Here is a 55,538-nt window from a genome sequence, read left to right as displayed (position 1 = left end):
CTCGCCGGCGGGGAGCTCGTTGCCCTCGTCGTCACAGATGTGAGCGACGCCGATCATCGCCTTGCCGACCGTCCCGCGCTTGTTGAGCCACTCGGGCGAGGAGACGAAGGTGATGCCGTTCTGCTCCGTCGAGCCGTAGTACTCGAAGACCACGGGGCCCCACCAGTCGATCATCGCCTGCTTGACGTCGGGCGGACAGGGAGCCGCGGCGTGCACCGCGAGCCGCAGGGTGTCGTGGGCGTACTTCGCGCGGGCCTCCTCGGGGAGCTGGAGCATCCGCACGAACATCGTGGGGACGAACTGCGCGCAGGTGACCCCGAACTTCTCGATCGCGGCCAGGGCTCCCTCGGCGTCGAACTTCTCCATCATCACCACCGTGCCGCCCAGTGAGTGCACGGCGCCGCTCCACTTGAGCGGGGCTGCGTGGTAGATCGGGGCCGGCTGGAGGTAGACGTCGCCGGGGCCGACCTTGAAGGGGCCACCGAGCAGGCCGGCGATCGGGTCGCCGGGCTGGTCGACCTGGATCGGCAGCATGGCCTGCTTGACGCCCTTCGGGCGTCCGGTGGTGCCGGAGGAGTACATCATGTCCGAGCCGCGGGGCTGGTCGGTGAGCCGCTCCCCCGCGCCCGCGATCAGGTCGTCGTACGACGCGAAGCCGGTGACCTCTCCGCCGAAGGCGAACGCGTGGGCGACGTCGGGGACGAGCTCCCGGACGCGGCCGGCTACCGGCACGGCCGCGGAGACGATCAGTGCGGAGGCGCCGCTGTCCTGGACGATGTAGGCGACCTCGTCGGCAGAGAGGCTCCGGTTGACCGGCGTGATGTAGAGCCCGGAGCGCATGCAGGCCCAGTAGATCTCGAAGCACTCGACCGCGTTGTCGGTGAGCATCGCGACGACGTCACCCTTGCGCAGGCCGAGGCCATGGAGGGCGCTGGCGAGAGCCGCCGAGCGGTCGTCGAGCTGGCCGTAGGTCAGCGTCCGACCCGAGCCGGCCATCACGACAGCCGGGTGGTCGGGGTTGGTCGCGGCGTGGACTCCTGGGTACATCGGGCACCTTCCGAATTCGCATAGAGATCAGGTTCCAACCTCCACTCCGGCGACCGACCCGGGAATCAGCGGCCTGTGTGAGGTGTCACAAAGTACCGTAACCTGAGTTATGCTGGGCGTCCAGAGTTCGCCTTGTCACATCGCGACTTTTCTGATTCTCTTTTAAAAACCACTGGAGGCGACATGAGCTCATCGACCGGAATCCGCACCCTGGGCGGGAAGCGGATCGCGATCACCGGCGCGGGCCGCGGCATCGGGCGCGCCACTGCCGCGGAGCTGCACCGCCGCGGCGCGCTCGTGGCGATCGGCGACATCGACACCGACGCCGCCAAGGACGCGGCCACCTCCATCGGCAGCGACGTGACGGCGCACCACATCGACGTCACCGACAGCGAGTCGTTCGCGAGCTTCCTCGCCGACGCCAAGCAGGCGATGGGCGGCCTCGACGTGCTCATCAACAACGCCGGTGTGATGCCGATCGGCCACTTCCTCGACATCCCCGAGGCGACCGTGCGCCGCGCGACCGAGATCAACCTGCTCGGCCCGACCCTCGGCATGCGCGCTGCACTGCCCGACATGATCGCGAACGGCTCCGGTCACATCGTCAACGTCGCTTCGGTCGCCGGCAAGGCCGCCGTCCCGGGCGGTCTCTACTACTGCTCCCACAAGGCCGGGATCATCGCCCTCACCGAGGGTGCCCGTCTCGAGTTCGGCGCCCGGGGCATCGACTTCACCTGCGTCATGCCCTCCTTCACGAACACCGACCTGGTGGCCGGCACCAAGGGCACCAAGTTCCTCAAGAACGTCGAGCCCGAGGACGTCGCGAAGGGCATCGCCGACGCCATCGAGAAGAAGCACAAGGACATCTACCTTCCGAAGTCGCTGCGCCAGATCACCTTCACCCAGACCCTGACCGGCCGGCGCGTCCGGGACTTCCTCAACCGCCGCCTCGGTGCCTACGACACGTTCCTGGACATCGACCAGTCCCGCCGGGCGGCCTACAACGAGCGGGTCAACAAGAGCTGAGCATGCTCCCGCACGAAGCCGCGACGGCGGCGCTGTACGACGCTGCCCGCCCGGACGCCGTACGCCGACAGCACGCACGCGGCAAGCGGACCGCACGGGAACGGATCGCCCTGCTCGTCGACGACGGCACCTTTCGGGAGATCGGCGCCCTCGCCCGGCCGGAGGCACCGGGCCCCGACGGGCAGCCGATCCTCGCCGACGGCGTCATCATCGGCACGGCACGGATCGACGAACGACCGGTCGTCGTGGTGGCGACCGACTTCATGTCGGCCGGTGGAAGCAACGGCCTGATCGGCAACGAGAAGCAGCGCCGGGCGATGGAGATCGCGGCAACCCGGGGGCATCCGCTCGTGATGCTGTTCGACGGCGGCGGCCACCGGATCCACGAAGGCCTGGACGCCCGCGACTTCGCCGGCGGCTTCGACATCCAGCAGGCGCAGACCCGGCTGAGTGGCTGGGTGCCGATGGTGGCGGCGATCCTCGGGCCGGGCTACGGCCAGCCCACCATCGCCGCGTCGCTGTGCGACTACGTCGTCGCGGTCCGCGGCATCGCGTCCCTCGGGATGGCACCGCCCGCACTGGTGCGAGCGGCGACGGGCGAGGCGACCGACGCGGAGGCCCTCAACGGCCCGGATGCCCAGGCGTCGTACGGCACCATCGACGCGGCCGTGGACACCGAGGAGGAAGCGCTCGAGGCCCTGCGCTGGTACCTCGACCTGCTCCCGTCCAACGCCGAGGCCGAGCTTCCCCGGGAGGTGCCGGCACTCCCGCGGAACGACGCTGCAGCAGCACTCGACGACGCCGTGCCGGCAAACCTGCGGGTCGGCTACGACATGGCCGAGGTGATCGCGGGGATCGTCGACGACGACAGCGTCGTGGAGCTGAAGTCAGCCTTTGCGCCGAACCTGCTCACCGCCCTGGCTCGCATCGAAGGGCGCCCGTTCGGCATCGTCGCCAACCAGCCGCTGTCGAAGGCCGGCATGCTCGACGCTGCGGCCGCGGACAAGGCGGCCCACCTGGTGTCGCTGTGCGACGCATTCGGCCTGCCGATCCTGGTCCTGATGGACCTGCCCGGCATGGCCGTGGGTGCCGAGGCGGAGCATTCCGGCCTGGCCCGCTCCAGCGCCCGGCTCTCCCTCGAGCTCGGGTCCGCCACCGTGCCCACCTTCACCGTCGTCGTCCGCAAGGGGTACGGCGGCGGCTACGTGATGATGTCCGGCGGGCGAACCTTCCACCCCGAGCTGGTCGTCGCCTGGCCACAGGCCGAGACCGCGGTGATGGCCGTCGAGACCGCCGTCGAGCTCGTCTTCCAGCGCGAGCTCGCCGCCGCCGACGATCCCGCTGGTCGTCGTACCGAGCTGATCGAGCAGTACCGAGGACAGCTCGGTGCCGTACGTGGCGCCGAGGGATTCGGGTACGACGCCGTGATCCGCCCGAGCGAGACCCGGGCATGGCTGGCTGACCTGCTGCCCGTCCTCCCGCGCCATCGGCTGATGGACACCTTCACGCCACGCCGCCACGGCGTGGCCCCTCTGTGACCGGGGCACAGCTCGGGAGCAAGTGCAGAAGGCCCACGTCATGCGACGTGGGCCTTCGTGTCTGAAACGATCTGCGCGCCTGTAGGGATTCGAACCCCAAACCTTCTGATCCGTAGTGCGAATCAGAATGTTTTCGAGGTGTCTGGCGCCGACCCGGCACGCTTTCAGCCGACGACCTGATGAGAACAAAATAGCAGGTCAGGGGCGGTTTTCGATCGGCTGGCGAGATGAGTCGACACCAGTCGCCGTGAGTCGCGAGCGACAGCGTCTCGAGAGTTTTTGAGCCGGCGTTGAGCCAGCCGATCTGCTATCTGATCGAGCTCTCGACGTGGGCACCCCCGCGGACCCATCCCGCAATCTCCAGCACGACGACCACACCGAACGCCACGACCGAGCGAAGATCCACTAGGGCACGGCAGTGCTCCTCAGCCGGCTCAGACATCGGTCACCCGAAGGCTCGCGTGAGCCTTGTACCGCTTGTTGATGGCGATCAGGTTGGCCGTCATCGCTTCCACCTGATGGGCATTGCGCAGTTGGCCGCCGAAGATGCCGCGCACGCCGGGCAGGACTCCGGCCAGCGCGATGACCGTCTCCACCGCGTCGTTGTCATCTCCCAGCACGAGGACGTCGGCATCCAGGCTCTGGACGGTCGGATCCTCCAGCAGGGCGGCGCTGAGGTGGTGAAAAGCGGCAACCACAGAACTCTCCGGGAGGAGGGCTCGGGCCTGCTCAGCGGCCGAGCCCTCGAGCACCGGCAGGGCATAGGGACCGCGCTTGTCGAAGCCCAGCGGGTTCACGCAGTCGATGACGATCTTGCCTGCCAGGACACGACGCAACTCCGTCAGCAGCTGGGCATGGCCGTCCCACGGCACGGCGACGATCACGATGTCGGCGGCGACCGCTGCAGCTCGGTTGTCGATTCCCACGACGCCGACGCCGTCGGCCCGCATCTCCTTGGCCACCATCTCTGCCCGAGCCGCGTCGCGACTGCCGAGCACGACCTTCACCCCGCCCATCGCCAGGCGCCGCGCCAGGCCGCGACCTTGCGGCCCGGTCCCGCCGAGTATCGCGATGACGGTCTTGTCGGTGAACTGAGACATGGGGTTCTCCTTTTGCGATGGTGCCCGATCAGACAGCTCGTCTGTTCAGGTAGGTGGAGGCCAGTTCGAGGTAGGGCTCGACGGCCTGTCCTGCGGTGTCGAAGCCGGCGCCTGACCCACTGCCGGCTTGGCGTCGGTGCTCGATCCCGGCGGAGATCACTGCGACCTTGAAGCAGGCCAGCGCTTGGTGGAAGTCCCAGTTCTCGAGCGGGACCCCGCCTGCCTTCTCATAGCCGGCAGCAAGGACTTCTGCGTCGGGCAGTCGGTTGCTGGTCCAGGCGCTCGGGGCGCCGATGACGAGGTCGAACGTCTCGTGGCGGTAGGCGCACATCATCGCCACGTCGGCGATCGGGTCGCCGATGGTCGACAGTTCCCAGTCGATGATGGCCGCAACAGAGCCCGCGGCGGCGGAGTCCGACGCCAACAGGGTGTTGTCGATGCGGTAGTCGCCGTGCACCACGGACGTGAACCGTTGCTCCGGAACCGTGGCCGTCAGTTGCTCGACGACACTGCTGGCCAACGGGCGCAACCGCTCGTCACCCACCGTGTCCCACTGTCCCGACCATCGCCGCAGCTGACGTGCTGCGTAACCGTCGGGTCGGCCGAAGGAACCGAGACCGGCCGCGACGTGGTCGACGCGATGCAGCATCGCGAGCGACTCCAGGAGGCTGTGCACCACCGATGCCAGGGCCTCGTCGTCGTACGTCTCCAGGTCCTCCTGGGTTCGTACGGCGGCGCCGTCGACGAATCCGGACACCGTGAACGGCACACCCAGCACAGACTCGTCCTCGCAGAGGAGTACGGCAGGCGCAACGGGCACCTCGGTGGCCATGAGAGCGGCCGTGACGCGGTGCTCGCGGGCCACGTCATGGGCCGACGCGGTGCGACCGGTGCGCGGCGGTGTCCGCAGGACCCATCGCGACACGTCGTCGGTGATGGCGTAGGTGAGGTTCGAGCGTCCACCCGCGATGAGCACCGACTCGAGGGCTCCGGCGAGGTCGACACCGACCTCGCTCAGCTGCCGGCCAACCGACTCCAATTCGGGAGCAGTCAGGTCACTCATCAGACGTCGCCAGCCAGCCGCCGCACAGCCCGTTTGGCGATCGACCAGCGGTGGACCTCGGACGGACCGTCATAGATGCGGAACGGCCTGATCTCACGGGCGATGCGCGCGACCGGCAGGTCCCGCGAGACGCCGAGTCCGCCACACATCTGGGTGGAGCGGTCCACGACGCGGTGCAGGGCTTCGGCTGCGAAGGTCTTGGCGATCGACGTGGATTCGGATGCACGGCCGCCCTCGTCCAGCTCGCGGCAAGCCACCAGGAGCAGGGCGTTGGTCGCGGCGAGGTCGATCTCGTTGTCCGCGATCATCTGCTGCATCATCCCCAGATCGGCGAGCCGTCCACCGAACGCCTCACGGCCGGCGACATGTCGTACCGCGACCTCGTGAGCACGACGAGCGGCACCCGACCAGCGCATGACGTGGGTCATCCGGGCAGGGCCGAGCCGGACCTGCGCGTAGCGGAACCCCTCGTCGACACCACCCAGGACGTCCTCGTCAGGGACGAAGACGTCAGTGAACCGCATCTCGCAGTGCCCACCGAGCATCGACCGGTCGACCGTCCCGATGTGGCGCCCCACCTCAAGGCCGGGCGCTTCGACAGGCGCGAGGAACATCGTCGCACCACCAAGACCGCCCACCTCACCACTGGTCCGGGCCATCACGATGAAGAACCCGGCACCGTCGGCACCGGTGATGAAGTGCTTGTGACCATTGATGACCCAGCCCCCGTCGACCTTCGTCGCCCGCGTGGCCAGCATCGAGGGGTCAGAGCCAGCACCCGGCGCCGGCTCGGTCATCGCGAACGCCGAACGCACCTGCCCACCGACCAACGGCGCCAGGAAACGCTCACGCTGCGCCGCAGTCGCGACATGGTCGAGCAAATGGATGTTGCCCTCATCCGGGGCGTTGATGTTCAGGGCCATCGGGCCGAAGAGTCCGTAGCCGGCCGCCTCGAAGACGGGGGCACGGTGCACCATGCCGAGACCGAGTCCACCGCAGTCGACCGGGCCGTGCGGCGACAACAGGCCCTCGGCACGCGCCTTGGTCTGGAGTTCAGCGCGAAGACGCTCGCCCCCGGCGAGCTCGACGTCGCCGTCGTGCAGGTCCTCGACAGGCAGAACCTCCCGACGCACGAACTCCTCGGTCGCCGTGACCAGGTCGGTGATCTCGGTGCGCATCCAGCGGCCCCCTCATGTCCAACCGAGCGCTCGCTCGATCCGGGCAAGCGTGACATGGGACCGGTGTAATTACTAGTCACCTGCCGTACTCTAATGTTTCGGTCCCGTCCACAACCGCTGCGACGGGCACAGAGAGGAACGTGACGTCAGTGACGAACCTGATTCCATCCGCACTCGTGACCGGTGCTTCACGAGGTATCGGCCGGTCGATTGCCCTCAGCCTTGCGAAGGCTGGATTCGCACTCACCATCACGTCGCGCCGGGACGAGGCACTCGCCGAGCTCGAGCAAGAACTCCTCGCGGCCGGCGCGCCCTCGGTCTCCAGGAGCCCCGGAGATGTTGCCGATCGCGAACACCTGGCCCACCTCGTCGACTTGCACAGAGCAGAGTTCGGAAGCATGCATGCGCTGGTGATCAATGCTGGCGTCGGAACTGCAGGAAGCATCGCGGACTTCCCACTCGAACGGACGCAGAAGCTCCTCGACGTCAACTTCATCGCCGGTCTGGTCCTGATCCAGCACTCGTTGCCGCTGCTTCGGGCGGGCGCGGCCGAAAGACCTGAGACAGGCGCCAAGATCATCGCTCTGTCGTCCATCACGGGCGCCTACGCCGAGCGCGACCTGGCGACGTACGGAGCCTCCAAGGCGGCACTGCTCTCTCTCGTCGAAACGTTCAACCTCGAGGAGTGCGAAAACGGCGTCACCGCCACAGCATTGGCGCCGGGATACGTCGACACCGAGATGGCAGCCTGGGTGACCGATCGCATCCCCGCATCGACGATGATCCCCGTCGCTGACGTGGTGCGCGTCGTCGACATGTTGCTCTCGTTGAGTCCCGCGAGCGTCATCTCGCGGATGGTGATAGCACGAAGCGGCTCCGGCGGTTACACAGCCTGAGCTCGTGCCGCCTCGAAGATTTCCTTGAGCGGCAGCGACGGATTGCCCAGCAGCTGCGGATCCACCATCACTCGCTCGGTCACCATCTTCTTCGCGACCGCGAAGTCGCGGGGGTTCGACACCACCTCAGCCGCGCGGACCCGGCCGTCCCTCAGGTAGAAGACGGAGATGCTTCTGTCCCGAGTCGGATCACCTCGAGTGATCACTTCATCCTCGGGCCGCGAAAGCCCCACCACCTGCAGTTTGAGATCGAACTGATCGGACCAGAACCACGGAACGGCGGTGTAGGGCGTGGGATTTCCTACGAGCGTCTGTGCCAGGGCGCGCGCCTGCTCACTGCAATTCGGTATGGACTCGAGCCTGCGCGTGCCGCCGACCTCAGCGCACGGATGGCGCGCGACGTCACCGATCGCGAAGATCGAGGGGTCATCTGTCCGCAGGAGATGATCGACGACGACTCCGTCGTCAGTAGTGAGACCGCAAGCCTCCGCAAGGCCGACATCGGGCTCGAGACCGATACCGACGAGACAGAGATCCGTCTCGATCGTCGTGCCGTCGTCGAGCGTGAGCGAAGCCACCCGATCGTCCGACACGTCGAATTCCGCGACGGACCGTCCCGTGAGCACGCGAGTCCCCGCCTCACCGTGCACCCGGGCGAAGAACGACGAGGTCACTCCGGACGTGACGCGAGCAAGGAGACGCTGCTCCCGCTCGACGATCGTCGTCTGCACCCCTAGTGAGCTGGCGACCGCCGCAACCTCGAGTCCGATGTACCCGCCGCCAATGACGGTCATCCGGGCTCCCTGAACGAGATGGGGCCGCAGCTTGTCGGCGTCCTCGAGCGTTCTCAGGTAGTGGACATTCGAGGCCTTTACCAGCTCGCCGCCCGGGTACGACCGTGCTCTTCCCCCGGTTGCCAGCACGAGAGTGTCGTAATCGAGGTGCTGGCCGCCGCTGATTGAGATGCGCTTCCGTGCCCGGTCGATGGACTCGACCTCCGCGTCGTGCACGGCGATGCCGAACCGCTCGTAGGTGTCCGCCGACCGAAGCAGCAGGTCGGACCTCGACTTCTTCCCGAGGAGGTAGGCCTTCGAGAGGGGCGGCCTCGAGTACGGGACGGAGTGCTCACTGCCGATGAGGGTGATCGCCCCTTCGAACTCCGCTTCGCGCAGGTGGGCTACCAGGTCGCCGCCGGCCTGTCCTGCACCGACGACGACGACGTTCCCGTACGGCCGTCCGGGCCGATCGACGTCCATTCGTCACTGACTTTCAGGGATGTGCAGGACGATCCCGTCCGTGTCGGCCGTGCACGTGAGCTGGCAGCTCAGCCGGCTGTGCTCCGTGGGCTCCTCCGCAGTGGCGTCGAGCATCGCCCGCTCGTCCTCGCAGGCCGGCTCCAGACGCGAGGACCAGGACTCTTCGACGAAAACGTGGCACGTCGCGCAGGACAGGTCGCCACCGCACTCACCGACCACTCCGCTGATCAGGTTGTCGATCGCCGCCCGCATCATCGTTGTACCGACCGGCACCTGCACCGGCGTCTGGTGACCGTTCTGGCTGAACACCACGGTGGTTTGGTCGCTCATCAGCTCATGTCCTTGATTTCCAGCCCTGTCCCGATCGTGGTCCACGCGGATCTCGCCGGCGGCCTCCAGCTGCGTCATGGGAGCGACACCGCGACCGGCACCCGCATCAGCTGGTTGACCACGCCACTGGCGCCGCGCTCCGCTTGACCGTCCATCGTGATGGTCACCTGGCGGGCTTGGAGCTCCTCGAGCAGTACACGGAGCTCCAGCTTCGCGAGCATGTGCCCGATGCAGCGATGCGGACCCGCACCGAAGGTGAGCCCGGCAGCGCCGGTCCCGGGGAGTGGCTTGCCGCCCTCCCGGAACGGGTCGAACTCATCGGGGCGCGAGTAGGCAGCGGAGTCGCGATTCGCTGCAGCGAGTACGACGAGGACGGTGTCGCCCTCCTTCACGGCCTGACCGGCGATCTCGGTGTCACAGGTCGCCACGCGCGCGAACCTCATGGCCGGCGTGACGTAGCGAAGGAACTCGTCGACCAGCGCCGCTGACTGTCCCTCCTCCAGGGCCCGCGCAGCGGTGGCTGCGATGGAGGGATCGGTGGCGAGGAGGTGTCCGATGTGGGCGATCGTGGTGTGCGTGGTCTCGAAGCCTGCGCTGAACATCGACGCGCAGTACTGCTGGTACTCGGCGAGGTCGATGTCCCCAGCCTGCCGGGCCTGCGCCAGGACCGTGGTCATGTCGTCAGCCGGGTCCTTGAGCTTGTCCTCCCCCAGGTGAGTCATGAACTCGCCCACCTTCATGAACTCCGCCGTCAGACTCGCGCCGGCGTCCTCGGCGGTCTGGGCGCGGAAGATCGCATACGTGGCCTCGACGATGTAGTCGCGCTGGGCGACGGGGACGCCGAGCACCCGGGCGATGACCTGGGAGGGGATGACCCGAGCCACCTGCTCCACCCACTCAAAGGTTCGCAAGGGGAGAGCGTGGTCGAGCGCCTCGTTGACAACCTCGCGGATCCAGGGCTCGAAATTGGCGACGACCCGCGGGCCGAAAGACTTCGCCGCGGCCCGTCGAACCCGGCTGTGCTCGGGGGGGTCCATGAAGACGATGTTCTTGCCCATCGGCCCCTCCCCGGACGGATTCGGGAGCGGGAACACCGAACCGAACCGCGAGCTGAACCGCCCGGCATCCTGAAGGACCTCGACGACATCGTCGTAGCGAGTGACCAGCCAGAAGCCGTCCTTCAAGGTGCCGGACTCTGCCGGGTGCCAGGGGATGCCGGGAGTTGCTCGCATCTGCTCGTAGAGCTCGTAGGGAACTCCTGCCCGGAACGTCTCGGGATCGGCGAGGTCCGGCATTCCGCTCAGCGGGGTGGTTGTCATGGCGAGGTCCCATCGGTGAAGTAGGCGTTGACTGTCGAAGCTCTGGTGCGCTCCCCGCGGCCGCCGAAGCGACCGCCCGTGTGGCGTAGGTCATACCTTATGCTGACGACTGGCGTCTAGCAATAGGTCGGCCCGGCGGAATCGAACGGCTCGCGGCCCACGAAGCGCCCGCTGGCTCAGACGATCGTGTAGCCGCCGTCGACGACGATGTTCTGGCCGGTGATGAACGACGCATCGTCTGATGCGAGGAAGAGTGCTGCGGCGACCACGTCCTCCTCACGCCCGGTGCGCTTGATGATCTGGTGGTCGAGGTGCCCCTCGATGCCGCCCGGAATCTCCTTGAGGAACTCGGTGACCCCAGTGAGGATGAACCCGGGGCTGATCGAGTTGACGCGGATGCCATTCGGGCCGCCGTCGTTGGCCAGCTCCCGCGTCATCCCGATGACGGCGTGCTTGGTGGCTGCATGGGCGAAGCCACCGGGCGAAGCACGGAGTGCGTTGATCCCGTGCGTCGACGCGATGTTGATGATCACCGAGTTGTCCGCAGCTGCCAGGTGGGGCCACGCCGCCCGGCAGACGTAGAAGACGAGATCCAACTCGTTCCTCACGTTCGACCGCCACTGCTCATCGGTCATTCCCGTGATGGATCCGAACTGAGGAGCCGACGCATTGTTGTAGACGATGTCGATCTTCCCGTGCATCGCAGCCGCCTCTTCGACCCAGGCCCGGACGGCGACGGGGTCCCCCAGGTCCAGCGGCGCGGTCGAGGTCATGTTGCCGCCCGCCGCCCGCACCAGATCCACCGTCTCGGCTGCACCCTCGACCTTCAGGTCGCAGCCAACGATCGTCGCCCCCTCCGCTGCAAAGCGGCGCGCGGCAGTCCTGCCCTGACCACCACCGGTCCCCGTGATCAGTGCAACTCGGCCATCCAGTCGTCCAGCCATGACGGCGTCCTTCCTGGGAACAAGGCTTGATGCGCCGCACCGCTGACCGTCGGAGAATCCGACGGTCAGGTGAGACGCGCGCGGGAGCCTGCGCCTGCCCGCTCGTCAGGCGGTGATGAAGTCCTTGAGCTCTTCAAGCAGGCCAGCCTTCGGCCGGGCGCCGACGATCGATCGCACGACCTGGCCGCCCTGGTAGATCTGGATCGTCGGGATGCCGGTGACGCGGTACGAGGCCGGGGTAACCGGGTTCTCGTCGACGTTCAGCTTGAAGAATCGCATCTGCTCGCCGACCTCAGCAGCGATCTCGTCAAGGATCGGCCCGACCTGACGGCACGGCCCACACCACTCCGCCCAGAAGTCGACGAGCACCGGGAGCTCCGACTGCAGGACCGCGGTCTCGAACTCCGCGTCGGTCACGGCTTGCATGTTGCTCATCAGGATCCTCATCTTCGTTCTCGGGACAGACGTCCCCTTGGCTGGTTCTTTGCCTGGCCGCAGCGGTGCGGTCAGGCGCCCAGGTCCGCGACCACGGCGCCGCGGGCCTGGGCCTCAAGCGCGGAGTGGGCGGCGTGGTCGAGGAAGCCGATGTAGCGCTCCGCGTCGAGGGCGGCGGCACAGCCGGTGCCGGCGGCGGTGATGGCCTGGCGGTAGACGTGGTCGACCAGGTCGCCGGCGGCGAACACGCCGTCGATGTTGGTCGCGGTCGAGCCGGGCTTGACCAGCACGTAGCCGTTGTCGTCGAGGTCGACCTGGCCGACCAGCAGCTCGGAGCGAGGCTCGTGGCCGATCGCGATGAACAGGCCGGTCGCGGGGATCTCGCTGAGCTCGCCGGTGACGGTGTCCTTGAGGGTCAGCGACTCCAGGGATTCGGTGCCGTTGATGGTCTCGACGGCGGAGTTCCAGATGATCTCGAGCTTCGGGTCCGCGAAGGCCCGCTCCTGCATGATCTTGGAGGCGCGCAGCTCGTCGCGGCGCACGATCAGCGAGACCTTGGAGCCGAAGCGGGTCAGGAAGGTGGCCTCCTCGACGGCGGAGTCGCCGCCGCCGACCACGGCGATGTGCTGCTCGCGGAAGAAGAACCCGTCGCAGGTGGCGCAGTAGGAGACGCCGCGGCCCGAGAGCTTCTCCTCGTTGGGCAGGTCGAGGTGGCGGTAGCCCGAACCGGTGGACAGGATCACCGAGCGTGCGGTGTAGGTGTCGGTGGCCGTCTTGACGACCTTGATGTCACCGGTGAGGTCGACCTCGACGACGTCGTCGGCGATCAGCTTGGCGCCGAACCGCTCGGCCTGGGCGCGCATCTCGTCCATCAGGGCCGGGCCCTGGATGCCGTCGCGGAAACCGGGGAAGTTCTCGACCTCGGTGGTGTTCATCAGCGCGCCGCCAGCGGTCACGGAGCCCTCGAACACCAGGGGCGCGAGCTGGGCGCGGGCGGCGTAGATCGCCGCGGTGTAGCCCGAGGGGCCGGACCCGATGACGATGACATTGCGGGTCTCTGCATCTTGCTGCATGGCGCTAGCGACCCGTGTACCCGCCGTCGACATGCAGTGTCGTGCCGGTGACATAGCTTGCGTTGTCGGACAGCAGCCACACCGCGCCCTCCGCCATCTCCGAGGGCTGGCCGAAGCGATCAAACACGGACAGAAGGCTCGCAGTCGCCGCAGGATCGAGCCCGTTCATCTCGAGTGCCTCGAGCAGCATGGGAGTCTCAACGGCGCCGGGCGCCAAGGCGTTGATCCGGGTGCCGTGCTGGCCGTTCTCGATCGCTGCTGTCTGAGTGAGTCCGATGATGCCGTGCTTGGTGGAGGTGTAGATCGCTTGGTTGAACTGGGGGCGGAAGCCGTTCGCGGAGGAGATGTTGACGAGCGAACCTCCGCCCCCCTGCTTGATCAACTGGCGCAGCTCGTACTTGAGGCAGAGGGCGACGCCCTTCAGCTCGACCCCGATCAGTCGGTCGAAGTAGTCCTCGTCGAACTCCGACAGCAGTGCCGAGTCCGCCTGGATCGCTGCATTGTTGACCGCACCATCGAGCCGGCCAAACAGCTGGACCGTGCTCTCGACCATCGCCTCCACCGACGCGCCGTCAGAAACATCCGCCTTGACGAAGGCAGCGGTGCCACCCTCGCTGACGATCGAGTCAGCGACGGCCTGACCACCTGCCTCGTTGACGTCCGCGATGACCACCTTCGCACCAGCTGCCGCTGCGAGACGGGCCGTTGCCTCTCCGATGCCGCGGGCGGCGCCGGTCACGATGATCACTTTGTCCTGGAGAACCGGAAACGTCATTGCATTGTCCTTGTGGATTGTCAGTTGCGGAAGGTGCTGAACTGGGCGACGACGTCGGCTAGCTCAGACGAGGGATCAAGAGGCGCGGATGCCCGGGGCGTGGATCGTCTTGCCTGACATGTCCGCGCTGTTGATGAGCACGTCGCCCTCACCCCAGGGAGTGACGAAGCCTGAGTCGCGGTCCTTCTGGAAGCGCTCCGGGAGGTTCTCCACGATGTCCCAACTGGCTGTCAGCCGACCCATGCCGAGGGTGCCGCCGATCAGGACGCCCAGTTCGACGATCTGCTCCGGCGTGTAGAACTCGTGAAGCCGCTCGAAGTGCTCGTCCTTCAGCGAGAAGTGGTCGATCGACATGAGATCTGCGAGCTTCAGCGCGGCCTTCTCGGCATCAGTGAGGTCAGGTGCCTCTTCGGGACGCTCCAGGGAGCACACGAGTTCTTCGGTGACGCCCGACTCCTGGTTGCGGGTCGCCATGCACGTGCGGCACTGGTTGTGGAAGGCGATCCGCAGGCGGATGAGCTCCACGAGCCGGGGCTCGAGGTGGTTGTTGGTGTAGATGGACGCCATGAAGGTCATGACGGCCTCGGATGCCTTCGTGGACCAGGCAAGGATCTGCTGGTGGACCGGCGCCTCCGGACCGAAGACCGGGCCGTAGACGTCGGGCGGGCTCAGCGGCATACGGCGGGTGGCGACGTCTTCGACAACGCTCATCAGTGGACTCCTAAGGGGTGAGTAATACGGAAGGAATGTGATGTGGGTAATACTGACGGATACCGTACTTAATGTCAACGGATCGTCAGAAATTTAGGAACCAGCAGATTCGAGACCCGTTGGCTCGTTGGGCATGCGGGCGCGCATACGCCATTCGGCATCGCGCGATCTGCGCGAGCCGAGGGGGTTGACGTCGGCGCGTGCTCAGATGCCTCGGTTGAGCCCGCCGTCCACAGCGATGATCTGTCCGGTGATGTAGGACGCCTGGGCAGAGGCGAGGAACAAGATAAGTGACGCTGCCTCCTCCTGCTTGCCGAACCTGCCGAAGGGGAGGCCGCTCATCTTGATGTAGCCGTCCCGTGACGCGTCGTCCGGGAACATCTTGGAGAGCTGCTCGCTCTCGACCCGGCCCGGACCCACCGCGTTGACAGTGACTCCCGATGACGCCATGTACCGGGCATAGCCCTTCGACCACACCAGACAGGCCCCCAAGGCCGACATCGCCGCTGAAGGACCCGACGGCTCGAGGATGCACGCGAGGGTGATGACCCGACCTTGGTCACTGGCCTTGAGGAAGTCCTCGAACGCCTCGGTCATCCGCCTTTTCTGGTGGAAGTTCAGCTCGAACTGCGACTGCCAGACGTCCTCGGTGAGCACGGTGCCAGGCTGCTCGGCGCCACCGGCATTGTTCACCAAGATGTCGAGACCACCGTACGCGTCCCCCACTTGCTCCCGAACCCGCTGCGAGACCCCTGGTTCGAGGAGGTCCGCTGCGATAACGAGCGGACGATCGGCACCGCTCCCTGCGATCTCGTCAGCCAGGGCGTCGAGCTCGTCTCCGCGGCGCCCCAGCACAGCGAGCCGAACGCCCTCCGCGGCGAGCATCGTCGCCGTCTTTCGACCGATACCGGCCGTCGCGCCCGTGACGAGTGCGACCTTGCCCTCGATGTTGAGGTCCATCAGTCCGTTCTCCTGCTTCTTCGGTGAGGCGCGTGGCTAGAGGTCTACGACGATCTTCTGCAGCGTGGCGCCGAGGTCGGCGAGCACATCGACCTTGGCCGCATCGCCGGCCCGGGCGACGTCGGGACGCCAGGGGCAGCTGACGATGATGTGGTCGACGCCGTAGCCGCGAAGCTCGCGGATGAGCGCGGGGTCGGGCTGCTTGATCATCGCGACGTACTCGAACGGCCGGTCATCCCTGCCGGCTTCCTGGCGCATCTGGTTGATCGTCTCGATCTGTCCCTTGACTGCGTCGGGGCGCGGAGCGCAGATCCAGCCGTCGCCGCGGAGCGCCGCTCGCTTCATGGCGGGGGCGGCGTGCCCGCCGAAGTACATCGGGATGGGGGTGGACGGTGTGGGGTTGGTCCCCATCGCCGAGATGCTGTAGTTCTTGCCCTCGTGCCGCTCGGACACGCCTTGCCAGGCGCGGTCCATGATGTTCAGCGCCTCGTCGAAGCGGGCACCACGCCCCTCCCACGGAATGCCCAGCTCGTCGTACTCCTCCTTCATCCAGCCGATGCCCACGCCGAACGAGAAGCGGTTGCCCGAGAGGTTCGACAGCGTTGCAGCGCCGTTGGCCGACTCCAGCGGATGACGCAGGAGCAGGAGGTAGACCGACGTCATGAACCGCAACGTCGTGGTCGATCCGAGGATGGCGCCGGCAGTCGCCCACAGGTGAAGGAGCGGGGCGTTGTGGTCGATCGAGCGCGGACCGTCCGGCGTCGCCTTGTAGGGGTAGTCGGACTCGATGTTGACCGGGTGCATCAGGTGCTCGCCCATGGCGATGCCGGTGAAGCCCGAGTTTTCGGCGGTCTGCGCCAGCGTGACGACTTCGTGGGGATCGGTGTAGGCGAGGGAGAGTGAGAACTTCATGGAAACCTCCGATAGGCGATTGGGTTCGTGACGAGGATCGGCGTCGTAGTGCCTGGGTCGGCTCAGTGACTCAGTGCAGAGCGGCTGGGGCTCGGCGGTTGCCGAACCACGTCGCTGCGTCGGTCAGCGACTGGTCAGCCTCGGGCAGGTTGCCGGCGAAGAGCTGGAAGACGTGGGGCACGCCCTTCCAGGCACGGAACTCGACGTCGACGCCCGAAGCAGAGGCACGGTCACGCGCTCGGGTCGCGTCATCGAACAGGATCTCCGAGCTGCTCACGTGCACCAGGAGCGGCGGTAGGCCGGCGAAGTCCATGTAGAGAGGTGAGATCGACGGATGCCGGACGTCGGTGTCGCCGGCGTAGAACTTGCCGAAGGCCTCCAGCGTCGGCTTCGTGGTCCAAGGGTCCTCGGCCGCCAACCGCTCCATGGACTCACCGGTCAGCGCGAGGTCCAGCCAGGGTGAGAACAGCATCGCGCCGGCAGGGAGATCGTCCCCCGCGTCCCGGATCAGTGCCATGACGGCGAGCGCCAAGCCCGCTCCGGCGCTGTCTCCGGCGATGACGATCTCATGCGGGCTGTGACCAAGCTCCAGGAGTGCGTCGTACGCCGCCTTGGCGTCATCAAGCGCGGCGGGATAGGGGTTCTCGGGTGCACGGCGGAAGTCGAGGCCGTAGACCTCGGTCGAGCAGCTGTGCGCAAGATGGGCCATCAGGCGGCCGTGACTGTCCAGCGACCCCATGACGTAGCCGCCGCCATGGAGGTACAGCATGACCATGCCCGGCTCTGTGCTGTCGGGCACGTAGTGGCTGGCTTCTCGGCTGCCCAGTCTTGTGGACCTCAGCTCGACGTCGTCCCGGGTGGTGGCCCACTCTCCGATGGAATCGGTTGCCTTGCGGCGCTCGTCCATCGTGAGGCTCTGCCCCAGGCCGATCACTCGCGCCTTGTAGTCCTGGATGAGCTGGGCTACCTCGTGCGCCTGGCGGCTCGGCACTGTGGTGACCTCGTCAGTCATGGGTTCCTCCGTTCTGGGCGATGAAGCCGTAGCGGTTCTCGGTGACGTGACCGTCGAGCTGGCCCTTGATCATCGCGGCCATGCTCGGAGCCAGGTGTCGGCCCGAGGCGAACCCGCTCGAGGTGAACCACAATCCGGGCTGAGCCGTCGGCTTGTAGGTGTTCCTGAGTTCCCCGACCTCGTCGAACCCGCCGATGTCGCCGACCCTGTCGGCGACGTCGCGGCCGAACAGGGCCTCGGTCTCGTACCTCTGGTTCATGTATCCGGTGGCCAGGATGACGGTGTCGAACGGCAGGATCTGGCCGCCCGACATGGCCAGTCCCTCAGGCACGAAGGACACCACGTCCTCGGCCTGGTGGACCTGAATGTCCCCCGAGATGATCAGCTCGGAGGCGCCGACGTTGAAGTAGTAGCCGGCGAAGGTCTCGTAAACCTGCCAGAGGAAGCCGTTCTCCGGCCTGCGAATCCGCAGGCCGGCCGCCTCCAGCGACTGGAGGAGCTCCTCGTCCTGATCGATGCACATCTGACCGAGCTGGCGTAGCCCGCTCTTCAGCACCGGGTAGGCCCAGCCGGCCATGCTCATGAAGTCCGCCTCGGCGAGCGGCGTGCCGTCGAAGAAGGCAGGCGGGTAGCACAACTTGGTGGTCTCGAGGTCGACCACCGTCACGGGACTCCGCTGCAGCATCGCAACCTGCGCACCGTTGAGGTGCAGCTCGCGGGCCGTGTCGTGTCCGCTGGTGCCCACACCCACGACGAGGACACGCTGACCGGCGTGGTCGGCCCCCTGGCTGAATTCCTTGGTGTGCAGCGTGTTGCCGGCAAAGGAATCGAGCCCAGGCATCTCGGGGCGATAAGGACGACCACCGACACCACCAGTTGCCATCACCACATGGCGCGGGTGCATCGTGCGCTCCGTGCCGTCGGCGAGCCGGAGCACCACCTGCCACTTCCCGGACGCTTCGTGGTACTCGCCACTGACGAAGTCGGTGGCACTCCAGTAGTTCAGCTGCATCGCCTCGACGTAGAGCTCGATCCAGTCGGCGAGCAGGTCCTTGGGCAGGTACTGCGGATAGGTGTCGGGAAACGGCAGGCCTGGAAAATGCACCATGTCCGTCTCGTTGTGCAGCGCCAACGAGGCGTACCGGGTACGCCAGTTGTCACCTGCACGCGGGAACCGGTCCACCACGAGGACATCGGCGCCGAGGGACTGCAGATGGACCGCGGAGAACAGCCCGTGGTGGCCGCCGCCGACGACGACGACCTCGGGGTCGCGGTCAGCGTAGCTGGCGCGCTGCTTGCGCACGTCGTGCCAGCTCAGGTCGCCCGATCGGTCGAAGCCGGCTCCGCGCGGGCGGCGCTTCTCGGCGCCGACGATGCCTTCCAGCCTGGTGAGGAGCATCCAGGCCTTCAAGCCGTCCTCGGTCTCGAGCAGACGGACGACACCGGTGCCGTAGCCGGCCTTGGTCCGGAAGGAGATGAACGCCTCGACGACCTCGCGGCCCGAACGCACGATGCGCTTCGGTGCCGAGCGCTCCGGGGACAGCCGGAACTCGGTCGGCTGCACGTCGACGACGCTCGCCTTCATCAGCTTCTCGATCGTGTCGATACCGCTGACGTTGCCGAGGTCCCACGTGAACGCGCCCATGTCCCGCCAGTGGGAGTCGGCGACGAAGAGATCGGCGAGCCCGGCGAAGTCCTGTGCGCTGAGCAGGTCCTGGAACGCCGTCAGCCAGCCCGTGACGTTCTCGTCTAGGCTCAACTGGTCACTCGGGCGCGAGGTCACATCGAGGTTCATTTCTTCCTCCGCGATCGATGGTTCGGTGTCGGCCACACTGGGATCGTGTGGCCCGCGACACATTTAAATAGTGACGGCAGCAGTACAGAAAGTCAACCTCTTCTGCGCACCCCAATGCCCCCAATAGCCGCGCAAGCGCCGTACGCCGCCGGTCTCACGTATAATTACTGGTCGTCTTGCGTCGGTATATGGGTAGGCCGTCGCCCCTCCCGCGCCCAGACAGGGGAAATGCTTGGCCGGCAGACGCCAGAGCCGTCTTGGAGTCCCTACGGTGCGTAGGCGTAGAGGAACCGACGGGTGAGCCGAAGCTCTGAGATCAACCACCGGCCGTCCTCGCGGACGTACTTCTCGTGGTAGTGCCCCCATCCGTGCACCCGGGAGATCGGCGCTCCCTGTGAGAAGTGGATGATGTCCTTGAACGGCCAGACAGCCGTTGCATGGTCGGCGTCGACGACGTCGATCTGCGGATTGAACATCTCGTGATAGAGCGCAGGGGCGGGTTTCGCGGTCAACGTCTCGAGGATCGATGCCCGCCCGAACCGCGGCCAGGGCGCGCGCCGGTCCTCCAACTCCTCCAGCACCTCGTACGACACCTCGCAGCCGGTCGGATCCCACTCACCGGTCACCGGGTCGCGCGCGATGAAGGCTCCGCGTTCGTCCCAGACGCACTCCTCCGTGAAGAGTGCCGCGTACCGTTCCCAGTCGCTCGCGAGCACGGCGAGCTCGTAGTGCGCCTTGGTCTGACGGATCCCCTCAATGGCGGACAGACGTTCAATGTCCTTCAAGACCGTGACCTTTCTACGAGGAAACCCCCGAGTGATGCGCAGACCACGGCCTGCGACACTCGGGGGTCTGCGTCAAGAGATCAGCAGATCACGCCTCGCCTGCAAGAGCCTTGGTGATGGCTGCTGTGTTCCAGTACCAGTTCCGCTCGCTGACGGCCAATCCGTCGCGGAACTCCCAGATCTCGTTGACGTACGTCTCGATCGGCGTCTCGTTGGGGCCGATCTTCCCCTCCAGGTGCACCACGGTGCAGATGCGCGTGCCGTCCGGGTCGACGACCTGGAACTGGGGCGTGAAGTTGGTTCCTCCCCACACCGTTCCGAAGATGTGGGCGATGTGTTCCATGAAGGCGTCCGGGCCGCGATAGATGCCGCCGTAGGGCATCCCCTCGTCCTGGTGGAGGACGAAGTCGGGCGACAAGAGCCCGCGCGTCGTCTCGTTGTCGCCTGCCTGAATGGCCTTGACCAGCTTCCAGTAGAGGTCGTAAGCACTCTCGCTCATTGTCGGCTCCGGTTTCGTGAAGTGCGAGCATTTCGCTCGCTGGTGGTGGGCGGCCCGAGTGGACCGTGGACGAATCACGAACATCCCGGCTCCCGGGTGGCCGTGAGGTGGATCACGCCTACTACATAAACTGACGGATTGCGTTCAGCATGTCAAGGGCCACTGCTCCGCGAGTTCGTGTCAGCCCCCGCCGTCGAGCGACGCCGTGCCGACTGCGACCCGTCCCAGGTCTGCACGCCGGGCCCGCGCGATCGCAGCACGGCCTTCTGGACCTTCATCGTCGGAGTCTTGGGCAGCTCGTCGATGAACTCGACGAACCGCGGGACGGCGAATGCCGGCACGTTCTTGGTCATGTATTCGATGAGATCGCTCGCCGAGAGCGAGGCTCCGTCGGCCAGGACGACATAGATCATGACCTCGTCCTCGGACCATTCCGACGGCACGGCGACGACGGCACACTCGGCGATGGCGGCATGCTGCAACGCGGCTTCCTCGACCTCGCCTGAAGAGATGTTCTCCCCGCGACGCCGGAGTGCGTCCTTCAGGCGGTCCACGAAGTAGTAGTAGCCCTCGTCGTCGCGCCGGAAGAGGTCCCCCGTCCTGAACCAGCCGTCCTCCGTCCAGGCATCAACTGTTGCTTCTGGGTCGTTGAGGTACCCCAGGTTCAGTGTCGAGCGATCGCCGCCCACCTGAAGCTCGCCGGTCTCTCCCACCGCAGCTTCCGCACCATCGGCGTGGACCAGCCGGACAGGAAAGCCCGCTTCCTTCCCGCAGGACTGGTAGGTCTGGGCCGTGACCGACTCCCCTGGAGGCGTCAGGAAGACGTTCACGATCTCCGACATGCCGTAGGTGGCCACGACCCGGTCGATGCCGAAACGCTCGGCGAACTGCTCGACGAAGGGGGGCACGGGTCCTCCCACACAGGCACGCACGGGGTTGTACGCATCGTCCGGTCCCCGCTCGGATTCCATGAGGAAGGTCATCATCGCGCCGATCAACAAGGTGTCGGTGCATCCGAACTTGCGTACGTCGTCCAACCAGGCCGACGTCTTGAAGCTCTCGCGCGTCACGAGCGACGTCCCCCGCGCTGCCGCGCGATAGAGCGGACCACGGGCAGACCAGTGGAAGGTGGGGAAGGGGTTGTAGTACGTGCCGTCGCCGTCCGGGTCGAGAGCTTCGGCCACGACCAGAGTGCCCGCGCAGCGCCCCCAGGGCACGAGGACACCCTTCGACCGACCCGTGGTGCCGGACGTCAGGATCACGCAGGCGGGGTCGTCGAGGGCACCGTCCACCACGGGCACCAACGGCCCTCCAGTTGCCAGCAGCTCGCCTGCGATCAGGAACTTCTGCACGGGCGCATTCGACATGACGACCACGGGGATGCCCAGATCACTCAGCAGGGGCTCCCACGTGGCGCAGAAGCGGGGGTCGATGACGACCACCTTCGGGCGAATCGTCGTGAGGACCCGCTGCAACCAGCTTCCCTTGAAGGCGTGGTTGAGCGGCGCCTCCAGCGCGCCGATACCGGCGGTCCCGATCCATGACACAGCTGCATCGCGACCAGACACCAGCATGGTGGCGACCACGTCACCCTTTCCCACGCCCAGCCCGGCCAGCACCGCACTCCAGGCTCGGGACTCGTCGTGCAGCTCACCCCACGTGAGCCGGCGCTCCGCCTCCACGACCGTCAGAGCGACTTGGTCCGCTGCGGCCTCTGCCCTCGACCTCACGAGGCCGGGCAGCGACACGGAATCATTCTTCATCGGACATCCCGTACTGGAAGAGCGACATGGTCGTCGTTCCGATCACTTCGTCGCGCTGGTTCTGGTAGACCTCGAACCGAGAGAGGAAGTACCCCTCACCGAGCTTGGTCTGACGTCGGCCCGAGCAGTTCAAAAGCTGGGCCGTGGAGTGGATGACGTCCCCGGGGCGCACGACAGCTCCGAACTCCGCATGTCGTCGTTGGACGATCACCTCGCGTGCATGCGGTGCACGCCACTCGAAGGGCCAGTCGGACTCGACCACGCCCGGCCAAGCCGATTGATCGATCGCGTCGATGTCCGGCGCCGAAGCCGAAACACCCACCTGGCCCGCTCGGTTGAGGTTCCAGATCGACATGGACGCCGCTGGCGCCCGCACCCTGCCCGTTCCTCCGGAGAGGTTCTGGTACGCCGGGTTGGCGTCCCGCACCATGTCACACCAGTAGCCGATCTGCGCCTCGCTGACCGGGTACGGAGCGTGACGCACGAAACGTTCGCCCAATCTGCCGTGTAGTTCTTCGGGCATGTCGTCAGCCAGCTCCACGGCGGGCGCGGCGGCCGTCAGGAGCCGCGGTGACGGCGCGGCACCGGCGGCCGGCAGGTCGAGCACCATCACGGCGCCGGCGACATCGTGACCATCCGTCGTCGAGATCAGCACCTCGATCTCGACAGAGTGCCGCTCACCCTCTATCCAGGTGCGCAGCACCTTGCCGCCCACCACGGCGACGTCACCGAGGCACAGCTGGTCCTTCATCGTGAGCGTCATGCTGGCGAGGACTGACTGCGGTCCACTCCAGTCGGTGGCACACCGGCTGAGCAGAGCCTGCAGGTAGGCCGTGTTCACGAACGCGTCGCGGATCCCGAGGCCGTGACAGAAGTCCCGGTTGTGGTGGTACGGCATGACGTCGCGCGTGCCGACGACCGCCAGCACGATGGTCTTCATGGTGATGGGCAGGGTGAAGCCGTCGATCTGCTGTCCCTCGGACACGTCGTGCCAGTCGCGCGAGACCATGCCCGAGGCGCGTGCCGACATCAGTAGCTTTTCGGGAGGCCGAGGGACTGGGTCGCGATCTGGCTCAGGACGATGTTGTTGTTGACGGGTCCGAGCTCGGAGAGCTTGGCCTGGAGGAAGAAACCGATGATGTCGGTCTCCATGTCAGCGAACCCTCCGCCGTACACATTCGCGGAGGCGTTCGTCGCCTGGCTCACGGCCATGCTCGCGAGGTACTTCGTGGTGCTCGACTCGATGCCGACCTTCTCGCCGCGGTCGAACGCAGCAGCGGTCTTGTACAGATAAGCCCGCGCAGCCTCCGTGTGCGCCTTGGCAGCGGCGAGCGGGTGCTGGACCGACTGGTAGGTGCCGATGGGCACGTCGAAGGGGGCACGGGTCGAGGCGTGCTCGGCGGCCTTCTTGAGGACGTAGTCAGCCGATCCGATGTTGATCGCAGCGACGATCATCCGCTCCGGGTTCAGGCAGTCGAAGAGCACCTTGAGACCGTCGCCGTCGGGCCCGAGGAGACTCTCGGCCGGCAGCTCCACGTCCTCGAACGAGATCGAGTACTGCTTCTCGGCCTTATGGATCCCGATGTCCATCGGCGAGGCCGAGATCCCGGGTGAGTCCGGGCGCACCAGGAAGAGACTGATCCCCTCGGTGCGGTTGTCGGGGTCGTACGGCGTGGTGCGTGCGACGACCAGGCACCACTCGGCCTCCAGGAAGCCGGTGATGTAGTACTTGGAGCCCGACAGCCGGTAGGTGCCATCGTCCTGCTTCAGTGCCGTCGTCCGGATCTTGAACGTATTCGAGCCGGCGTCGGCCTCGGTGATGGCGAACGAGAACCGGGACTCACCGGTCGCCGTCGCCGGGAGGATCGTGTTGCGTTGGTCATCGGTTCCGTACTTCACGATCGGGATGCGCGACATGAAATTGGGGACCGCCGACTGAAGGTTGAGTCCTGCAGACGCCTGCCAGTCGATCGCGTGAACGAGATCTGTGAGGTCACCGCCGATGCCGCCGTACTCCTCGGGCAGCCCGAGGCCCAGCAGCCCGGTCTCGGCCCACGCATCCCACAACTTCTGCGGGACCTCGTTGGCGCGCCCGGCGTCGGCGACGTGGCGACGATCGACCCTCTTGATGATGTCGTCGCAGACCTGACGAATGTCCTCGAGTGCTTCGCTCACCGTTGCTTCTCCTCCTGCTGGGACCACTGACTATGGTTAACTATACGTTAACCGTCAAGTAATTAGAAGGAGTCCCGGATGTCGACACTGCCTCGTTCAATCTACGACCAGGAGCACGACGACTTCCGGGGAACCGTGCGCGCCTTCATCAAGAACGAGGTGTCTCCCCATGCCGCGCAGTGGGAGGAGGAGGGCATCATCGACCGCTCGATGTGGCTGGCCGCGGGCAAGGCGGGTCTTCTCGGCCTGAACGCACCCGATGAGCTGGGGGGCGGCGGGATCGACGACATCCGGTTCCCGATGATCGTCCAGGAGGAGCTGGCGGCATGCGGTCACGCCTCGGTCGCCGTGTCCTTCGCCATGCAGAACGAGGTGGTGCTGCCCTACCTCCTCGAGCTCGGCACTCCCGAGCAGAAGGCCCGCTGGGTTCCCGGCGTCTGTTCGGGCGAGGTCGTGCTCGCGGTCGCCATCACCGAGCCGGGTACCGGCAGTGACATGGCGGCCATCAAGACGTCGTACAAACGCGTCGACGACCACCTCATGCTGAATGGTTCGAAGACCTTCATCTCCAACGGCATCCACGCCGACGTCGTCATCGTCGCTGCCCGCGACGCCGACAGCGACGACCCTCGGGCCTTCACGCTGCTGGCCGTCGAGCGCGGCATGGGCGGGTTCGAGCGGGGACGCAACCTCGACAAGGTCGGCCTGCACGCCCAGGACACGGCCGAGCTCAACTTCACCGACGTCGCCGTTCCCGAGAGCAACGTGTTGGGCGAGCACCACATGGGCTTCAACTACCTGAGGCGTTTCCTGGTCAAGGAGCGCGTCGCGACAGCGGCCGGCGCGGTCAACCACGCCGAGCAGTATCTCGCCTGGACCGTCGAGTACACGCGCAACCGGACCGTCTTCGGATCGCCCGTCGCCGCGCTGCAGAACACGAGATTCGTGCTGAGTGAGCTCGCCACCGAGATCCAGATCGCCCGGGTCTTCGTCGACCGCTGCGTGGAGCTGTTGCTGGAGGGCACCCTCGACGAGAGCACGGCCGCAATGGCCAAGTGGTGGTGCACCGAGCTACGCGTGAAGGTCGCGGATCGCTGTGTCCAGCTGCACGGCGGCTACGGATACATGCTCGAGTACCCGATCGCACGCGGCTTCATCGACTCGCGGGTGGAGACGATCTATGCCGGAACGACCGAGGTGATGAAGGAAGTCGTCGCACGGTCAGTGATCGGGCGGCTCTAGGCCCATGCCCGTCACCTGGTCGGCGCGCAACTCCGTCCTGCACGTCACGCTCGACCGACCCGACCGCCGCAACGCGATCAACACCGAGATGGCCCAGCAGATCGAGCAAGCGCTCGACGTGCTCGAGAACGACCCCTGGCTCCGTGTGGCGATCATCAGCGGCGCGGGCGGCCACTTCTGCGCCGGGACCGACCTGCGTCTCGAGCGCAGCCCTGCCACAGCTCGCGGCGGCGAGTACGGCATCGTCCGGCGGCCGCGGAACAAGCCGCTCATCGCGGCCATCGAGGGAGTCGCCTTTGGCGGCGGCCTGGAGATCGCGCTGGCCTGTGACCTCATCGTGACCGCCGATTCCGCTCGGCTCGCACTGCCCGAAGCACAGCGCGGCGTCGTCCCGACCTGCGGCGGGATCTTCCGCGTGCTCGAGACTCTTCCCGAGGGCGTGGCCATGGGACTGCTCCTGGCCGGCGACGAGATCGACGGTGAATCGGCGGCCCGACTGGGGCTCGCGACCCGCCGCGCCGAGCACGGAGACGCCGTCGCTGTCGCCCAGCGGCTCGCGCTGGACGTCTGCCGCTCTTCCCCCATGTCACTGGCCGCTCTGCTCCGAGCCCTGCGACGCATTCGCGCCGTGTCGACGGCGGAGGGCTGGGCTGCCACCGAGGGGGCGATCGACGACATCAGCGCCGGCCCCGACATGGACGAAGGCATCACCGCCTTCTTCGACCGCCGCCTCCCGCGCTGGCACCCTGAGTCCCGGCCGAGCTAGAGCTTCTCGATCTTCTCCAGGAACTCGGGGTCGACGACCGAGAGACGCTCCCAGGCCAGGGTGAACTCGGCGATCGAGCGGAGCTGCGACTCGTACTGCAGGTTGAAAGCCCGCTTCGTCGACTGGACGGACAACGCAGGCAGCTGCGCCAGTCGATCGGCGTAGGCCCGTGCCGTCGTCGCGAGGTCGGCACGCGGCACCACCTTGTTGACCATGCCGAGACGATGGGCCTCGGCAGCCGGAAGGCGATCTCCGAGCAGGACGTACTCCTTCGCGATCTGCATGCCAACCGACAGGGGCCAGGCCACGCCTCCGTCCCCCGCGGACATGCCGAGCATGACGTGGGTGTCACGGTAGAACGCGTCCTCGCTCATCACGACAACGTCCGCCAGCACTCCCAGGCTGGCGCCGAGCCCGACTGCCCCACCCTGGATCGCCACCACGACGGGAAGACGGCACGCGAGCATCCGGTCGAAGATGCGGTGACCATCGCGAAAGGCCGCCTCGCGTTCGGCCCTGTCCTTCTGCTGGGACTTGAACCACTCGTAGTCGCCACCTGCGGTAAACGTGTCGCCTTCCGCCTGGAACAGGACGGCTCGGGCGTCCACATCGTTCTCCAACCTCAGCCAGAACTCCGCCAGCGCCGCATGCATCGACGCGTTGATGGCGTTGCGCTTGTCCGGCCGGTTGAGCGTGGCGATCCTCAGCGGACCGTCGGCCACGACGGAGAGCTCGTCGGGAAAGTCGTCGTAATGGTTGGTCACAAGAGCACCTTTCTCTTCCGCTAGTAGGGGAAGGTCCCTCCGTCGACCATCAGGACCTGTCCCGTGATGAAGCTCCCCGCGTCCGAGACGAGGAGGAGCGCCGGCGGCACCATCTCCTCCGGGCGGGCCAGACGCTTCAGGAGACTGGACGACTCCATGGCCTTGATCGCTTCGGCGTCGTTGTTCTGCACCATGTCGGTGTCCGTCGCGCCAGGGGCGAGCGCGTTGACCCTGATGCCGTGCTCGGCGTACGACGCGGCCATCGCCCTGGTGGCTGCGACGAGACCGTTCTTGCCCATCGCGTACAGGGCTGCCTGCGGTGAGTACATGAAGGCCCAGGGGGAGATGATGTTGAGCACCGCGGAACCAGTGCCTGCCTTGAGGTGGGGAAGCGCCTTCTCCACCAGGAAGACCGGCCCCCGCAGGTTGACCGCGATCGACTTGTCGAACGCCTCTGGCGTCAAGGAACCCAACGGCTGCGTCAGGGAGTTGGCAGCGTTGTTGATGACGATGTCGATGCCGCCGTGGCGCTCGACCGTTCGGTCGACGAGGGACGAGATGCTCTCGAGGTCACCCATGTGGCAGTCGAGACCGATGACGTCACCGAAGTCCGAGAGCTCGGCGGCTGCGGCCTCGCTCGAGTCCCGCTTGCGCCCGGTGATGACGACCCGTGCGCCGCGAACGGCGAGCCCTGCTGCGATCTCACGACCGATGCCACGCGTTCCGCCGGTGACGATTGCGGTCCTGCCGCTCAGGTCGAACATGTCGCTGACTTCCCTCCTGCTGATGCTCGTCATCGGCCCGTCCAGACCGGGGAGCGCTTCTCGGCGAAGGCCTTGGGGCCCTCCTTGGCGTCTTCGGAGTGGAAGATGGTGTCGATCAGCGGTTGCTGCAGCTTCCAGAACTCGGCTTCGTCGACGTCCAGGCTGCAATAGATCAGCTCGCGGCTCGCGCGGAGCGCTGAAGGCGCGTTGCGACCGATCGTCCGGGCGAGCTCCAGTGCCTCGCCGAGGGCGTTGCCAACTGGGACCACCCGGTTGACGAGGCCGTGGCTGTGTGCGAGCTCGGCATTGATCGGCTTCGCTGTCAGCGCCATCTCCAGAGCGACCGAGACCGGCACCCGTCGCGGGAGTCGGCACAACGCGCCTCCGGCAGCAAAGAGACCGACCGCGACCTCCGGTACGCCGAAGCGTGCGTGGGTCGCCGCCACCACCAGGTCGCAGGTGAGTGCGACCTCGAGGCCACCGGCGAGCGCGAAGCCCTCGACCGCAGCGATGGTCGGCTTCTCGCCCACACGCGTCAGGAACGGCATCATGTCCTTCGGCGCTCCGTGCTCGGCAAAGGCCTTCAGGTCCATGCCAGCACTGAAGAAGCCACCGGCTCCGGTGATCACCCCGACCCGCAGGGCAGGGTCCTCATCCAGTCGCTCGACGGCTCGCAGGAGCCCGGTCGCCACAGGTCCGTCGATGGCGTTGCGGGCCTCGGGCCGGTTGATCGTGATGAGCAGGACCGTCTCGTCCAGCACCTCGGTCACGACGCTGCTGTCAGGTGTCATTTCCACGGCAGCCGAACCCCACCGTCGACCCGCACGACCTCGCCGTTCATGTAGTCGTTGACGACGAGCTCGCGCACCATCGAGGCCAGTTCGTCCGCACGACCGAGACGCTTGGGGAACAGCACGTCCTGCCCGAGCTTGGCCTTGAAGTGCTCCGCCTCCGGGCCCGTTCCGTAGATGGGCGTGTCGATCAGACCGGGCACCACGGTGTTCACTCGCACGCCGAGGGCTGCGAGGTCACGGGCGAGCGGAAGGGTCATCCCCACGACGCCTCCCTTGGATGCCGCGTAGGACACCTGGCCCACCTGTCCCTCGAAGGCCGCGATGGAGGCGAAGTTCACGATGGCTCCGCGCGCACCCTCGTCGGAGGGCTGCTGCGAACCCATCGCTGCTGCACCCAGTCGGCAGACGTTGAAGGTGCCGATCAGGTTGACGCGGAGGTGCCACTCAAACTCCTCCAGCGGCAGGGGCGTCAGGTCGCGCGCCACCGTGCGCGTCGAGCGGCTCACGCCGGCCGAGTTCACGATGACGCGGAGCGGTCCGACCTCCTGAGCTGCCGCGATCGCGGCTGACACGTCGGCCTCGCTCGACACGTCGGCACGGACGAACGTGAAGCCGTGCTCCTCGGCGACCGACTCGCCGAGCTCGGCGTTGAGGTCGACGATGACGGGCCGAGCACCGGCGGCACCCAGGGTCTTCGCCACGGCAAGACCGAGGCCGGAGGCCCCGCCCGTCACGATGGCAGCCGCAGACTCGATGTTCATCGGCCGGCTCCGTTCGGCAGCAGCGGGGTGTTCGGCGTGGACCGCATCACTTTGTTCCTTCGTTCGATCGACCAGACGGTGTGGCCGGGGCGGGATATATATCTGACGTTTTGCGTACAGTAATCGACTGTAGCACCGGCAGCTGGTGCACCGAGTCAGTCCGTCTGCCAGACGGCCGGGCGCCGTTCGACGAAGGCCCGGGCGCCTTCCATGGCGTCGGGCGCGGCGCCGATCTCGTTCATGAAGGGCCGCTGCAGATCCCAGTAGTCGGAGAAGGAGACGTCCCGCCCGAGCTCGAGGAGGCGCTTCGACGATCGCACCGCCAGCGGAGACATCTCCGCCATGCGCTTGGCCACCGCGAGCGTCCGTCCGTACAGGTCGGCCTCGTCGTCGACCAGGACGCTGACGAGGCCTGAGCGGTACGCCTCCTGGGCATCGATGGGCTGACCGGTGAGCACCATCAGGTTCGCCAGACCCTCGCCGACCTTGCGCGGCAGGCGGTAGATGCCGCCTGCCCCGGCGATCAGTCCGCGTCCGACTTCAGGCAGGCCGAAGGATGCCGTCGGCGACGCGATGACCACGTCGCACGCAAGTGCGATCTCGAGACCACCCGCGTAGGCCTGGCCGGCAATGCCGGCCACGAGGGGCTTCGCACTGCCTCGCCGGACGAACTTGAAGAGGCCCCGAGGGGGGCCCGACGTCATGAAGTCCTTGAGATCCATGCCCGCACAGAAGGTGGGCCCGTTGGCCACCAGGACGCCGGCACGGAGGCCGCGGTCCTCGTCCAGCCGCTCCAGAGCCGCCACCAGCAGATTACCCAGCTCGGCATTGACGGCGTTGCGTCGCTCCGGGCGATTGAGCGTCATGACCAGGCAGTGGTCGATGACCTCGAGCTCCAACACAGACGACATGACGACCCTTCGATAGGCGAGAAACAATAGGATACGCTGATCGTCAGCAAATGCGCCAGCATGTCGTGCAACCGAGGTCCAGGAGGACAGATGCCCACTGCACCGCATCGAGCAGGACCGCTCACCGGGCTGAGGATCGTCGAGCTGGGCGGGATCGGGCCTGGCCCGCACGGCGCCATGATGTTGGCCGATCTCGGTGCCGATGTCGTCCGTGTCGAGCGTCCCGGCTACGACTTCAACCAGCCTCGACCTGACACCGTGCTGAGAGGCCGTCGCATCGTCGTCCTCGACCTCAAGTCCGAGGAGGGCCTGGCGGCTCTCACGACGCTGGCGGGTGCGGCGGACGTGCTCATCGAAGGCTTCCGGCCCGGCGTCGCCGAACGGCTCGGCTTCGGACCGACCGTCTGCACCGACCTCAACCAGCGTCTGGTCTACGCGCGGATGACCGGTTGGGGACAGTCCGGACCGTTGGCCCAACGCGCGGGCCACGACCTCAACTACATCTCCCTCACGGGTGCGCTCAACGCCATCGGGCCTTCCGGCTCCAAGCCGGTCGTCCCGATCAACCTGGTGGGGGACTACGGCGGCGGCTCGATGGTCCTGGTGCAGGGGGTGCTGAGCGCCCTGGTCGAGCGATCCGTCTCGGGTCTGGGGCAGGTGGTCGATGTCGCCATGGTCGACGGCACCGCCGTGCTCGTGCAGCAGATCCTGTCACTGCACGAGCGCGGTCTGTGGTCCGCGACGCGGGGCTCCAACACCCTCGACGGAGGAGCACCCTTCTACGACACCTACGAGTGCTCCGACGGCAAGCACCTCGCGGTGGGCGCGCTCGAACCGCAGTTCTACCGCGAGCTCCTCGCCGGTCTGGAACTCGAGGTCCACACCCTGCCTGATCGTGACGACCCTGCTCAATGGCCCGCACTACGTGCAGTCTTCACCGAGCTCTTCCGGCAGCGTCCGAGGGATGAGTGGGCAAGTCTCTTCGAGGACACCGATGCCTGTGTCACCCCCGTCCTCGACTTCGACGAGGCCGCCCGCCACCACCACCTGGTCGCTCGCAGTACCCGTATCGACGTCGAGGGAGTGAGCCAGGCCGCGCCCGCGCCGCGCTTCGACCGCACCCCGTCGTCGGTTCCGTCGCCTCCGCCGACCGCGGCCACGACCACCGCAGAGGTTCTGACCGACTGGCAGGACGCGAGCGGGACGCAGGATCGTTGAGGGGAACGGCGAGCCCGGGAGGACTCAGTCCTCCGGGTCCGTCGTCCACTGCAGCAGCGTGTACGCACCATCCGCGGAGTCCTCGAAGACGCCCCTGACCGGGGTCCCGCACGACACCTCACGCTCGGCAGGTCCGAGCAGGTTCCCGATCAGCCGGACGCCACCAGCGCCCGGAAGCTCAACCAGCACCAGGAGGTAGGGAAGCCGGGTGGCCAGCTGCGGCCGGACGGCGTGCCACGCCCGCGTCCAGCTGTAGATCCGACCGACCGGCTCGGTCTCGGTCCACTCCAGCCCGAAGGTGTGGCAGTTGTGGCAGATGACGTCGGGGGGCCAGCTCCACGTGCCACAACTGGAGCAGCAGGGCAGGACCAGACGGTGCGCGCGAAGTGCCTGGTGGTGCGCGAGGTCCGATCCATCGGGCAGCGGAACCGGGGTCACCACCGGGTCGGCGAAATACCTCTCAACGCTCACAGGACGTCCTTCCTTCCGTAGATCACCGATGTACTGACCGATGTCATCGGTCCGCCTGCACACAGGCAGGTCTTCGCGTCCGGCACCTGGTTGACGGCTGTTCCCCGCAGCTGCCGGACAGCCTCCACGTGCATCTGCATCGACTGCACGTAGGCCTCGGCGAAGTTTCCGCCGGATGTGTTGAGCGGCAGGGCTCCGCCGGGCGCGGTGAGATTCTCGAAGGTCAGCACCTCGGCCGCCGTCTCAGGTGTGCAGAAGCCGTGCTCGATGATCGCCATGACGACGCCGGCTGTGAAGTTGTCGTAGACCTGCAGGACGTCGATGTCCGCAGGCGTGAGGCCGGCCTGGTCGAACAGCCGAGGTGCGAGGGTCTTGAACCCACCCGTCACGTAGTCGGGGACGTTCTCCTGCGCGGCCGAGCGGAACGGACCGCCCCCGGCCGCAGCGAGGATGTAGACGGGATCGTGTCGCATGGCCTCGGCCTGAGCGCTGTGGGTGATGAGCACGGCCGCGGCGCCATCGCTCTCTGCACAGCAGTCGTAGAGGTGGAACGGCTCCGAGATCCATCTGGAGTCCTGGTACTGCTCGGACGAGAGGGTGCGTCCGTGCATCACGGCACGAGCATTGGTGCTGGCGTGGTGGTACGCCGTCCGCGCGACCGCCTCGAACGTGCTCGGGTCCACCCCGACGACCTCGAGCAGGCGCTGGGCACGGAGGGCGTACTTCTGCGGCGGCGTCAGGAAGCCGTGAGCAGCGCTGATGCCGCCGAGCCCGTATCCGGAGGCCTCGCTCGAGGGGGAGCCGCCGCCCCCGTACGCGCCGGAGCCGAAGCGGGCAGCTGGCGGCTGGGTGATCGCGCGGTAGGCGATCACGTTGTCTGCCATGCCTGTAGCGACCGCGGCAGCGGCCAGGCCGATGTGACCGCTGGACCCGCCGCCGCTGATCGTGGCCTGCATCGCCGAGACCTTCAGGTCCTTGATACCGAGGGCGGCCGCGATCTTCGGAGGCTCGTTCTTGTCATTGCCGAAGGAGACCAGGCCGTCGATGTCGCGGACGTCGATCTGCGCGTCGTCAGCCGCGGCGATCACCGCCTTGAGGCATAGCGCGAACTCCGAGTCGGGCGACGTGCCTCGCTTGTAGAAGGTGCTCTCGCCGATCCCGACGATGGCAGCGCGCCCGCGCAGGCTCCGGTTCCCATTCATCGGACACCCGCCTCCGCGATCGTCAGGTATTCCTGTCGAAGTTGCTGCTTGAGCATCTTTCCCGAGAGGTCACGCGGCAGCTCCTCCCGGAAGTCGACGGTGCGCGGACACTTCACGTCGGCGAGTCGGGTCCGGCAGAAAGCCATCAGCTCGCCGGCGAGTGCCTCAGCCGCGGCATCGGTCAGCGGCATCTCGACCGGACGCACCACAGCCTTGACCTGCTCACCGAAGTCCGGGTGCGGAACCCCGAACACCGCGACATCGAGGACCGCCGGATGCGTCGACAGGGCATTCTCCGCCTCCTGCGGATAGATGTTGACGCCTCCCGAGATGATCATGAAGGCCTTGCGGTCGGTGAGGTAGAGGAAGCCTTCCTCGTCGACGTGGCCGACGTCGCCCAGGGTGCTCCAACCCTTCGGGTGCCGGCTCCCTGCCGTCTTCGCAGCATCTCCCCGGTACTCGAACTCCGGGCCCTTGCCGAAGTACACGGTGCCGGTCTCGCCCGTGGCCACCAAGTCTCCGTCGTCGTCACAGATGTAGACCTCGCAGCCGATCGGTCGGCCGACCGTGCCCGGGTGCGCGAGCCACTCGGTCGAGTCGCACAACACGAGGCCGTTGCTCTCCGTGCCCGCGTAGTACTCGTAGACCACCGGTCCGAGCCAGTCGATCACCTGTTCCTTCAGGTCGCGCGGACACGGGGCTGCGGAGTGGATGAAGTAGCGGAGGCTCGAGACGTCGTGTCCCAGGCGAACCTGGTCCGCCAGACGCATCATCCGCAGCATCATGGTCGGCACGACCTGGGTGTGGGTGACGTGATGGCGCTCGACCAGCTCGAGATACGCCGCTGCATCGAACTTGTCCATGATGACCGCCGTGCCCCCCAAGGCAGTCGTTGCCATGACGAACCGGATGCCTGCACCGTGGTAGAGCGGCGCCGGCGAGAGGTAGACCGTGCTCTCGTCGAAACCGAAGAACTTCTTGGCGGCGTACGAGGTGCCGACCGCCGCCGTCTCCAGCGGCGCCTGCTTCGTGGGGAGGACGATCGCCTTCTGGCGCCCCGTGGTGCCAGACGAATACAGCATGTCGCTGCCAGCCACCCGGGGCGGGGGAAGGGGGTCCGCGGCCCGGGCGTCGACGACGGACTCGTAGGACTCGAAGCCGTCGATCTCGCCACCGACCGCCAGCAGAACGCTGCCATCGGGGAGGTCGTGGCCGACCGCTGCCCCGACCGCGGCGAAGGCGGCGCTGCAGATCATCGCCCGAGCGCCGCTGTCTGCAGCGATGTAGGCGACCTCGTCCGCAGTCAGGCGCGTCGAGCAGGTCGTGTAGACCAGACCGGCATAGTGCGCTCCCCAGATGGCCTCGACGAACCTCTGGTGGTTCTCCATCAGGACCACCACGTGGTCGCCCGGAGCCAGCCCGCGCTCGGCGAGCGCGGTCGAGAGGCGGTTCGCCTGTGCGTCCAGCTCCCGGTAGGTCTGGGTCCAGCCCGTGCTCCCGTGAATGACGGCGACACGGTCAGGTGCCTCGATCGCGTACCGACCGGGATACCTCTCGGGGCGGGAACGGGAATCCAGCGTCATGTTGCCCTCGTTCACAGTGCTCATGCCTTCGTGGTCGCGCGGCGCTGGTCGCGGGTCACGCCCAGACCCATTGCCACCAGGTCTCTGGTCGTTGCCGTGAGGCCGGTTCGGCGCAGTTGGTCCTTCATCACTCGTCCGGCAGCATTGCGCGGCAGTTCTGGCAAGAGCTCCACGAACTGCGGCACAGCGAAGTACGGGAGCTCGACCGCCATGTGAGCGGCCAGGGCCTCGAAGTCGAACGCATCAGGATCCGTCACGACCAGGCAGGCCTTGATCGCCTGATCCAGCTCACCCTCGATCTCGACGCCGTGAACGGCCACCTCCACCACTCCGGGGGCGCGGACCAGGCTTCGTTCGAGCTCGAACGCGGACACGTTCTCGCCTCGGCGGCGCATCGAGTCCTTCTTGCGGTCGACGTACTGGATCTCCCCGTCCACCAGGCGGCCCATGTCGCCGGTGTGGAACCAGAGGCCCTGGAACGCCTCCACGGTTGCCGCGTCGTCGTTCCAGTAACGCTCGAACAACGCGTGCGGCACGCGTGGTCGCACGACGATCTCTCCCACCTCGCCCGAGCCGACGCTGTGGCCACTGCTGTCGTGCAGGTCGACGACAAGATCAGGTGCGGGCTTCCCGGCCGTCCCTCCGACGCCCTGCTCCTCGAAGCGGTTGTAGGCGATCGGGTAGCACTCCGTCTGACCGTACTGACGGGTCAGGGCACGGATGCCGAAACGCGCCAGGAACTGCTCCTGCTCCGCCACCGAGAGCTGCACCGTCGACATGGCCCGCAGCGTGTGCTTCTTGTCCATCGGCGAGGCTGGCTGCTTGAGCAGCGCCTGCGCGATCCAACCGACACCCACGGCAACCGTGCCGCCGACCTCCGTCGCCCGTGCGAGGTATCGCGAAGCGGAGAAGGCTGTCTCGAGCACGACCGGGATCCCCAGCGCCAGCGCGCCAAGGAGCGGCGTCTGCCCGCCCACGTGGAAGAGCGGAGCAGCGGTGAAGATGACGTCGTCGTCCTCGAGGCCCGAGAGGGCCTCGGTGTACCGCGACCAGTGCTTGGTCATCCCGTGACTGATGATGCAGCCCTTCGGAAGGCCCGTCGTGCCCGAGGTGTAGAGGATCGTGTAGACGTCGGCGTCGTCGGGGACCACGGGTTGGACGGGAGCTGAGTCGAGAAGCTCGCCGTAGGAAGCAATCTCGAACTCTTCCGTCGTGGACGGTGGGTCGGCGTCGTCGAGCTGGACGACGAGCCGCAGGGCGGGGAGGTCTGCCACCAGGCCGCGCACCATCGCGATGCCTGCTTCATCGGCGAGGAGAGCCTTGCACCCGCTGCTCAGGAGCTGGTGCACGAGCGGCTCGCCCTTGAGATAGATGTTGAGCGGCACGGGGATGGCACCCAGACCCGCGACGCCCAGAAGGCTGGTGACGGACGCGACAGACGTCGGGCTCATCACCGCGACCCGGTCGCCGGGCGAGATGCCGCGAGCAGCAAGTCCCCCCGCGAACCGCCACGCATCGTCACGCACCTCGCCGTAGCTGCGATTCACGGCACCCACCGTGAGGAACCGGCGGTCCGGGCGGTCGTCCGCCCAGTGATCCAGAAGCTGGGGGATCGCCTTGTCTTGCCTCACGGGGACTCCTTGTCTGTGCCGCGACACCTGACGGCGTCGTGGGCGGTCCGCCATCCTACCTAATACTGACGGTCAACGTCAGCATAGATCGAATCAGGGCGAGGCGCTATGTGCCCTGCCCTACGGAGACCATATCCCGCAGAGGGGATGAAATCTGAACGGAAAGCGTCTAGGATATCTGGGTGTCCCCACGAAGGTTGGTCAGATCATGAACTCGCAGCTCGACCCCCGTACGCCCGTGATAACGGGCGTGGGCCAGGTGACCGCGTCGTATCCGGCCGCCGAACCGGCCATGCTGCTCGCCGAGGCGCTCCAGGTCGCAGCTGGTTCTCACGTCCTGGGCCAGCTGGACTCACTGGACGTCGTGGCGATCGGCACCCGGCCCTACACCAACCCCGGGTCCATTGCGGCTGCCGCACTCGGCCTGACGATCCCGCGCCTGACCTACACGACGCACGGCGGACAGTCGCCGCAGATTCTCGTGAACCGCGCAGCATGGGACATCTGGTGCGGACGCAGGTCGGTCGTCGCCATCGGGGGCGCCGAGAGCTGGCGCACTCGCCGGCTCTTGCGTCGGGAGGGACGCGGCACCGGATGGACCGTCCAGGACTCTTCCGACCAGCCCGACGAGGTGGTGGGCAGCGAGCTGTCGATGGCCAGCGACATCGAGGCAGCTCTGGGCTTCGGAGATCCACTGGACGCCTACCCGATGCTTGAGTCCGCGCTGCGTTTCGAGTCCGGGCGCTCGCTGGATGACCACGCACGCCTGGTGGCCGACCTCTGGGCAGGCTTCAGCGAGGTCGCGGCGTCCAACCCTCATGCGGTCATCCGAGAGCCCGTCGGGGCGTCGAGCTTGCTGTCACCCGACGGCGGCAATCGACTCATCAGTCATCCCTACCGCAAGCTCATGGTGTCGAACAACGACGTCGACCAGGCTGCCGCACTGGTGATGACCTCCTACGGCAAGGCGCTCGCTCTCGGCTTCTCACGCGACGACCTGGTGTTCGTCCACGGCTTCGGCGAAGCCGTGGACTGTGACTCCTTCACTGCTCGCGAAGCCTTCACGACCTCGAACGCGATCACAGCAGCCGCCGCGGATGCGATGGCGATGGCCGCCGCGACGATGGACGACATCGACCTGATCGACATCTACTCCTGCTTCCCGTCCGCGGTACAGGTGGCCGCCCGCTCCTTGGGGCTGCCGCTGTCCCGGGCGCTGACGGTCACGGGCGGCCTCACGTTCGCGGGCGGGCCTTGGAACAACTACGTCACACACTCGATCGCCACCATGGTCGAACGGCTGCGCGAGCAGCCGGACAGCCTCGGTCTCGTGACCGCCAACGGGGGCCTCCTCACCAAGCATGCGATGGGCATCTACGGCGCGCGGCCACCCGTGCGCGCCATCACGGCTCCCGCACTCCGTCGCCTCGACACACCCCGGCCTGTGGTCGCAGAGACCCACGGCCCCGTCTCGGTGGTGGTTGCCACCGTCCGCTACCAGCGTGACGACGTGCCGTCCCATGGCTTCGTCGTAGCCGAGACGGCGACCGGCGAACGAGTACTGCTCCGAACCGAGCAGCAGGCCCTGCTTGCCGAGCTCGCCACCTCCGAGCCCGTCGGTCGCAAGGGCACTGCCGCCGGGACCGAGCTGGTCGATCTCCCCTGAACCTGCCCACGGATCCGACGATCCCGGACACCCGCGGAAGCACCGCGATTCCCCTGACAATCTGACGCTCAGCACACTGAAAAGGCGGTCACCCCCCATGCACCAAGCAGTCATCGTGGAAGCAGTCCGGACCCCCACCGGCCGACGCAACGGAGCTCTGTCGGAATGGCACCCGGTCGACCTGATGGCAGAGACGCTGCGCGCCATCGTGGACCGCACCGGCATCGACCCCGCGCTCGTCGACGACGTCATCGGCGGCTGTGTGATCCAGATCGGGGAACAGGCCGTCAACATCTCCAGGAATGCCGTTCTGGCCGCCGGATTCCCCGAGACAGTGCCAGCGACGACCGTCGACCGTCAGTGCGGCAGCGCGCAGCAGGCCATCCACTTCGCCGCCCAGGCCATCCAGAGTGGCGCCTACGACGTGGCGATCGCCGCTGGCGTCGAGAGCATGACGCGCGTGCCCATGACGTCCTCCATCACCAACAACCTGGACCAGGACCCCTACAGCGACCGGATCAAGGCGCGCTACGCCGACCAGGGTGGCATCCAGGGTCAGGGCGTCGCCGCCGAGCTGATCGCCGAGATGTGGGGCCTGACGCGCACGGAGCTGGACGAGTTCTCCCTCCGCTCCCACCGCCTCGCCGCTGCCGCGACGGCCGAGGGCCGTTTCGCCCGCGAGATCGTGGCCATCAAGGGCATCAACGGCCTCCTCGACTCGGACGAGGGCATCCGACCGGACACCAGCCTGGAGAAGCTCGCCGGCCTGCGCACCGTCTTCAAGGCTGACGGCGTGATCACCGCTGGCAATGCCTCGCAGATCGCGGACGGCGCCAGCGCCGTCCTGCTGATGAGCGATCGGAAGGCAGCGGAACTGGGCCTGACCCCTCGTGCGCGCGTCCACACGATGACCTTGGCTGCGTCGGACCCGGTGACGATGCTCACCGCTCCCATCCCCGCCACCTTGAAGGCGCTGGAGAAGTCGGGCTTGTCGGTCAACGACATCGACGTCTTCGAGATCAACGAAGCCTTTGCGCCAGTCGTCCTCGGATGGCAGCGGGAGGTGGGCGTCGACCCTGAGAAGGTCAACCCGAACGGAGGCGCGATCGCCATCGGGCATCCGCTCGGGTCTTCGGGAACCCGCCTCATGGCGACGCTGCTGCACGAGCTCGAGCGCCGCGACGCCACGTTCGGCCTGCAGACCATGTGCGAGGCCGGCGGGATGGCGAACGCCACGATCATCGAGCGTCTGTGACCACACGCATGGGTGAGTCGCTGGATGGGACCGGGGCGGACGAGGCCTCAGTCCTCGCGTCGGTGATCCGGCGCAGGCACAGCCACCGCGCGTTCAGGCGCGATCCCGTCCCTCGCGCCACGATCGAGGAAATGTTCGAGCTGGCGCGTCAGGCACCCTCCTGGTGCAACACCCAGCCGTGGCACGCCTACGTCACTGAGGGAGCTGCGACCGAGCGCTTCCGCACCGTGCTCAGCGACGGACCGAACGCCGAGATCAATCCCGACATCGCGATGCCGGGGGCCTACGAGGGGGTGCACCTCGAGCGTCGTCGCGAGAGCGGTTGGCAGCTGTACGAGGCGGTCGGCGTGGAGAAGGGCGACCGTCAGGCGTCAGCACGTCAGTCTGCGAAGAACTTCGAGCTGTTCGGGGCACCGCACGCCGCTGTGATCACTGTCGACCGCGCACTCGGCGCGTACGGGGTCCTCGATGCCGGGATCTTCCTCGGCTACCTCTTGCTGGCAAGCGAGGCGCTCGGTGTCGCCGTCATCCCGCAGGCAGCGATCGCGACCCGCTCGCCGGTGGTGCGCGAGTTCTTCGACATCGGGGACGACGAGGCGGTCCTCCTGGGTGTCTCCTTCGGCTGGTCCGACGAGCAGCACCCGGCCAACAACTACCGGACGAGCAGGGTCGACCTCTCGTCAATCGTCCAGTGGCGCAGCTGAGCACGAGGCGACCGAGCATCGACGATGTGCGGACCATCAGCGCAACGCTGGACGCCGTCGTCACCGATGATCTCGTCGACGCCAACGATCACCTGAGTCTCCCCCACTACGTCAGGGCCGGGGCTCGTGCGGTCTGGACGCGCAAGGAGTCCCTCGGCCTGGAGGAGGTGTGGTCCCGGGGACTGTCCTTCTTCATCACCGAGCAGCACACGACGTACTCCGGTGAGCTTCTCCTCGGTGAGAGGTTCACCGTGCACCCCCGCTTCCTGCACCGGTCCGCACGGTCGCTGCACACCATGACGTACGTCGTGAATGCGGCTCGAGACCAGCTCGCATGCAGCATCGAGAGCGTGAGTGTCTTCGTCTCGCGGGAGACGCGTGACAGCGTCGCGATGCCCGCGGCCCTGGCCGAGAGCCTGGACGCCGCGATACGCCACGACCACGGCCTGCCTGGGACCGTGGCGGAGTGCAGCACGCTGTGGCGACCGCGAGGCGGGACGCCGCCCGGCTCGGACCGCTAGGCGAGCCCCACAGCCGGCTACTCCTGGAGAGCCGCTCCGGCCAGCACCAGCTCCACAAGTTCCTCGAGCACGCGCGTCGTCGCTTCTTCCGACGCGACGACGGGAGCAGGGGCAGTGAGGGTGTGGATCAGAATGCCTCCCGACAGGGCATCGAGCAGCGTGGTCACCCGGATGCCGTTGCCGACTTCGCCCCGTGCCTCGCCTCGCCTCAGGATCCTGCGGGCAACCCGCATCTGGTCCTGCTGAAACTCCCAGTACTCCTCGAAACCGGGGATGACATCACCCTCGAGGTAGATGCGAAGGAAGGCCCGGCCGTTCTCGCCGCCGTAAACCTCCGCCAACTGCTGGGCAAGGCTGAGAAGATCCGTTCGCAGCTGGCCCGTGTCCGGGTCGTCGACGAAACGCAGGCGCTTCTGCAAAGCCTCGCGCAGCAGCGCCTCAGCCGAGGGCCAACGGAGGTACACCGTGCCCTTGCCGACCTTCGCAATCCGGGCAACCTGCTCGATGCTGAATCCGGCCCACCCTCGCGAACCGAACAGCGAGATGGCGGCACCCAGCAACCGGGACTCCATGTTGGCGTCGCGGGGGCGACCGCGTTTGCGCTTGGGACTGTCAAGGACCTCGGTCGCGTCGTCGCTCATGTCAACCTTCGTACCGTCTCAGGCGGCCCTACGTTGTCGTCAACGCGGCCGGGATTGCGCGCACCAATCTAGCTCACCAGTCGTCAGTTAATGGACACCGCACCGTTGCGATCAGCCAATGACCGCGCGTCCGTGGCACCGTCGTGGTCCGACGGATCCTTTGATCATTCGATGGTTCCGTTGAGCCGATCGATGGCCTCCAGGTAGTCCTCGATCATGTCGCCGACGACCTGCTGGACGGACTTGGCATTGTTCATCAGGCCGACCCCCTGCCCCACCCAATAGGTGCTGAGCCGCTTGGCACCCTCGTGACCCGAGGCCGCAAGGACATCGGCCCGCTTGAGCGGCGGCTCGCTGACGTACCCCATCAAGGGCATGGGGAGGGCGGCAGGACTGCCCTCCGCCTCCCACTCGGCGTGCCATTCAGAGCGAAGCTGTCGCGACGGCTTGCCCGTCCTGAAACGGGAACGGACGGTGTCGGCTGACGACGCCTCGAGCATTCGCTGCTTGGTGTACGGGGCGGTCTCCGCCTCGTGCGTAGTCAGCCAGACGGACCCAGTCCACGCTCCGGCCGCACCCATGGCGATCGAGGCGGCGATCTGGGCACCGGTGACGATGCCCCCCGCCGCAAGCACGGGGACGTTGCTGCCCAGTTGCTTGAGATGCGAGACGACTTCAGGAACCAGCACCATGGTGGATACCTGCCCGGTGTGTCCGCCCGCTTCTGAACCCTGAGCCACGATGAAGTCGACGCCGGCGGCGACCTGAGCCGCCGCGTGCTTCTTCGTCCCGACGAGAGCACCGACAGGGACGTTCGCCTCCCGCGCCATTTCGAGCATGATCGGAGGCGGTGTCCCAAGAGCATTCGCGATGAGCGCGAGAGGATGCTTGAGGGCGATCTGCAGCATTTCCCCCGCGTAGGCCTCGGACAGAGACTCCTCGGACGCCATCGGGGTTGTGGGGATCTGATCCGGATCCATGTCATGACGGCGCAGGATGCCGGCGACGAAGTCTCGGATGTGCGCCGGGACATCGGCCTCGGTCGAGGTTGTCCCCTTCCCGGCAAAGGCGTTCGGCACGATCAGGTCCAGTCCGTAGGGACGCCCACCTACCTGCTCGTCGAGCCAGGTCATCTCGACCTCGAGCTCCTCGGGTGACATCAGTGCCGCCCCCAGGACGCCGCACCCTCCAGCCTTGGTGACCTCAGCCACGACGTCCCGGCAGTGCGAGAAGGCGACGATCGGGAGATCGATTCCGAGCAAGTCGCAGATCGAGGTCTTCATGGGGTTCGTCCGTCCGTTGAGGTGGGCCGCAGCAAGCTCGGCCATATTAACTGACTACTAGCGTACATTAAATATCAGGTCGCGGCATCCCCCTTCACACTCCAGCTCCGCGATCAGAAGGCATCTACGAGCTCCGGTCCGCTCGGACGCTAGGACGGCTCCAGCGGCGCGGATCGCCAATGGAGGTCCGCCACCTTGACGATGCGCTGCTGAAAGCGCCAACCACGGCGCGTGCGCACGATGACGTCGTGATAGGTGCCGATCGCAGAGGTCCCGTTGGCTCGCGGCGCGAACAGCTTGACCCGCGCCGTCGCCACGTCGGCTCCCTCATCAAGGTCCACCATGACGTTGGTGCTGAAGTGTGCAAGCGGATGGGTGATGCTGCGCATGAACTCGTCGATCCGGTCGAGCCCGGAGACCGCGATGTCCGTGCCCTCGATCTGGAAGGACGCATCCGGCGCGAAGATCTCGTTCAATCGATCCCATTCCGCGTCGTCGATGACGTGTCCGTAGAGAACGATCAGGTGCTGGATGGCCTCGAGATCGGACCTGTGGCGGTCCAGAGTCACCGTGGCCCCGCTCACGACTTGGAACGCGAGCCCTGAGCTGGGCGACGGGTGGCGCGCCGGTCCTGGAGACGCCGCACGAAGAGCACGGCACCGACCGCGACGATGAGAGCGACGCCGTTGAAGAGCGCGGTGACCCAGACCTCACCGCCGACGAGCTGGAGTCCCTGGACGCCGGTGCCGAGCAGGAAGATCGCGAGCATCGTCCCGCCGACATTGAAGCGCCCCGGCTTCAGCTGGGTCGTTCCGAGGAATGCACCCGCGAAGGCCGGGAGCAGGTACTCGGGGCCGAGCGACGAACTGACCGAACCGAGTGTCGAGGCCAGCAGCACTCCCGCCACTGCCGCCGCGAAGCCGGAGATGACCAGCGATCCGAACACCATCCTCGTGGTGTTCACTCCCGTGAGACGAGCGGCGTCTGCGTTGGCGCCGGCGGCGTAGATCCGTCGTCCGAGCGGCGTGTGCTCGAGGACGAACCATGCGATCACAGCAAAGACGAACAGATAGATCACGATGACGGGCAGCGTGAAGAATGCCCCCGAGGTGAGGTCTTGGAAGCTGTCGGGAAACGGTCCCAGATAGGTGCCGTCGGTGAGGACCTGGGAGCCTGCCGTCAGCAAGGACGTTGTGCCCAGCGTTGCGATGAAGCTGTTGATGCCGATGACCGCGACGAGGAAGCCGTTGAACATTCCGACAACGATGCCGGCGCCCAGTGCGATGGCGATGGCGATGGGCACTGGCAGCTCGTTCTTGGTCAGCAGCGCTCCGCAGAGAACCGCACAGAAACCGAGGTTCTGCGCAGCCGAGAGATCGAAGGCGCCGGCCGCCAGCGGGAACAGGAGGCCCAGCGCGAGGATCGCGATGATCGCTTGGCTGGCCAGGATCGAGCGGAAGTTCGTCGCGGTCAGGAAGGTGTCGGGCGTCCAGATGCCGAAGACCAGGACGATCAGGGCGAAGATCAGGACACCGCTGTACTTCCCGATGCTGAACTTGTTGATAGCTGGGCTCCGGCGTCGATCGGCGGTGACGCTGGCCTCTTCGAGCTCCATTGAGTCTTCTTGCTGACGCGACGCCTCTGGGGCAACCGTCGACGAACGACCATCAGACATGAGCGTGCCCTTCTTGGTTGGTGGTGATTGAGGTCGTGGTACGGATCGCCTCGCCGAGGATGCGATCGACGGAGGCCTCCTCGCGCGACAATGTGGAGCCGACTGCTCCGTTGCGCATGACGATCACGCGGTCGCACATCGCGGCCGCTTCCTCGAAGTCCGACGTCACGAGCAGGACAGCTGAGCCATCAGCGGCCGCCCGGTTGATGACGTCGTAGATGCCGCGCTTGGCGCCAACATCGACGCCTGCGGTGGGTTCCTCAAGCAAGAAGATGCGTGCCCCGCAACGCATCCAGCGCGCGATGACCACCTTCTGTTGATTGCCACCAGAGAGCGCACCGAAGGTCGACTCTGTGGACGCTGGACGGACGTCGTACTCCTCGATCAGCGGCGCGGTGTCACGGATCTCGTATCGCTTTGACAGCCACTTGAGCGGACCCCGACCCTCGATCCGCGGCAACGTGAGGTTCTCGCGCACATTCCACTCACTCATGGCGCTCAGCCGCTTGCGTTCGCCCGGAGCGAAGGCGATGCCGTGCTTGATGGCTGTGGACGGCGAGTCGATCCGCACCACGCTGCCGTCGATGCGGATCACACCCGCGTCCAGCGGCTTGGATCCGAAGAGCAGATGGGGAACATCCTCTGCTCCGCTACCGGACAGACCGACGATCCCGACGATCTCACCTGCTCTGACTGAGCAGGTGAGATTGCGAAGACGGCCTCCGGCGAGGTGCTCGACGGCCAGGACTCCAGCGCCTGCGGCTTGGTCGTGGTCGGGATAGACCGCCTCCAATGGACGCCCAAGAATGAGCTCGATCAAAGAGTCGTGATCCAGTTCTGACACCGCGCGCGTGGCGACGAGCCGCCCTTCTCGCAGGACCGTGACGCGGTCAGCCAGGTCGAACACCTCAGGAAGCCGGTGCGTGACGTAGAGGATCGTGCAACCCCGGTCTCGAACTGCTCGAATCAGGCGGAAGAGCAGTTCCTTGTCGGCAGCCGTCAGAGCGGCAGTCGGCTCGTCGAGGACCAGGATGCCCCCTCTCTCGGGGCCGTGGTGAAGCGCGCGGGCGATCGCGACCATCGTCCGCTGCGCCATTCCCAGCGAGGCGACCGGCGCCGCCGCATCGATGTCCAGCTCGTAGGAATCCAAGATCGCCTGGGCACTTCGCACTTCACGGCGCTCGGACAGCCAGAGCCTGGACGCGTAGCGCTCGCCCAGTCGCAGGTTCTCGGCGACCGTCAGGGTGTCGATCAGGCCGAGGTCCTGGTGGATGAAACGGATTCCCAAGTCGTGCCCCGACGGCGGCGACCCGAAGTGAAGATTTCGTCCGAACACCGTCGCCGACGCTCCGGCCTGAGGCGTGTGGTATCCGGCCAGAATCTTGATGAGGGTCGACTTGCCGGACCCGTTCTGCCCCAGGAGGCAATGGATCTCACCGGCCTCGACCTCGACGCTCACGTCCCGCAACGCGTACTGACCGCTGAAGGCCTTGGACAGACCCTTGAGGACCAGCGCCGACGCCTCGAGAGAGTTGTCGGACATCGGTCAGACGCCCCAAGCTGCCTTGAACGACTCTGCCCAGTTCGGCGGGTCCAGGCTCTCGAGCGACGCGGCGTCCGGCGTAATGATGCGGAAGGAGCTGGTCGGCTTCTGCTCGGTGATCTTCTCACCTACCGAGAGCCGCGCCATGACGTCCACCGAGCGCCACTGGTGCGTGGCCTCACCGGCGACAGTGGCGATGAACTCACCGTTCTTGACGGCCTGGATGTCGCTTTCGAAGGGGAAGGCGAGGATCAGCTTCACCTTGTCAGCCAGGCCGGCGGCCTCGAGTCCCTGCTGAAGTCCGGCGTACAGCGACGATCCGCCGAAGAGGATGTACTTCGTGTCCGGGCTGCGCTTCAGGTAGTTCACGATGCCGGTGACATTGGTGGCTGCGGGCTGGGCCAGGCTCAGCTCGAGGATCTCCGCCTTTGAGGCGGGACTGTGCTCCTTGAGTTCGGCCTGAGCTCCCTCGGCGATGGTGGTGTGCAGGGGGATGGAGGGGTCGACCGGGATGACCGCGTCGATGGTGCCCTCAGCGTCAGCTAGCGCGATGTCGGCAGTGATGGCACCAGCCTCGAGGAAGGGGACCTCGCTCTGGATGACGGCGACCGGCCGCTCCTCGTTCACGCCGCCAGCGCCGATCACAGGAATGCCCTCGGCCTCCGCGCGGTCGAGCTGGTCCTTCACGATGTCCTCCGGGAAGACCATGGTGATGCTGAGATAGTCCGGCTTGGAGTCCAACGCCTGGTCAAAGGCGCGTACGTAATCCTGGGGCCCCTTGGTGAGGTCGTACTCGAAGACCTCCAGCTCCCAGCCGAGAGCTTCTACCGGCGCTTCCATCTCCCCGACCGAGCATGTCGGCAGGGTGCAGTTGACCTGGGCGACCGTCTTCCCTTTCGGCGGGGCTGACGCGAGAGCCGGAATCTTGACCTCGGCGGATGCCGAGTACCTCTCGACTTCCGACTTGGCGTGCACGATGGCCGCGTCGCTGGTACTCCCCTTGCCGGATCCGGAGTCGGAATCCGACCCGCAGGCAGCAAGGGCCATCGAAATCCCGATCATTGCGATCGTGGTGGGCGCGAGGGCGCGGTGTAGGGAAGGCATGACTCTCCTGTTGCTTCGGGCGTCACACCGTGAGGTGCACGCGACCTGTGATGCGGAGCACACTACCCCGAATACGTAGTCGCTGACCGTTCAGTAATAAAATTTCTGTCGGATTGCGTCAGAAATTTACTTTGCGCCTTCGATCCGCGCTCTCAGACGGCCGGCACGTAGGCGCGCGGCCGTTCACCATCGCCCGCTTAGTCCACCACGCGGTCGTCCGACTCATTGACGCTCACGATCGCGAGTCCGTGGCATGAGTACTTGCTAGGTCAATCCCGCCGAACACCACCTCATCGATCATCTCTCCAACGATGGTCAGCTGTTTGCCACCGCGTATTGCGAGCGCCGGTCTTCGAGGCTCTCGTTGAACCCGTTCCACGGTGCACCAATGGTCAGGGGACGCTCTCGGCGTGGCGCATGAGTTTCGATGACCTCGGCGTCGAATTGGCGGGCGCGTTCAATGTGGGCCAACCCTCCGTCAGCGCTCGCGCTCTCCACACAAAGCCGCCGGCCCTATCGCTCGGCAGCGCGCCCGCTGTCGTCCCGGCTCCGGCGGCACGAAACATCTCCGCCGAAATCTCACCGTCGTCATCGGCGGCAAGCCCGAAATGACGATCGTTGATGGACTCCGACGGGTCCAAGGACCAGCTCTGCCACGGGAGATTGAGAGGCTCGGAACCGAGCGGAACCGAGCGGCACGCATGCAATGACGGGCGTAGATACGCGCCGCCCGCAACGGGCGCCCTCCCTCCCAGCGCCTTCGTTCGCGAGTCATAAAGGCGCGGCCAGGCGAATCGCCGACCGGCTGATCCAGAAGCGGGCCCCAGGTTCCACCCCAGCCAGCACGCACATGGGAACTGCCAGCACCCCGTTCGCATTCAGCCAGCCACTGATTCCAAGCCGTCAGACGCTCTGACCACGCGCCTTGCCGCTTTCACCGACGCCTAGCGTCCCCCCGAATTTCCGCAACGAACGAAGTGCTACACACCTCTTGCATCTGCGGCAGAGTTTCGTCCGTCATAAACCCCTGTGGGGCCGCAGCGCCGCCGGGAAGGCTCTACCTCTTGCTGCCCGTCCCCCGCCCTTCGGCGGTGGTCGTGGTTCTGAGAATGGTTGCCTCCCGGCGGCGTCCCCCGGGTCGGCGGTGACGCCCGATAGAGGCATGGGAACCACCAGCAACACAGTTGTTCTGCAGATGCTTGCGCGTCGCCGACCATGCGGACCCAGGACTCCGATCCTGAAAGGCACCGCTCCTTGTACGCCGGCATCGACACCCACAAAGACACCCTCGCGGTCGCGGTCATCGACCAAACAGGACTGCTTATCGCTTCTCGCGAACTTCCCAACACCAGCTCCGGATTCACCGAACTCACCGACCTGCTGACCACCCACAGCGTCGAACGCGTCGGGATCGAAGGCTCAGGCGCCTACGGTCGCGCCGTCGCAGTCCACCTCGCCCTGGACCACCCCGACGAGACACTCGCGGTGGTCGAGGTACCCACGCTGATGACCTCCCGCGAGCGACGCGCCAAGCCCGGTCAGGGCAAGACCGACCCCGTCGACGCGCTCGCGATCGCACGGATCACTGCCCGCGAACCCGCGCTCCCGCCGGTGCGGCTGACCGTCGGACCGGCCGCGGACATGCGAGCGCTTCTGGACTACCGCGACGAGCTCATCGTCGAACGAACAGCCTTGGCCAACCGCGTCCACGCCGAGCTCGCCGGACTGCTGCCCGGCTACCAGCACCAGATCGGCTCGTTGACCACCAAGGTCCGCATCCACCAAGCCATCGACCTCCTGGGCCAGATCACGGGTCCAGGCGCGGTCCGCGCCGACCTCTCGCGCCGCCGCCTCGAGCGGATCCTGGCCATCGACACCGAAGCTGGTGAGCTGCGCAAGACCATCGCCGGACTGGTCGAGGACACCGGCACCACACTGCCCGAGGAGTACGGCATCGGTCCGCTGATCGCCGCCCGCTTCATCGCCGAGGTCGTCGACGTACGCCGCTACCCCACCCGCGACACCTTCGCCGCAGCCAACGGCACAGCTCCCATCCCAGCATCATCAGGGCGCACCGTGCGGCACCGGTTCAACCCCGGAGGGAACCGACAACTCAACCGGGCGCTCTACACGGTCGCGATCACCCAGATCCGCGCCGATACCGAGGGCCGGCGCTACTACGAAGCCAAACGAGCCCAAGGCAAGACCCGACGCGAAGCCCTGCGCTGCCTCAAACGACGACTCTCCGACGTCGTCTACCGCCGCATGCGCGCCGACATCCGCGCCCACGAAGTCGTACAACAACCAGCAGCTACCGGCGCGAACGGGCAACGACGAGGAACGCTGGCGGTGGATGCGGGCGACGCAAACGAGGCACGACTGACGGCCTGAAACGGCCAGCGGCGTGACAGAACTTCCAGCCCCGATCCTGCTCTTCGCTGAAGCGTTCGCCCCGCATCCACCTGCGCACGAGGCTACTCCCGGAACCCGTCTCGCGAAGCGCTGGACATAGAGGCCCATTGCCGGCACGTCCGATGTTTCGATTGTGCGAAACACTGGCATGACCGCGCATGCCTCCCGACCTGAGGCAACGTCGTGACCGGCCCCAAGCAATCTGACGAAGACGCCACCACCTGCCCGAGCTGCGGCGCAGCGGTCATCTACGGCGGCGTCGGCCGCCGGCCGGTCTGGTGCTCGACCCGCTGCCGAAACGACGCCGCGCTGAGACGGCTCGGCGCGCGCAGAGGTGCCATCGAGGTGCGCGTGGTCGAGGTACCGCGCCCTCCTACCGCAGGCGCTCAGCGTGGGTTGTCGGGCGGCGTGGCGGCATCCAGTCCGGCACCGGAGGCCGTGACCGAAGGCGGCGATCGGCGATCAGCGACGCCGTCACCCGACCAAGCGCTGCGAGTCATTCGCAACGACCCGGAAGCCGTCGGCAAGCTTCTGGTGCATCTCGAGCGGAGGCGACTCGACGGGACGTTGTCGGCCCCCGAGTGGCTGCCCGTGCGCAACGGGATCCGCCTGATCGCGGGCGAACTTTCGCCAGACCTCGAACGGCCCAGCCCGCCTCGTTGACTACGGACGGAAGTGCTGGACGATCCTGCGCGTGGCCTGCCCAAGGTGCCGGAGCTCGGCGTTGACATCGTCGTCGTGGCGGATGCCGAGCGCCATCGCGAGGATGTCCTCATCACCATAGGCGTCACGCAGCAGTTGCTCGAAGGCGGCTCCGTCAGCCTCTGCCAGTCCGAGCGACCGCGCCAACTCGGCGATGTCCGGGTAATCGCGCTCCCTCATCGCGACCATCTTCATCGCCATGATGTGCTCGAGCGGCGCGTACTCCACGTGGAGTCCCGGTGTAACTGGCAGCGGCTTGGACGGGCGCGGTGGGATCCAGGGCGCGGCGCTCGGATTGAGCCACGTCGGCGGTAGCCCGTGTTGCCGGGCGATCACCGCCGCCTCGTCGTACACAGCCTGGTCGGTGGCCAGCGCGTCCACGTCGAGGGTGAGCCGGCGTTCGCTGATGGTGAGGGCGATCGCGGCACCTCCCACGACGTACAGGCCGGCCGAGATTCCGCTGCGCCAACCGGTTGTCGAGTTCGGCAAGCAGTGCACGCAGGCGGTCGCCGTCGAGCTCGGTCGGGGCGCTCAGGCGGTGATCAGGTCGCGTTGGGCGATGTAGATGCCGCGTTCAGCCAGCCAGGCGGGTGTCGCCTCGCGGATATCGGTCTCCTCGAGCAACAGGTTCGGAATGACCCACTCCTGCGCCGCACGGAACTCAGTCCATGCCGGCGGCGTCCGACCGGACGTCGCGAACTCGTGCGCAATGAGGGCTGCGAGCAGCCCGTCCCACTTCTCCTCACTCGTGCTCGACGGTCGGGTCTCCCACGCAGCGCCAGGCTCACCCGGACTGGCGAGCATTGCGCGAACCTGGTCACGAGCCTGGGTGATGACCTTGAAGGCCCATCGATCATCGCCCTGCGCGATCGCGTCCTTCAGTGCCTGCCGGGTGCTTTGCGGTGTCATCCATCCGCGCTCGTTTGCTTCGCCCAACGCAGCACCTTGGCGCAGTGCTCTCAGGAAGAACGCGGCAGATGGACTGGCCGTGCCATTCAGGTACGACGACAGGCGTGAGTGAGACGTCCCCAGGGCTGCGGCGAAGCCGCGCAGACTGAGCCCGCTGCGGCGCAGGGCTGCGCGCAGTTGCCTCGCGACGTCCTGCGCGTCCGTGTCCATGCGCCTCCCTTCCAGCGTCATGGTACCCGATCAGGAACCACCGCCATGGGCTCGCGATCGACCCGCCGCCACGGGCTCAGCCCGTTCAGCCGCCGCTTGATGCGCAGGGCACAGCACCTCGGCCAGCCCGTGGATTGTTCGGAGCTCGCCGATGGGCTACAGCAGATGGCGGACACACCCGCGTCCGAGTAGCGCCCAGGATTCGGACCGCCCCTACCTCACCTGCGGGGTTCCAGCGGCTCCGCACACAACGCCCTTGAGCGGGGTTCGCTGCTTTCACACGAACTCCGCAGCGCCTTGGCAGACCGTGCCGAGGATGGTGAACTGCAGGCCCCATGTCTCGTAATTGATCGCGCGCATCGACTTTCGACGCCTCAGTCTCTGTCGCCTCCATTCGCGCACTGAGTGATCACACGCCGCTGTCCATGTCGGCCCGCAGACTGTCGATGCGACCACCAAGATCGTGAGACTGCGAACTGAGAGCCTCGCGGACCTGTTCCAGGTCGCGTTCAAGCACCTCGACGCGCTCGTCGGTTGTCGGCTCACGGCCGGAGGTCACAGCACCTGTAGCCGTGAGAGTGATGTTCCCGACGAGGGAGCCGCCTGCTATCGAGGTCGGCTGGATAGTTTGAGTCGAGGGTTTGCCCAACACCTTGTGCTTCACGTTACGGATTGCCGTGCGCGCACGGGCGGAGCCCCGTGACTACTGGGTGTCGAGCTTCTTTCCGACGTGGACGATCCGCAGGCTTGTGACGGTGCACCACAGACCGGCCGCGAGCAACACAAACCCGGCGACCTTCACCCACACCTCAGTCTCCACCGATGTCATCCTGCCTTGATGCCAGGACTTGCGGGGGCAGCGGGCGCAATGCCCTACCTCCGTATGCGATCCGTGGCTCACCCTTCCGCCTGTCCCTCCCAGAGCAGCGTCCCCATCTGACGCGCTGCGCGACGTCGAAGTTCATCAACGGCGTGGGTGTAGCGCTGGGCGGTGGCCATCTCGGTCCAGCCCATGATGGACATGACGGTGCGGATGTCGACGTTCTGCAGGAGCAGCAGAGTTGCTGCGGTGTGGCGGGCGTCGTGGAGGCGGACTTCTCTGACGCCGGCTTGTTGCAGGAGCGCCTTCCATGCGGTCTGATCGCCTGCGGGATCGATCAGACCACCGCTGGCGGCGGGGAACACCAGGTCGTGGGTGTCGTCCCAGTCGGATCCGGCTGCGAGACGTCGACGGTTGACCACGGCCCGATGGGCACGCAGTTCGTCTACGAGCGGTTGAGGCAACACGATGGTCCGCTTCGACGCCTTCGTCTTCGGTTCGACCAGCTGTAGGCCGCCACCGCTCCGATGCTCGCACTCCGCGCCGCGCTTCCGTCCGCACGAGGGCACGCCGTCGATGACCGTGCAGCCGTGCTCCCAGGTGTGGCGTTGCACGGCTCGGCGGATCCGGACGACGCCGTCGTCGAGGTCGACGTCGGGCCACAGGAGGCCGAGCGTCTCGCCCTGGCGGAGTCCGAGCGAGATGGCGATCGACCACCGGGCTGGGTGCAACGTGGATTGCGCGGCGGCGAGGACACTACGGCTCTCCTCGACCGAGAGCGGTTCGACCTCGACGTCCTCGGCGCGTGGCGGGCGCGAGACGAGGGCCGGATTGGTGGCGAGCCGTCGGCGACGTACGGCCTCGTTGAGTGCGGACCGCAGGACGCGGTGGACGCCGCGGATGACGTGGGTGGAGTGGCCGTCGGTCTGCATCCGTCGGTAGTGCTCTTCGAGGTGCTCGGGGCGGAGCTCGCTGAGTCGCCATTGCCCGAGGGCGGGCATGACGTGGACGCGCATCTGGCTGCGGTACGTCGACAGGGTCTTCCAGCGTGCGGTCATCGGGAGCACGGACTCGAGCCAGTGCTCCAGCCACTGGGCCAGGGTGATGTCGTCGTGGGTCCAGACGAAGGTGCCGTTGTCGCGGCGGCGTTCGAGGTCGCGGACGGCGTCGCGCAGCTCCGCCTTCGTCTGCCGCTGGACGTGCTTGCGGGCAGTGCTGCCGTCGGGACGGCGGCCCATGGTGACGCGGGCGTGCCAGTTGCCGTCGGCGCCCTGGTAGAGCGTGGAGGTGGTCTGCTCGACAGGCTTGCGGGGCCTACTCATCGCGGACCTCCGCGTACGAGTCCCGCATATGGGCGATGAACCGCTCAAGTTCGCGGCGCTCGATGCGCACAGAGCGGCCGAGGTGGACGACGTGAAGGCGGTGGCTGGCGACGTGGCGCTCGACGCTGCGGCGCGCGCAGCGCAGTTGCCGGGCGGCCTCGTCGAGGGTGAGCAGCAGGGTGTCGGCTGCGGTCGTGGTCAGGGGGCTGGGGTGCGTGGTGGTCTCCATGTGGCACCAAGGTGCGGAGACTCGTCCGGAGCGATCACAGATCCGGGGGGACGCGGGGGGACGCTGGCCGATTTCGGGGGGACGTTGGGGGGACTCGCGACCCTGGCCGACCCGAGGCGACAGAGAGGCCCGAATAGTTTTTGAGCCAGTTTTTGGGCCGAGAAAGGCCCACCTCCCGTTGGGGGAAGTGGGCCTCTGAACCTGTTTGCGCAGGTCATGCGGTGAATCCGATCTGCGCGCCTGTAGGGATTCGAACCCCAAACCTTCTGATCCGTAGTCAGATGCTCTATCCGTTGAGCTACAGGCGCTCATCGCTTGCGCGACCGGACGAGAATAGCCGAGGGCGCGGGTCGATGCCGAATCACGACCACCTGTCGTCGTACGTCGGGTGTGGAAGCATGTCGCCATGACCGGCCTGAACCCCGAAGACCGGGAGCTCTTCGAGGACGAAGCAACCAGACTTTACGAGCAGATCCTGGCCGAGGGCGGGCTCGCTGCTGACGACTCCCGGCTGGCCGCTACGACGCGTGTACGACGGGCGTTCGACCTGCTCACCGAGCTCGGACTGCTCCAGCTGGACGAGACCCGGAAGACCTGGCGTCCGGTGGAGCCGAGCAATGCGCAGTCGCGGGTGGTCACGCCCCTCGGCACCGAGGGCGCGCGGCTGATCGACGAGTCGGCGCGCTGGGCCAAGGCCTTCTCGAACCTCACGCAGAGCTGGCGCCGTTCGCCGGCAGCGACGGAGTCGGGCCCGTTCCTCTACCTGCACGGCGAGGCGATCAGTCCCTACCTCACCTCGATCATCGGCGACGCCGAGACCGAGCTGCTGACAGCGCAGCCGCAGACCACGCGCAGCGCGAAGACGGTCGCCGAGGCCGCCACCCGCGACGTGGCGGCGCTCAAGCGCGGGATCTCGATGCGCACGATCTACCAGCACAGCGCGCGGCGTCACCCCGCGACGCACAAGTACGTCGCCGACGTGACCCAGCACGGCGCCGAGGTGCGGACGCTGGACGAGTTCTTCAACCGGATGATCGTGGTGGACCGGCGGGTGGCGCTGATCCCGGCCGCCGACAGCCTGGCGACCGCGGTCGTCGTACGAGAGCCCGCGATCGTGGCGTACCTCGTGGACGTCTTCGAGCGCGCCTTCGCGCGCGGCCGTCCGTTCGCCAGTGGCGAGCAACGGGTGATGAAGGAGATCGCGACCGAGCAGCGGGCGATGACGATGCGGATGCTCATCGAGGGCCACGCGGACGCGGTGAGCGCGAAACGGCTCGGCGTGAGCGCGCGGACGTATGCGGGCTATGTCGCCGAGCTCAAGGACGAGTACGACGCGGAGACGCGCTTCCAGCTCGGTTACATCATGGGTCAGCGCGGCATCGCCGGTCAGGACACCAGCGGCGGCTGACCGTCAGGGCCGGACGGCCCGGGCACAGCTCAGTTGCGGCCGATGACCCAGCCCCAGCCGCTGTCTGCCTCGGCAGCGGTCGGAATCGAGACAACGCCGACGGCAGCGATCATCACAGCGAACGCGAGAGCGGCCTTGCGAGCAATCTTCTTCATCGTCATTCCCCTAGCTAGTGGGGTCCCTCCCGGAACCCTCCCTCTGGAGCCCGAGAAGCGTGACCGTCCCCCAAATGTCCAGACCACGCCCTGCCATCTTGCCGCAACTTCCCGGCATAAGCGAGACCCCGGGTGAGGGGGTCCTCACTCGGGGTCTCGTGCTGTCACTTGGCGGAGGCGGAGGTGTTCTGGCTCAGGACATAGGAAAGGGATCTCTCAAGACATAGGAAAGATCCGCGCACCACGCTGCACCGGTGTCGAAAGCCCGACTGGTCATCAC

55 protein-coding genes and 1 tRNA gene (1 of these 56 running past the window's edge) are annotated in these 55,538 nt (G+C 66.7%); 13 read left to right on the top strand and 43 right to left on the bottom strand.

The genetic code is table 11. The features are described from left to right. Nucleotides 1–1,047: the 5' portion of an acyl-CoA synthetase gene (locus tag ACOACQ_RS11890; protein WP_378604163.1), read on the bottom strand. It extends 489 nt beyond the left edge of the window; the window shows 1,047 of its 1,536 coding nt (coding positions 1–1,047); it begins with the start codon at nt 1,045–1,047; the stop codon falls past the left edge of the window. A gap of 183 nt (nt 1,048–1,230) precedes the next feature. On the opposite strand from ACOACQ_RS11890, the gene ACOACQ_RS11885 reads away from it, so the two are divergent. Together ACOACQ_RS11885 and ACOACQ_RS11880 are read left to right on the top strand one after the other, a co-directional pair. After that, nucleotides 1,231–2,073: an SDR family oxidoreductase gene (locus ACOACQ_RS11885; RefSeq protein WP_378604160.1), complete on the top strand. Its 843-nt coding sequence runs from the start codon at nt 1,231–1,233 to the stop codon at nt 2,071–2,073. A 2-nt stretch (nt 2,074–2,075) separates the two neighbouring features. Then, complete coding sequence (locus ACOACQ_RS11880; RefSeq protein ID WP_378604157.1) at nt 2,076–3,611, top strand: acyl-CoA carboxylase subunit beta; 1,536 nt, start codon at nt 2,076–2,078, stop codon at nt 3,609–3,611. Between the two features lie 434 nt (nt 3,612–4,045). Here the strand turns inward: ACOACQ_RS11880 and npdG are convergent, their stop codons facing one another. From npdG to ACOACQ_RS11865, 3 genes are read right to left on the bottom strand one after another with little or no spacing between them, the layout of a single operon-like run. Next, nucleotides 4,046–4,711: an NADPH-dependent F420 reductase gene (npdG, locus tag ACOACQ_RS11875; protein WP_378604154.1), complete on the bottom strand. Its 666-nt coding sequence runs from the start codon at nt 4,709–4,711 to the stop codon at nt 4,046–4,048. A gap of 28 nt (nt 4,712–4,739) precedes the next feature. Further along, complete coding sequence (locus ACOACQ_RS11870) at nt 4,740–5,774, bottom strand: phosphotransferase family protein (protein ID WP_378604151.1); 1,035 nt, start codon at nt 5,772–5,774, stop codon at nt 4,740–4,742. Further along, complete coding sequence (locus ACOACQ_RS11865; protein ID WP_378604148.1) at nt 5,774–6,952, bottom strand: acyl-CoA dehydrogenase family protein; 1,179 nt, start codon at nt 6,950–6,952, stop codon at nt 5,774–5,776. Before ACOACQ_RS11865 ends, ACOACQ_RS11870 begins: the two co-directional genes overlap by 1 nt. A gap of 149 nt (nt 6,953–7,101) precedes the next feature. On the opposite strand from ACOACQ_RS11865, the gene ACOACQ_RS11860 reads away from it, so the two are divergent. Then, nucleotides 7,102–7,848, top strand: a complete 747-nt coding sequence (locus ACOACQ_RS11860) for an SDR family NAD(P)-dependent oxidoreductase (protein WP_378604145.1) — start codon at nt 7,102–7,104, stop codon at nt 7,846–7,848. Here ACOACQ_RS11860 and ACOACQ_RS11855 read toward each other — a convergent pair. The 17 genes from ACOACQ_RS11855 to ACOACQ_RS11775 all read right to left on the bottom strand — a co-directional run bounded on the left by ACOACQ_RS11855 (nt 7,836) and on the right by ACOACQ_RS11775 (nt 24,592). After that, complete coding sequence (locus ACOACQ_RS11855) at nt 7,836–9,104, bottom strand: NAD(P)/FAD-dependent oxidoreductase (protein WP_378604142.1); 1,269 nt, start codon at nt 9,102–9,104, stop codon at nt 7,836–7,838. The genes ACOACQ_RS11860 and ACOACQ_RS11855 overlap by 13 nt on opposite strands. Nucleotides 9,105–9,107: 3 nt before the next feature. Beyond that, nucleotides 9,108–9,434: a 2Fe-2S iron-sulfur cluster-binding protein gene (locus tag ACOACQ_RS11850; RefSeq protein WP_378604139.1), complete on the bottom strand. Its 327-nt coding sequence runs from the start codon at nt 9,432–9,434 to the stop codon at nt 9,108–9,110. Nucleotides 9,435–9,508: 74 nt separating this feature from the next. Continuing rightward, the gene (locus tag ACOACQ_RS11845) at nt 9,509–10,753 is read right to left on the bottom strand and encodes a cytochrome P450 (protein WP_378604136.1); all 1,245 of its coding nucleotides are present in this window, start codon (nt 10,751–10,753) and stop codon (nt 9,509–9,511) included. A gap of 176 nt (nt 10,754–10,929) precedes the next feature. Then, nucleotides 10,930–11,697, bottom strand: a complete 768-nt coding sequence (locus ACOACQ_RS11840; protein ID WP_420288350.1) for an SDR family NAD(P)-dependent oxidoreductase — start codon at nt 11,695–11,697, stop codon at nt 10,930–10,932. A 105-nt stretch (nt 11,698–11,802) separates the two neighbouring features. Continuing rightward, on the bottom strand, nt 11,803–12,135 hold the full coding sequence (gene trxA / locus ACOACQ_RS11835; protein WP_378604324.1) for a thioredoxin: 333 nt from the start codon (nt 12,133–12,135) through the stop codon (nt 11,803–11,805). A gap of 68 nt (nt 12,136–12,203) precedes the next feature. Next, nucleotides 12,204–13,205: a thioredoxin-disulfide reductase gene (trxB, locus tag ACOACQ_RS11830; protein WP_420288349.1), complete on the bottom strand. Its 1,002-nt coding sequence runs from the start codon at nt 13,203–13,205 to the stop codon at nt 12,204–12,206. 4 nt (nt 13,206–13,209) lie between these two features. Further along, nucleotides 13,210–13,980, bottom strand: coding sequence for an SDR family NAD(P)-dependent oxidoreductase (locus ACOACQ_RS11825; RefSeq protein ID WP_378604123.1), 771 nt, complete (start codon nt 13,978–13,980; stop codon nt 13,210–13,212). A 75-nt stretch (nt 13,981–14,055) separates the two neighbouring features. Beyond that, nucleotides 14,056–14,691 carry a carboxymuconolactone decarboxylase family protein gene (locus ACOACQ_RS11820; protein ID WP_378604120.1) on the bottom strand — a complete coding sequence of 212 codons (636 nt, stop codon included), beginning with the start codon at nt 14,689–14,691 and terminating at the stop codon, nt 14,056–14,058. Between the two features lie 204 nt (nt 14,692–14,895). Next, a complete protein-coding gene (locus ACOACQ_RS11815; protein ID WP_378604118.1) occupies nt 14,896–15,651 on the bottom strand; it encodes an SDR family NAD(P)-dependent oxidoreductase in 756 nt (251 codons plus the stop codon). A gap of 36 nt (nt 15,652–15,687) precedes the next feature. Next, the gene (locus ACOACQ_RS11810; RefSeq protein ID WP_378604115.1) at nt 15,688–16,563 is read right to left on the bottom strand and encodes a TIGR03619 family F420-dependent LLM class oxidoreductase; all 876 of its coding nucleotides are present in this window, start codon (nt 16,561–16,563) and stop codon (nt 15,688–15,690) included. Between the two features lie 70 nt (nt 16,564–16,633). Then, a complete protein-coding gene (locus ACOACQ_RS11805; protein ID WP_378604112.1) occupies nt 16,634–17,575 on the bottom strand; it encodes an alpha/beta hydrolase in 942 nt (313 codons plus the stop codon). After that, nucleotides 17,568–19,370 (bottom strand): FAD-dependent oxidoreductase, encoded by a 1,803-nt coding sequence (locus ACOACQ_RS11800; protein ID WP_420288348.1) that lies wholly within the window; start codon nt 19,368–19,370, stop codon nt 17,568–17,570. Before ACOACQ_RS11800 ends, ACOACQ_RS11805 begins: the two co-directional genes overlap by 8 nt. A 266-nt stretch (nt 19,371–19,636) precedes the next feature. Then, nucleotides 19,637–20,155 carry a nuclear transport factor 2 family protein gene (locus tag ACOACQ_RS11795; RefSeq protein ID WP_378604106.1) on the bottom strand — a complete coding sequence of 173 codons (519 nt, stop codon included), beginning with the start codon at nt 20,153–20,155 and terminating at the stop codon, nt 19,637–19,639. 88 nt (nt 20,156–20,243) lie between these two features. Further along, complete coding sequence (locus tag ACOACQ_RS11790; protein WP_378604103.1) at nt 20,244–20,654, bottom strand: nuclear transport factor 2 family protein; 411 nt, start codon at nt 20,652–20,654, stop codon at nt 20,244–20,246. A gap of 152 nt (nt 20,655–20,806) precedes the next feature. Further along, a complete protein-coding gene (locus tag ACOACQ_RS11785; RefSeq protein ID WP_378604100.1) occupies nt 20,807–22,417 on the bottom strand; it encodes an AMP-binding protein in 1,611 nt (536 codons plus the stop codon). Further along, nucleotides 22,407–23,447 (bottom strand): hypothetical protein, encoded by a 1,041-nt coding sequence (locus ACOACQ_RS11780; RefSeq protein ID WP_378604097.1) that lies wholly within the window; start codon nt 23,445–23,447, stop codon nt 22,407–22,409. The genes ACOACQ_RS11785 and ACOACQ_RS11780 overlap by 11 nt, the downstream gene beginning before the upstream one ends. Then, nucleotides 23,447–24,592, bottom strand: a complete 1,146-nt coding sequence (locus tag ACOACQ_RS11775) for an acyl-CoA dehydrogenase family protein (RefSeq protein ID WP_378604094.1) — start codon at nt 24,590–24,592, stop codon at nt 23,447–23,449. Before ACOACQ_RS11775 ends, ACOACQ_RS11780 begins: the two co-directional genes overlap by 1 nt. Nucleotides 24,593–24,670: 78 nt before the next feature. Between ACOACQ_RS11775 and ACOACQ_RS11770 the strand changes: the two genes are divergently transcribed. After that, nucleotides 24,671–25,834: an acyl-CoA dehydrogenase family protein gene (locus ACOACQ_RS11770; protein WP_420288347.1), complete on the top strand. Its 1,164-nt coding sequence runs from the start codon at nt 24,671–24,673 to the stop codon at nt 25,832–25,834. A 4-nt stretch (nt 25,835–25,838) separates the two neighbouring features. After that, on the top strand, nt 25,839–26,600 hold the full coding sequence (locus ACOACQ_RS11765; protein ID WP_378604089.1) for an enoyl-CoA hydratase-related protein: 762 nt from the start codon (nt 25,839–25,841) through the stop codon (nt 26,598–26,600). On the opposite strand, the gene ACOACQ_RS11760 is transcribed toward ACOACQ_RS11765, so the two are convergent. The 5 genes from ACOACQ_RS11760 to ACOACQ_RS11740 all read right to left on the bottom strand — a co-directional run bounded on the left by ACOACQ_RS11760 (nt 26,597) and on the right by ACOACQ_RS11740 (nt 30,594). Continuing rightward, nucleotides 26,597–27,364 carry an enoyl-CoA hydratase/isomerase family protein gene (locus ACOACQ_RS11760; protein WP_378604086.1) on the bottom strand — a complete coding sequence of 256 codons (768 nt, stop codon included), beginning with the start codon at nt 27,362–27,364 and terminating at the stop codon, nt 26,597–26,599. The genes ACOACQ_RS11765 and ACOACQ_RS11760 overlap by 4 nt on opposite strands. A 20-nt stretch (nt 27,365–27,384) precedes the next feature. Further along, the gene (locus tag ACOACQ_RS11755) at nt 27,385–28,161 is read right to left on the bottom strand and encodes an SDR family NAD(P)-dependent oxidoreductase (RefSeq protein WP_378604083.1); all 777 of its coding nucleotides are present in this window, start codon (nt 28,159–28,161) and stop codon (nt 27,385–27,387) included. Continuing rightward, a complete protein-coding gene (locus tag ACOACQ_RS11750; RefSeq protein WP_420288346.1) occupies nt 28,158–28,898 on the bottom strand; it encodes a crotonase/enoyl-CoA hydratase family protein in 741 nt (246 codons plus the stop codon). Before ACOACQ_RS11750 ends, ACOACQ_RS11755 begins: the two co-directional genes overlap by 4 nt. A gap of 17 nt (nt 28,899–28,915) precedes the next feature. Next, nucleotides 28,916–29,683 (bottom strand): SDR family NAD(P)-dependent oxidoreductase, encoded by a 768-nt coding sequence (locus tag ACOACQ_RS11745; protein WP_378604080.1) that lies wholly within the window; start codon nt 29,681–29,683, stop codon nt 28,916–28,918. 155 nt (nt 29,684–29,838) lie between these two features. Next, a complete protein-coding gene (locus ACOACQ_RS11740; RefSeq protein ID WP_420288345.1) occupies nt 29,839–30,594 on the bottom strand; it encodes an enoyl-CoA hydratase-related protein in 756 nt (251 codons plus the stop codon). Between the two features lie 90 nt (nt 30,595–30,684). Between ACOACQ_RS11740 and ACOACQ_RS11735 the strand changes: the two genes are divergently transcribed. Next, nucleotides 30,685–31,812, top strand: coding sequence for a CaiB/BaiF CoA transferase family protein (locus tag ACOACQ_RS11735; RefSeq protein ID WP_420288344.1), 1,128 nt, complete (start codon nt 30,685–30,687; stop codon nt 31,810–31,812). A gap of 24 nt (nt 31,813–31,836) precedes the next feature. Here ACOACQ_RS11735 and ACOACQ_RS11730 read toward each other — a convergent pair whose 3' ends face one another. The 4 genes from ACOACQ_RS11730 to ACOACQ_RS11715 are packed head-to-tail and all read right to left on the bottom strand — an operon-like array spanning nt 31,837 to nt 36,699. After that, nucleotides 31,837–32,283, bottom strand: a complete 447-nt coding sequence (locus tag ACOACQ_RS11730; protein ID WP_378604071.1) for a Zn-ribbon domain-containing OB-fold protein — start codon at nt 32,281–32,283, stop codon at nt 31,837–31,839. Beyond that, nucleotides 32,280–33,485: a thiolase C-terminal domain-containing protein gene (locus tag ACOACQ_RS11725; protein WP_420288343.1), complete on the bottom strand. Its 1,206-nt coding sequence runs from the start codon at nt 33,483–33,485 to the stop codon at nt 32,280–32,282. Before ACOACQ_RS11725 ends, ACOACQ_RS11730 begins: the two co-directional genes overlap by 4 nt. Continuing rightward, a complete protein-coding gene (locus ACOACQ_RS11720) occupies nt 33,482–35,092 on the bottom strand; it encodes an AMP-binding protein (protein WP_378604065.1) in 1,611 nt (536 codons plus the stop codon). Before ACOACQ_RS11720 ends, ACOACQ_RS11725 begins: the two co-directional genes overlap by 4 nt. Beyond that, the gene (locus tag ACOACQ_RS11715; RefSeq protein WP_420288342.1) at nt 35,089–36,699 is read right to left on the bottom strand and encodes an AMP-binding protein; all 1,611 of its coding nucleotides are present in this window, start codon (nt 36,697–36,699) and stop codon (nt 35,089–35,091) included. The genes ACOACQ_RS11720 and ACOACQ_RS11715 overlap by 4 nt, the downstream gene beginning before the upstream one ends. 208 nt (nt 36,700–36,907) lie before the next feature. On the opposite strand from ACOACQ_RS11715, the gene ACOACQ_RS11710 reads away from it, so the two are divergent. From ACOACQ_RS11710 to ACOACQ_RS11695, 4 genes are all read left to right on the top strand, one after another. Beyond that, nucleotides 36,908–38,365 carry a hypothetical protein gene (locus ACOACQ_RS11710; protein ID WP_420288341.1) on the top strand — a complete coding sequence of 486 codons (1,458 nt, stop codon included), beginning with the start codon at nt 36,908–36,910 and terminating at the stop codon, nt 38,363–38,365. A gap of 97 nt (nt 38,366–38,462) precedes the next feature. After that, entirely contained in the window at nt 38,463–39,620 is a 1,158-nt protein-coding gene (locus ACOACQ_RS11705; RefSeq protein WP_420288340.1) for a thiolase family protein, read from the top strand. An 8-nt stretch (nt 39,621–39,628) separates the two neighbouring features. Next, on the top strand, nt 39,629–40,324 hold the full coding sequence (locus ACOACQ_RS11700) for a nitroreductase (protein ID WP_420288339.1): 696 nt from the start codon (nt 39,629–39,631) through the stop codon (nt 40,322–40,324). 26 nt (nt 40,325–40,350) lie between these two features. Next, nucleotides 40,351–40,845, top strand: coding sequence for an acyl-CoA thioesterase (locus ACOACQ_RS11695; RefSeq protein WP_420288338.1), 495 nt, complete (start codon nt 40,351–40,353; stop codon nt 40,843–40,845). 17 nt (nt 40,846–40,862) lie between these two features. Here the strand turns inward: ACOACQ_RS11695 and ACOACQ_RS11690 are convergent, their stop codons facing one another. From ACOACQ_RS11690 to ACOACQ_RS11665, 6 genes are all read right to left on the bottom strand, one after another. Beyond that, nucleotides 40,863–41,486, bottom strand: coding sequence for a TetR/AcrR family transcriptional regulator (locus ACOACQ_RS11690; RefSeq protein ID WP_420288336.1), 624 nt, complete (start codon nt 41,484–41,486; stop codon nt 40,863–40,865). 164 nt (nt 41,487–41,650) lie between these two features. Then, nucleotides 41,651–42,769: an NAD(P)H-dependent flavin oxidoreductase gene (locus ACOACQ_RS11685; RefSeq protein WP_378597086.1), complete on the bottom strand. Its 1,119-nt coding sequence runs from the start codon at nt 42,767–42,769 to the stop codon at nt 41,651–41,653. A gap of 149 nt (nt 42,770–42,918) precedes the next feature. Continuing rightward, on the bottom strand, nt 42,919–43,338 hold the full coding sequence (locus tag ACOACQ_RS11680; RefSeq protein WP_420288334.1) for a nuclear transport factor 2 family protein: 420 nt from the start codon (nt 43,336–43,338) through the stop codon (nt 42,919–42,921). A gap of 11 nt (nt 43,339–43,349) precedes the next feature. Next, nucleotides 43,350–44,384, bottom strand: coding sequence for an ABC transporter permease (locus tag ACOACQ_RS11675; RefSeq protein WP_420288333.1), 1,035 nt, complete (start codon nt 44,382–44,384; stop codon nt 43,350–43,352). Nucleotides 44,385–44,436: 52 nt separating this feature from the next. Continuing rightward, nucleotides 44,437–45,987 carry a sugar ABC transporter ATP-binding protein gene (locus tag ACOACQ_RS11670; protein ID WP_420288332.1) on the bottom strand — a complete coding sequence of 517 codons (1,551 nt, stop codon included), beginning with the start codon at nt 45,985–45,987 and terminating at the stop codon, nt 44,437–44,439. A gap of 3 nt (nt 45,988–45,990) precedes the next feature. Beyond that, nucleotides 45,991–47,034, bottom strand: coding sequence for a sugar ABC transporter substrate-binding protein (locus ACOACQ_RS11665; protein WP_420288331.1), 1,044 nt, complete (start codon nt 47,032–47,034; stop codon nt 45,991–45,993). A 1,272-nt stretch (nt 47,035–48,306) separates the two neighbouring features. On the opposite strand from ACOACQ_RS11665, the gene ACOACQ_RS11660 reads away from it, so the two are divergent. After that, nucleotides 48,307–49,482, top strand: a complete 1,176-nt coding sequence (locus ACOACQ_RS11660) for an IS110 family transposase (protein WP_378596265.1) — start codon at nt 48,307–48,309, stop codon at nt 49,480–49,482. A 204-nt stretch (nt 49,483–49,686) separates the two neighbouring features. Beyond that, nucleotides 49,687–50,166 carry a hypothetical protein gene (locus ACOACQ_RS11655; RefSeq protein ID WP_378597078.1) on the top strand — a complete coding sequence of 160 codons (480 nt, stop codon included), beginning with the start codon at nt 49,687–49,689 and terminating at the stop codon, nt 50,164–50,166. Here ACOACQ_RS11655 and ACOACQ_RS11650 read toward each other — a convergent pair whose 3' ends face one another. The 6 genes from ACOACQ_RS11650 to ACOACQ_RS11625 all read right to left on the bottom strand — a co-directional run bounded on the left by ACOACQ_RS11650 (nt 50,167) and on the right by ACOACQ_RS11625 (nt 54,003). Further along, complete coding sequence (locus tag ACOACQ_RS11650; protein ID WP_420288330.1) at nt 50,167–50,694, bottom strand: hypothetical protein; 528 nt, start codon at nt 50,692–50,694, stop codon at nt 50,167–50,169. A 42-nt stretch (nt 50,695–50,736) separates the two neighbouring features. After that, nucleotides 50,737–51,324, bottom strand: a complete 588-nt coding sequence (locus ACOACQ_RS11645) for a helix-turn-helix domain-containing protein (RefSeq protein WP_378597076.1) — start codon at nt 51,322–51,324, stop codon at nt 50,737–50,739. A gap of 409 nt (nt 51,325–51,733) precedes the next feature. Beyond that, the gene (locus ACOACQ_RS11640; RefSeq protein WP_378597075.1) at nt 51,734–51,988 is read right to left on the bottom strand and encodes a hypothetical protein; all 255 of its coding nucleotides are present in this window, start codon (nt 51,986–51,988) and stop codon (nt 51,734–51,736) included. Nucleotides 51,989–52,221: 233 nt separating this feature from the next. Continuing rightward, nucleotides 52,222–53,466 carry a tyrosine-type recombinase/integrase gene (locus ACOACQ_RS11635; RefSeq protein ID WP_420288329.1) on the bottom strand — a complete coding sequence of 415 codons (1,245 nt, stop codon included), beginning with the start codon at nt 53,464–53,466 and terminating at the stop codon, nt 52,222–52,224. Beyond that, on the bottom strand, nt 53,459–53,695 hold the full coding sequence (locus ACOACQ_RS11630) for a helix-turn-helix domain-containing protein (protein ID WP_420288328.1): 237 nt from the start codon (nt 53,693–53,695) through the stop codon (nt 53,459–53,461). Before ACOACQ_RS11630 ends, ACOACQ_RS11635 begins: the two co-directional genes overlap by 8 nt. Before the next feature lie 235 nt (nt 53,696–53,930). Further along, nucleotides 53,931–54,003: transfer RNA gene (locus ACOACQ_RS11625), tRNA-Arg, on the bottom strand. Nucleotides 54,004–54,101: 98 nt separating this feature from the next. Between ACOACQ_RS11625 and ACOACQ_RS11620 the strand changes: the two genes are divergently transcribed. Then, the gene (locus ACOACQ_RS11620) at nt 54,102–55,103 is read left to right on the top strand and encodes a LuxR family transcriptional regulator (RefSeq protein ID WP_420288327.1); all 1,002 of its coding nucleotides are present in this window, start codon (nt 54,102–54,104) and stop codon (nt 55,101–55,103) included. A 29-nt stretch (nt 55,104–55,132) separates the two neighbouring features. Here ACOACQ_RS11620 and ACOACQ_RS11615 read toward each other — a convergent pair whose 3' ends face one another. Next, the gene (locus ACOACQ_RS11615) at nt 55,133–55,258 is read right to left on the bottom strand and encodes a hypothetical protein (RefSeq protein ID WP_378605520.1); all 126 of its coding nucleotides are present in this window, start codon (nt 55,256–55,258) and stop codon (nt 55,133–55,135) included. Between the last annotated feature and the right edge of the window lie 280 nt (nt 55,259–55,538).

This window comes from Nocardioides sp. CPCC 206347, from assembly GCF_048654605.1.
GTDB lineage: Bacteria > Actinomycetota > Actinomycetes > Propionibacteriales > Nocardioidaceae > Nocardioides.
This window is presented reverse-complemented; position numbering and strand designations above follow the sequence as displayed.

What these genes read in the sequence shown, in the direction of transcription:
- ACOACQ_RS11885 (WP_378604160.1), top strand. Translation starts at nt 1,231, where the DNA reads ATGAGCTCATCGACCGGAATCCGCACCCTGGGCGGGAAGCGGATCGCG.
- ACOACQ_RS11880 (WP_378604157.1), top strand. Translation starts at nt 2,076, where the DNA reads ATGCTCCCGCACGAAGCCGCGACGGCGGCGCTGTACGACGCTGCCCGC.
- npdG (WP_378604154.1), bottom strand. Translation starts at nt 4,711, where the DNA reads ATGTCTCAGTTCACCGACAAGACCGTCATCGCGATACTCGGCGGGACC.
- ACOACQ_RS11870 (WP_378604151.1), bottom strand. Translation starts at nt 5,774, where the DNA reads ATGAGTGACCTGACTGCTCCCGAATTGGAGTCGGTTGGCCGGCAGCTG.
- ACOACQ_RS11865 (WP_378604148.1), bottom strand. Translation starts at nt 6,952, where the DNA reads ATGCGCACCGAGATCACCGACCTGGTCACGGCGACCGAGGAGTTCGTG.
- ACOACQ_RS11855 (WP_378604142.1), bottom strand. Translation starts at nt 9,104, where the DNA reads ATGGACGTCGATCGGCCCGGACGGCCGTACGGGAACGTCGTCGTCGTC.
- ACOACQ_RS11850 (WP_378604139.1), bottom strand. Translation starts at nt 9,434, where the DNA reads ATGAGCGACCAAACCACCGTGGTGTTCAGCCAGAACGGTCACCAGACG.
- ACOACQ_RS11845 (WP_378604136.1), bottom strand. Translation starts at nt 10,753, where the DNA reads ATGACAACCACCCCGCTGAGCGGAATGCCGGACCTCGCCGATCCCGAG.
- ACOACQ_RS11840 (WP_420288350.1), bottom strand. Translation starts at nt 11,697, where the DNA reads ATGGCTGGACGACTGGATGGCCGAGTTGCACTGATCACGGGGACCGGT.
- trxB (WP_420288349.1), bottom strand. Translation starts at nt 13,205, where the DNA reads ATGCAGCAAGATGCAGAGACCCGCAATGTCATCGTCATCGGGTCCGGC.
- ACOACQ_RS11825 (WP_378604123.1), bottom strand. Translation starts at nt 13,980, where the DNA reads ATGACGTTTCCGGTTCTCCAGGACAAAGTGATCATCGTGACCGGCGCC.
- ACOACQ_RS11820 (WP_378604120.1), bottom strand. Translation starts at nt 14,691, where the DNA reads ATGAGCGTTGTCGAAGACGTCGCCACCCGCCGTATGCCGCTGAGCCCG.
- ACOACQ_RS11815 (WP_378604118.1), bottom strand. Translation starts at nt 15,651, where the DNA reads ATGGACCTCAACATCGAGGGCAAGGTCGCACTCGTCACGGGCGCGACG.
- ACOACQ_RS11810 (WP_378604115.1), bottom strand. Translation starts at nt 16,563, where the DNA reads ATGAAGTTCTCACTCTCCCTCGCCTACACCGATCCCCACGAAGTCGTC.
- ACOACQ_RS11805 (WP_378604112.1), bottom strand. Translation starts at nt 17,575, where the DNA reads ATGACTGACGAGGTCACCACAGTGCCGAGCCGCCAGGCGCACGAGGTA.
- ACOACQ_RS11800 (WP_420288348.1), bottom strand. Translation starts at nt 19,370, where the DNA reads ATGAACCTCGATGTGACCTCGCGCCCGAGTGACCAGTTGAGCCTAGAC.
- ACOACQ_RS11790 (WP_378604103.1), bottom strand. Translation starts at nt 20,654, where the DNA reads ATGAGCGAGAGTGCTTACGACCTCTACTGGAAGCTGGTCAAGGCCATT.
- ACOACQ_RS11785 (WP_378604100.1), bottom strand. Translation starts at nt 22,417, where the DNA reads ATGAAGAATGATTCCGTGTCGCTGCCCGGCCTCGTGAGGTCGAGGGCA.
- ACOACQ_RS11780 (WP_378604097.1), bottom strand. Translation starts at nt 23,447, where the DNA reads ATGTCGGCACGCGCCTCGGGCATGGTCTCGCGCGACTGGCACGACGTG.
- ACOACQ_RS11770 (WP_420288347.1), top strand. Translation starts at nt 24,671, where the DNA reads ATGTCGACACTGCCTCGTTCAATCTACGACCAGGAGCACGACGACTTC.
- ACOACQ_RS11765 (WP_378604089.1), top strand. Translation starts at nt 25,839, where the DNA reads ATGCCCGTCACCTGGTCGGCGCGCAACTCCGTCCTGCACGTCACGCTC.
- ACOACQ_RS11755 (WP_378604083.1), bottom strand. Translation starts at nt 28,161, where the DNA reads ATGACGAGCATCAGCAGGAGGGAAGTCAGCGACATGTTCGACCTGAGC.
- ACOACQ_RS11745 (WP_378604080.1), bottom strand. Translation starts at nt 29,683, where the DNA reads ATGAACATCGAGTCTGCGGCTGCCATCGTGACGGGCGGGGCCTCCGGC.
- ACOACQ_RS11740 (WP_420288345.1), bottom strand. Translation starts at nt 30,594, where the DNA reads ATGTCGTCTGTGTTGGAGCTCGAGGTCATCGACCACTGCCTGGTCATG.
- ACOACQ_RS11735 (WP_420288344.1), top strand. Translation starts at nt 30,685, where the DNA reads ATGCCCACTGCACCGCATCGAGCAGGACCGCTCACCGGGCTGAGGATC.
- ACOACQ_RS11725 (WP_420288343.1), bottom strand. Translation starts at nt 33,485, where the DNA reads ATGAATGGGAACCGGAGCCTGCGCGGGCGCGCTGCCATCGTCGGGATC.
- ACOACQ_RS11720 (WP_378604065.1), bottom strand. Translation starts at nt 35,092, where the DNA reads ATGAGCACTGTGAACGAGGGCAACATGACGCTGGATTCCCGTTCCCGC.
- ACOACQ_RS11710 (WP_420288341.1), top strand. Translation starts at nt 36,908, where the DNA reads ATGAACTCGCAGCTCGACCCCCGTACGCCCGTGATAACGGGCGTGGGC.
- ACOACQ_RS11705 (WP_420288340.1), top strand. Translation starts at nt 38,463, where the DNA reads ATGCACCAAGCAGTCATCGTGGAAGCAGTCCGGACCCCCACCGGCCGA.
- ACOACQ_RS11700 (WP_420288339.1), top strand. Translation starts at nt 39,629, where the DNA reads ATGGGTGAGTCGCTGGATGGGACCGGGGCGGACGAGGCCTCAGTCCTC.
- ACOACQ_RS11690 (WP_420288336.1), bottom strand. Translation starts at nt 41,486, where the DNA reads ATGAGCGACGACGCGACCGAGGTCCTTGACAGTCCCAAGCGCAAACGC.
- ACOACQ_RS11685 (WP_378597086.1), bottom strand. Translation starts at nt 42,769, where the DNA reads ATGAAGACCTCGATCTGCGACTTGCTCGGAATCGATCTCCCGATCGTC.
- ACOACQ_RS11675 (WP_420288333.1), bottom strand. Translation starts at nt 44,384, where the DNA reads ATGGAGCTCGAAGAGGCCAGCGTCACCGCCGATCGACGCCGGAGCCCA.
- ACOACQ_RS11670 (WP_420288332.1), bottom strand. Translation starts at nt 45,987, where the DNA reads ATGTCCGACAACTCTCTCGAGGCGTCGGCGCTGGTCCTCAAGGGTCTG.
- ACOACQ_RS11665 (WP_420288331.1), bottom strand. Translation starts at nt 47,034, where the DNA reads ATGGCCCTTGCTGCCTGCGGGTCGGATTCCGACTCCGGATCCGGCAAG.
- ACOACQ_RS11660 (WP_378596265.1), top strand. Translation starts at nt 48,307, where the DNA reads ATGCGGACCCAGGACTCCGATCCTGAAAGGCACCGCTCCTTGTACGCC.
- ACOACQ_RS11645 (WP_378597076.1), bottom strand. Translation starts at nt 51,324, where the DNA reads ATGGACACGGACGCGCAGGACGTCGCGAGGCAACTGCGCGCAGCCCTG.
- ACOACQ_RS11635 (WP_420288329.1), bottom strand. Translation starts at nt 53,466, where the DNA reads ATGAGTAGGCCCCGCAAGCCTGTCGAGCAGACCACCTCCACGCTCTAC.
- ACOACQ_RS11630 (WP_420288328.1), bottom strand. Translation starts at nt 53,695, where the DNA reads ATGGAGACCACCACGCACCCCAGCCCCCTGACCACGACCGCAGCCGAC.
- ACOACQ_RS11620 (WP_420288327.1), top strand. Translation starts at nt 54,102, where the DNA reads ATGACCGGCCTGAACCCCGAAGACCGGGAGCTCTTCGAGGACGAAGCA.
- ACOACQ_RS11615 (WP_378605520.1), bottom strand. Translation starts at nt 55,258, where the DNA reads ATGAAGAAGATTGCTCGCAAGGCCGCTCTCGCGTTCGCTGTGATGATC.